The organism is Flavobacterium sp. FG139 (assembly GCF_057809695.1).
This window is the reverse complement of the sequence record NZ_JBMDKL010000003.1, coordinates 230,687-288,357: the sequence shown is the minus strand read 5'-3', so window position 1 is coordinate 288,357 and position 57,671 is coordinate 230,687. Positions and strand designations below refer to the sequence as shown.

General features: G+C 34.2%; 56 protein-coding genes (1 of these 56 cut by a window edge). 22 read left to right on the top strand and 34 right to left on the bottom strand.

The genetic code is table 11. From position 1 onward, the window contains the following. Positions 1-53: 53 nt before the first annotated feature. Complete coding sequence (locus tag ACODSI_RS04225; protein ID WP_488915596.1) at positions 54-467, bottom strand: DUF1573 domain-containing protein; 414 nt, start codon at positions 465-467, stop codon at positions 54-56. Between the two features lie 216 nt (positions 468-683). Here ACODSI_RS04225 and ACODSI_RS04220 point away from each other — a divergent pair, with 216 nt between their 5' ends. Continuing rightward, complete coding sequence (locus tag ACODSI_RS04220; RefSeq protein WP_488915595.1) at positions 684-1,937, top strand: sensor histidine kinase; 1,254 nt, start codon at positions 684-686, stop codon at positions 1,935-1,937. Between the two features lie 7 nt (positions 1,938-1,944). After that, the gene (locus ACODSI_RS04215) at positions 1,945-2,628 is read left to right on the top strand and encodes a response regulator transcription factor (RefSeq protein WP_488915594.1); all 684 of its coding nucleotides are present in this window, start codon (positions 1,945-1,947) and stop codon (positions 2,626-2,628) included. On the opposite strand, the gene ACODSI_RS04210 is transcribed toward ACODSI_RS04215, so the two are convergent. The 4 genes from ACODSI_RS04210 to ACODSI_RS04195 form a co-directional block, all read right to left on the bottom strand. Continuing rightward, positions 2,629-3,807, bottom strand: a complete 1,179-nt coding sequence (locus tag ACODSI_RS04210; protein ID WP_488915593.1) for a LysM peptidoglycan-binding domain-containing protein — start codon at positions 3,805-3,807, stop codon at positions 2,629-2,631. Between the two features lie 165 nt (positions 3,808-3,972). Next, a complete protein-coding gene (locus tag ACODSI_RS04205; RefSeq protein WP_488915592.1) occupies positions 3,973-5,514 on the bottom strand; it encodes an acyl-CoA carboxylase subunit beta in 1,542 nt (513 codons plus the stop codon). A gap of 96 nt (positions 5,515-5,610) precedes the next feature. Next, positions 5,611-7,053, bottom strand: a complete 1,443-nt coding sequence (locus ACODSI_RS04200; protein ID WP_488915624.1) for an acetyl-CoA carboxylase biotin carboxylase subunit — start codon at positions 7,051-7,053, stop codon at positions 5,611-5,613. An 11-nt stretch (positions 7,054-7,064) separates the two neighbouring features. Next, complete coding sequence (locus tag ACODSI_RS04195; RefSeq protein WP_488915591.1) at positions 7,065-7,550, bottom strand: acyl-CoA carboxylase biotin carboxyl carrier protein subunit; 486 nt, start codon at positions 7,548-7,550, stop codon at positions 7,065-7,067. A 174-nt stretch (positions 7,551-7,724) separates the two neighbouring features. Here ACODSI_RS04195 and ACODSI_RS04190 point away from each other — a divergent pair, with 174 nt between their 5' ends. From ACODSI_RS04190 to ACODSI_RS04180, 3 genes are read left to right on the top strand one after another with little or no spacing between them, the layout of a single operon-like run. Beyond that, positions 7,725-8,939, top strand: coding sequence for a tetratricopeptide repeat protein (locus ACODSI_RS04190; protein ID WP_488915590.1), 1,215 nt, complete (start codon positions 7,725-7,727; stop codon positions 8,937-8,939). Positions 8,940-8,945: 6 nt separating this feature from the next. Further along, positions 8,946-9,464, top strand: a complete 519-nt coding sequence (locus tag ACODSI_RS04185; protein ID WP_488915589.1) for an FAD:protein FMN transferase — start codon at positions 8,946-8,948, stop codon at positions 9,462-9,464. Beyond that, positions 9,461-9,949 carry an FAD:protein FMN transferase gene (locus tag ACODSI_RS04180; protein ID WP_488915588.1) on the top strand — a complete coding sequence of 163 codons (489 nt, stop codon included), beginning with the start codon at positions 9,461-9,463 and terminating at the stop codon, positions 9,947-9,949. Before ACODSI_RS04185 ends, ACODSI_RS04180 begins: the two co-directional genes overlap by 4 nt. Positions 9,950-9,998: 49 nt before the next feature. Here the strand turns inward: ACODSI_RS04180 and ACODSI_RS04175 are convergent, their stop codons facing one another. From ACODSI_RS04175 to ACODSI_RS04145, 7 genes are all read right to left on the bottom strand, one after another. After that, a complete protein-coding gene (locus tag ACODSI_RS04175) occupies positions 9,999-10,817 on the bottom strand; it encodes a T9SS type A sorting domain-containing protein (RefSeq protein ID WP_488915587.1) in 819 nt (272 codons plus the stop codon). 35 nt (positions 10,818-10,852) lie between these two features. Continuing rightward, entirely contained in the window at positions 10,853-11,386 is a 534-nt protein-coding gene (locus tag ACODSI_RS04170; RefSeq protein WP_488915586.1) for a YceI family protein, read from the bottom strand. A gap of 13 nt (positions 11,387-11,399) precedes the next feature. After that, positions 11,400-11,750, bottom strand: coding sequence for a hypothetical protein (locus tag ACODSI_RS04165; protein ID WP_488915585.1), 351 nt, complete (start codon positions 11,748-11,750; stop codon positions 11,400-11,402). 11 nt (positions 11,751-11,761) lie between these two features. Next, positions 11,762-12,634 carry a DUF5777 family beta-barrel protein gene (locus tag ACODSI_RS04160; RefSeq protein ID WP_488915584.1) on the bottom strand — a complete coding sequence of 291 codons (873 nt, stop codon included), beginning with the start codon at positions 12,632-12,634 and terminating at the stop codon, positions 11,762-11,764. Between the two features lie 8 nt (positions 12,635-12,642). Continuing rightward, positions 12,643-13,047 carry an OB-fold protein gene (locus ACODSI_RS04155; protein WP_488915583.1) on the bottom strand — a complete coding sequence of 135 codons (405 nt, stop codon included), beginning with the start codon at positions 13,045-13,047 and terminating at the stop codon, positions 12,643-12,645. A gap of 252 nt (positions 13,048-13,299) precedes the next feature. Beyond that, positions 13,300-14,046, bottom strand: a complete 747-nt coding sequence (locus tag ACODSI_RS04150; RefSeq protein ID WP_488915582.1) for a T9SS type A sorting domain-containing protein — start codon at positions 14,044-14,046, stop codon at positions 13,300-13,302. Between the two features lie 5 nt (positions 14,047-14,051). After that, on the bottom strand, positions 14,052-14,564 hold the full coding sequence (locus tag ACODSI_RS04145; protein WP_488915581.1) for an ankyrin repeat domain-containing protein: 513 nt from the start codon (positions 14,562-14,564) through the stop codon (positions 14,052-14,054). Positions 14,565-14,739: 175 nt separating this feature from the next. Between ACODSI_RS04145 and ACODSI_RS04140 the strand changes: the two genes are divergently transcribed. The 3 genes from ACODSI_RS04140 (at position 14,740) to ACODSI_RS04130 (ending at position 21,491) form a co-directional block, all read left to right on the top strand. Then, positions 14,740-16,680: a tetratricopeptide repeat-containing sensor histidine kinase gene (locus ACODSI_RS04140; protein WP_488915580.1), complete on the top strand. Its 1,941-nt coding sequence runs from the start codon at positions 14,740-14,742 to the stop codon at positions 16,678-16,680. A 93-nt stretch (positions 16,681-16,773) separates the two neighbouring features. Continuing rightward, positions 16,774-17,535, top strand: a complete 762-nt coding sequence (locus ACODSI_RS04135) for a LytR/AlgR family response regulator transcription factor (RefSeq protein WP_488915579.1) — start codon at positions 16,774-16,776, stop codon at positions 17,533-17,535. Between the two features lie 32 nt (positions 17,536-17,567). Beyond that, positions 17,568-21,491 (top strand): DUF7619 domain-containing protein, encoded by a 3,924-nt coding sequence (locus ACODSI_RS04130; protein ID WP_488915578.1) that lies wholly within the window; start codon positions 17,568-17,570, stop codon positions 21,489-21,491. 52 nt (positions 21,492-21,543) lie between these two features. Here ACODSI_RS04130 and ACODSI_RS04125 read toward each other — a convergent pair whose 3' ends face one another. Then, positions 21,544-23,727: a B12-binding domain-containing radical SAM protein gene (locus ACODSI_RS04125; protein ID WP_488915577.1), complete on the bottom strand. Its 2,184-nt coding sequence runs from the start codon at positions 23,725-23,727 to the stop codon at positions 21,544-21,546. Between the two features lie 141 nt (positions 23,728-23,868). On the opposite strand from ACODSI_RS04125, the gene bshC reads away from it, so the two are divergent. From bshC to ACODSI_RS04110, 3 genes are all read left to right on the top strand, one after another. Continuing rightward, positions 23,869-25,458, top strand: coding sequence for a bacillithiol biosynthesis cysteine-adding enzyme BshC (bshC, locus tag ACODSI_RS04120; protein ID WP_488915576.1), 1,590 nt, complete (start codon positions 23,869-23,871; stop codon positions 25,456-25,458). Between the two features lie 89 nt (positions 25,459-25,547). After that, positions 25,548-26,738, top strand: a complete 1,191-nt coding sequence (locus tag ACODSI_RS04115; protein WP_488915575.1) for a T9SS type A sorting domain-containing protein — start codon at positions 25,548-25,550, stop codon at positions 26,736-26,738. 111 nt (positions 26,739-26,849) lie between these two features. After that, a complete protein-coding gene (locus tag ACODSI_RS04110; protein WP_488915574.1) occupies positions 26,850-27,269 on the top strand; it encodes a nucleoside-diphosphate kinase in 420 nt (139 codons plus the stop codon). Between the two features lie 60 nt (positions 27,270-27,329). On the opposite strand, the gene ACODSI_RS04105 is transcribed toward ACODSI_RS04110, so the two are convergent. Both ACODSI_RS04105 and ACODSI_RS04100 read right to left on the bottom strand, forming a co-directional pair. Next, positions 27,330-27,614, bottom strand: coding sequence for a DciA family protein (locus tag ACODSI_RS04105; protein ID WP_488915623.1), 285 nt, complete (start codon positions 27,612-27,614; stop codon positions 27,330-27,332). Between the two features lie 17 nt (positions 27,615-27,631). Continuing rightward, on the bottom strand, positions 27,632-28,051 hold the full coding sequence (locus ACODSI_RS04100; protein WP_488915573.1) for a lipocalin family protein: 420 nt from the start codon (positions 28,049-28,051) through the stop codon (positions 27,632-27,634). A 103-nt stretch (positions 28,052-28,154) separates the two neighbouring features. Between ACODSI_RS04100 and ACODSI_RS04095 the strand changes: the two genes are divergently transcribed. Then, positions 28,155-29,234 carry a serine hydrolase domain-containing protein gene (locus ACODSI_RS04095; RefSeq protein WP_488915572.1) on the top strand — a complete coding sequence of 360 codons (1,080 nt, stop codon included), beginning with the start codon at positions 28,155-28,157 and terminating at the stop codon, positions 29,232-29,234. A gap of 230 nt (positions 29,235-29,464) precedes the next feature. Here the strand turns inward: ACODSI_RS04095 and ftsY are convergent, their stop codons facing one another. The 10 genes from ftsY to ACODSI_RS04045 form a co-directional block, all read right to left on the bottom strand. Beyond that, a complete protein-coding gene (gene ftsY / locus ACODSI_RS04090) occupies positions 29,465-30,418 on the bottom strand; it encodes a signal recognition particle-docking protein FtsY (RefSeq protein ID WP_488915571.1) in 954 nt (317 codons plus the stop codon). 126 nt (positions 30,419-30,544) lie between these two features. Continuing rightward, positions 30,545-30,697, bottom strand: coding sequence for a DUF4295 domain-containing protein (locus ACODSI_RS04085; protein WP_488915570.1), 153 nt, complete (start codon positions 30,695-30,697; stop codon positions 30,545-30,547). A 66-nt stretch (positions 30,698-30,763) separates the two neighbouring features. Further along, positions 30,764-30,946 carry a 50S ribosomal protein L33 gene (gene rpmG / locus ACODSI_RS04080; protein WP_288112222.1) on the bottom strand — a complete coding sequence of 61 codons (183 nt, stop codon included), beginning with the start codon at positions 30,944-30,946 and terminating at the stop codon, positions 30,764-30,766. A gap of 27 nt (positions 30,947-30,973) precedes the next feature. Then, on the bottom strand, positions 30,974-31,210 hold the full coding sequence (gene rpmB, locus ACODSI_RS04075) for a 50S ribosomal protein L28 (RefSeq protein WP_171222403.1): 237 nt from the start codon (positions 31,208-31,210) through the stop codon (positions 30,974-30,976). A gap of 74 nt (positions 31,211-31,284) precedes the next feature. Further along, entirely contained in the window at positions 31,285-32,535 is a 1,251-nt protein-coding gene (locus ACODSI_RS04070) for a CinA family nicotinamide mononucleotide deamidase-related protein (protein WP_488915569.1), read from the bottom strand. Between the two features lie 239 nt (positions 32,536-32,774). Further along, on the bottom strand, positions 32,775-33,119 hold the full coding sequence (locus ACODSI_RS04065; protein WP_488915568.1) for an Hpt domain-containing protein: 345 nt from the start codon (positions 33,117-33,119) through the stop codon (positions 32,775-32,777). Further along, positions 33,119-33,730 carry a fumarylacetoacetate hydrolase family protein gene (locus ACODSI_RS04060; protein ID WP_488915567.1) on the bottom strand — a complete coding sequence of 204 codons (612 nt, stop codon included), beginning with the start codon at positions 33,728-33,730 and terminating at the stop codon, positions 33,119-33,121. The genes ACODSI_RS04065 and ACODSI_RS04060 overlap by 1 nt, the downstream gene beginning before the upstream one ends. A 39-nt stretch (positions 33,731-33,769) precedes the next feature. Next, positions 33,770-34,546: an exonuclease domain-containing protein gene (locus ACODSI_RS04055; protein WP_488915566.1), complete on the bottom strand. Its 777-nt coding sequence runs from the start codon at positions 34,544-34,546 to the stop codon at positions 33,770-33,772. A 131-nt stretch (positions 34,547-34,677) separates the two neighbouring features. After that, complete coding sequence (locus ACODSI_RS04050; protein WP_488915565.1) at positions 34,678-36,024, bottom strand: dihydrolipoamide acetyltransferase family protein; 1,347 nt, start codon at positions 36,022-36,024, stop codon at positions 34,678-34,680. A 76-nt stretch (positions 36,025-36,100) separates the two neighbouring features. Continuing rightward, on the bottom strand, positions 36,101-37,225 hold the full coding sequence (locus ACODSI_RS04045) for a glycosyltransferase family 2 protein (protein WP_488915564.1): 1,125 nt from the start codon (positions 37,223-37,225) through the stop codon (positions 36,101-36,103). A 252-nt stretch (positions 37,226-37,477) separates the two neighbouring features. On the opposite strand from ACODSI_RS04045, the gene ACODSI_RS04040 reads away from it, so the two are divergent. Together ACODSI_RS04040 and ACODSI_RS04035 are read left to right on the top strand one after the other, a co-directional pair. Further along, positions 37,478-39,337, top strand: coding sequence for an ABC-F family ATP-binding cassette domain-containing protein (locus ACODSI_RS04040; protein ID WP_488915563.1), 1,860 nt, complete (start codon positions 37,478-37,480; stop codon positions 39,335-39,337). Positions 39,338-39,499: 162 nt separating this feature from the next. Next, positions 39,500-40,294, top strand: coding sequence for an O-methyltransferase (locus ACODSI_RS04035; RefSeq protein WP_488915562.1), 795 nt, complete (start codon positions 39,500-39,502; stop codon positions 40,292-40,294). A gap of 52 nt (positions 40,295-40,346) precedes the next feature. On the opposite strand, the gene ACODSI_RS04030 is transcribed toward ACODSI_RS04035, so the two are convergent. After that, a complete protein-coding gene (locus tag ACODSI_RS04030) occupies positions 40,347-41,021 on the bottom strand; it encodes a hypothetical protein (protein WP_488915561.1) in 675 nt (224 codons plus the stop codon). A 156-nt stretch (positions 41,022-41,177) separates the two neighbouring features. Here ACODSI_RS04030 and ACODSI_RS04025 point away from each other — a divergent pair, with 156 nt between their 5' ends. From ACODSI_RS04025 to ACODSI_RS04005, 5 genes are all read left to right on the top strand, one after another. After that, positions 41,178-41,876 (top strand): ABC transporter ATP-binding protein, encoded by a 699-nt coding sequence (locus tag ACODSI_RS04025; protein WP_488915560.1) that lies wholly within the window; start codon positions 41,178-41,180, stop codon positions 41,874-41,876. Positions 41,877-42,084: 208 nt separating this feature from the next. Beyond that, a complete protein-coding gene (locus ACODSI_RS04020) occupies positions 42,085-42,654 on the top strand; it encodes a cob(I)yrinic acid a,c-diamide adenosyltransferase (protein ID WP_488915559.1) in 570 nt (189 codons plus the stop codon). A 156-nt stretch (positions 42,655-42,810) separates the two neighbouring features. After that, entirely contained in the window at positions 42,811-43,032 is a 222-nt protein-coding gene (locus ACODSI_RS04015) for a DUF2795 domain-containing protein (RefSeq protein ID WP_022828503.1), read from the top strand. Between the two features lie 107 nt (positions 43,033-43,139). After that, positions 43,140-46,493 (top strand): preprotein translocase subunit SecA, encoded by a 3,354-nt coding sequence (gene secA / locus ACODSI_RS04010; RefSeq protein WP_488915558.1) that lies wholly within the window; start codon positions 43,140-43,142, stop codon positions 46,491-46,493. Between the two features lie 81 nt (positions 46,494-46,574). Continuing rightward, complete coding sequence (locus ACODSI_RS04005) at positions 46,575-48,203, top strand: XAC2610-related protein (protein WP_488915557.1); 1,629 nt, start codon at positions 46,575-46,577, stop codon at positions 48,201-48,203. Between the two features lie 212 nt (positions 48,204-48,415). On the opposite strand, the gene ACODSI_RS04000 is transcribed toward ACODSI_RS04005, so the two are convergent. From ACODSI_RS04000 to ACODSI_RS03990, 3 genes are all read right to left on the bottom strand, one after another. Further along, positions 48,416-49,828 carry an FAD-binding oxidoreductase gene (locus ACODSI_RS04000; protein ID WP_488915556.1) on the bottom strand — a complete coding sequence of 471 codons (1,413 nt, stop codon included), beginning with the start codon at positions 49,826-49,828 and terminating at the stop codon, positions 48,416-48,418. Between the two features lie 45 nt (positions 49,829-49,873). After that, positions 49,874-50,512 (bottom strand): peroxiredoxin, encoded by a 639-nt coding sequence (locus ACODSI_RS03995; RefSeq protein WP_488915555.1) that lies wholly within the window; start codon positions 50,510-50,512, stop codon positions 49,874-49,876. A 180-nt stretch (positions 50,513-50,692) separates the two neighbouring features. Continuing rightward, the gene (locus ACODSI_RS03990) at positions 50,693-51,604 is read right to left on the bottom strand and encodes an AEC family transporter (RefSeq protein ID WP_488915554.1); all 912 of its coding nucleotides are present in this window, start codon (positions 51,602-51,604) and stop codon (positions 50,693-50,695) included. A 114-nt stretch (positions 51,605-51,718) separates the two neighbouring features. Here ACODSI_RS03990 and ACODSI_RS03985 point away from each other — a divergent pair, with 114 nt between their 5' ends. The 3 genes from ACODSI_RS03985 to meaB all read left to right on the top strand — a co-directional run bounded on the left by ACODSI_RS03985 (position 51,719) and on the right by meaB (position 54,011). Beyond that, a complete protein-coding gene (locus ACODSI_RS03985) occupies positions 51,719-52,126 on the top strand; it encodes an Rrf2 family transcriptional regulator (RefSeq protein ID WP_488915553.1) in 408 nt (135 codons plus the stop codon). 54 nt (positions 52,127-52,180) lie between these two features. Continuing rightward, a complete protein-coding gene (locus ACODSI_RS03980) occupies positions 52,181-52,828 on the top strand; it encodes an NAD(P)-dependent oxidoreductase (protein WP_488915552.1) in 648 nt (215 codons plus the stop codon). A gap of 97 nt (positions 52,829-52,925) precedes the next feature. Further along, positions 52,926-54,011, top strand: coding sequence for a methylmalonyl Co-A mutase-associated GTPase MeaB (gene meaB / locus ACODSI_RS03975; RefSeq protein ID WP_488915551.1), 1,086 nt, complete (start codon positions 52,926-52,928; stop codon positions 54,009-54,011). Position 54,012: 1 nt separating this feature from the next. Here the strand turns inward: meaB and ACODSI_RS03970 are convergent, their stop codons facing one another. The 5 genes from ACODSI_RS03970 to ACODSI_RS03950 all read right to left on the bottom strand — a co-directional run. After that, positions 54,013-55,167, bottom strand: coding sequence for an FtsX-like permease family protein (locus tag ACODSI_RS03970; protein WP_488915550.1), 1,155 nt, complete (start codon positions 55,165-55,167; stop codon positions 54,013-54,015). Beyond that, positions 55,167-55,817: an ATP-binding cassette domain-containing protein gene (locus ACODSI_RS03965; protein ID WP_488915549.1), complete on the bottom strand. Its 651-nt coding sequence runs from the start codon at positions 55,815-55,817 to the stop codon at positions 55,167-55,169. The genes ACODSI_RS03970 and ACODSI_RS03965 overlap by 1 nt, the downstream gene beginning before the upstream one ends. Beyond that, positions 55,810-57,270 carry a hypothetical protein gene (locus ACODSI_RS03960; RefSeq protein ID WP_488915548.1) on the bottom strand — a complete coding sequence of 487 codons (1,461 nt, stop codon included), beginning with the start codon at positions 57,268-57,270 and terminating at the stop codon, positions 55,810-55,812. The genes ACODSI_RS03965 and ACODSI_RS03960 overlap by 8 nt, the downstream gene beginning before the upstream one ends. An 89-nt stretch (positions 57,271-57,359) precedes the next feature. Next, positions 57,360-57,587, bottom strand: coding sequence for a hypothetical protein (locus ACODSI_RS03955; protein WP_488915547.1), 228 nt, complete (start codon positions 57,585-57,587; stop codon positions 57,360-57,362). Positions 57,588-57,606: 19 nt separating this feature from the next. Beyond that, a protein-coding gene (locus tag ACODSI_RS03950) for an NUMOD4 domain-containing protein (RefSeq protein ID WP_488915546.1) crosses the window boundary here: on the bottom strand, positions 57,607-57,671 show its final stretch. Its footprint extends 514 nt past the window's final position; the window shows 65 of its 579 coding nt (coding positions 515-579); its start codon lies off the right edge, out of view; it ends in the stop codon at positions 57,607-57,609.

The following is a 57,671-nucleotide window of genomic DNA, read 5'->3' as shown; positions in this document are numbered from 1 at the left end:
ACTCCAAAACAACTAAGTTTTGGAGTTTTTTCGTTATTAACCTCTTTATTTAATTATGATTTTGCGACTACAGTTCCTTTAAAAGTTAACACTTTAGGCGTTTCTTCTGCACTTGTAGTAACTGTAACTGTTTTAGTGAATTGTCCTGGATTAGCGGCATTGAAGGTAGCTTTTACATACCCTGTTTTTCCTGGAGCAATTGAATCTTTGGTATAATCGGCATTGGTACAACCACATCCTGGTTTTACATTTGTAATTAATACCGGTTTAGCACTCGTGTTTTTAAATTCGTATTCAATAACTTTTGGCGTTCCTTGCGGAATTTCTCCCAAGTCAATCGATTCACTTTTCCAAGTCAATGGAGCCGTTGTAACCACTTTTACAGTGTTGCTTTTTTGAACTGGATGAATTGAAAAAGACATAAGTCCCAAAGTCAATCCCAATAAAGTAATTTTTAATGTTTTCATAAGTTGTAAATTTTACGGTTATTATTCGTTTTTGATAATGTTCGTTGGTTTGAACATTTCAAAAGTATTTCAATATCAATCATACTCGTGTTAAGCGGTTTCAAATGTTTGTTAACGACTTGTTAACCGTAAAAACTAAAGCCTTTTTTTAGTAATATTACATTGTGAAATAGCAACCTAAAACAAGTAATTTGTTTGCTACTTACCTAAAGTAAAATGAAAACCAAAAACCTCAACATCATAATCGTACTCGGATTAATTGCTACTGTCGGCATACTGATAGCGCAATTACTGTGGACGAAGCAAGCTTTTAATTTAGAAGAAAAAAAGTTTTCTCAAAAAACACATATCGCTTTATTAGAAGTCGTAAAGAAATTATATCAAGGTACTAACAGCGAATTGCCTTCTGAAAATCCGATAAAGAAAATTGCCAACGACTATTATATTGTAAACGTCGACAATGATTTTGAACCCAAAATTCTAGAATACTATCTCAAAGCCGAATTCACCAAATTTAACATCACTACCGATTTTGAATATGCCATGTACAATTGTCAAAGCGACGAAATGGTGTATGGTAATTATATTTCGTTTTCGGATAAATCTCCGGAAAAGCACACGGTTTATTTCCCAAAACACAAGAATTTTGTGTATTACTTCGCCATTCGTTTTCCAAATGAAACGTCGTATTTATTCAGTTCATTACGCTTTTGGTTTGTACTTTCCTTTGCATTAGTCATTATTTTATTAGTTTATGTTTATTCGATTTACACGATTATTCAACAGAAAAAATATTCCGAATTGCAGCGTGACTTTATTAATAATATGACACACGAATTCAAAACCCCATTGTCTTCTATCCTACTTGCTTCCAATTATTTAAACCAACAAGACGTTATTCAGAAAGATAAAAAATTAGAAAAATACACCGAAATCATCATCAATCAAAGCAAGAAACTCAACAGCCATATCGAACAAATTCTGAACATTGCCAAGTCGGATAATGCACCAATGAAAATGGAATTGAAAGAAGTTTCGGTTATTCCAATCATCAAAGATGTGGTTGAAAACATGCAATTAAAACATCAAAATTTGACTGTCAAAATCAATGCTGATAAGGATTTCACCATTCAAGCTGATGTATTCCATTTCACCAATATTGTGTATAATTTGCTAGACAATTCTATAAAATATTGCGATGGAACGCCAGAAATAACCCTACAAATCAAAGAAGACAAGCATCAAATCAAACTCGATTTTAGCGATAATGGCATTGGTGTTTCTAATAAAAATTTAAACTTTATCTTTGATAAATTTTACCGAATTCCGAGTACCAAAAGCAATGAGGTTAATGGCTTCGGACTAGGTTTGTATTACGTAAAAAAGATTTGTACGCAACACCATTGGAAGATATTTGCCAGTAATAATAACGAGAAAGGAATCACCATTTCAATCGTAATCCCAAAATAATACGACTATGACAAAATATAAAATCTTATACGCAGAAGACGATGAAACCTTGGCATTTCTTACCAAAGACAATTTAGAGCAACACTATGATGTTACACATTGTGCCGATGGAGATGCCGCTTTAAGCGCTTTTAAATCAGACCAATTTGATGTATGTATTTTGGATAGTATGATGCCTAAAATGGATGGATTTGATTTGGCCGAGAAAATTCGAAAAATCAATTCTGATGTGCCTATCATTTTCCTTTCGGCAAAAACCTTAAAAGAAGATCGCATAAAAGGATTGCGTCTTGGTGCCGATGATTATTTGGTAAAACCCTTCAGCATCGAAGAATTATTACTAAAAATAGAAGTGTTCTTAAAACGTTCTCATAAAAATACCATCACGGATAAAAGCATTTATACCGTTGGTACCTATCAATTTGACAGTAAAAATTATTTGGTTTTTAATGATGTTGAAAAAATATCGCTAACCCAACGGGAATCGGATTTGCTCAAATTATTTCTCGATAACAAAAATGTAGTTCTTAAACGTGAAGCTATTTTGAAATCACTTTGGGGCGACGACGACTATTTTATGGGAAGAAGTTTGGATGTTTTTATTTCTCGTTTACGCAAAATTTTGGCCAATGAAAAAGGCATTGCGATAGAAAACTTACACGGAATTGGATTCAAATTTAGCGTTTCCTAATTACTCAGAAATTACTCTGTTTATTTGCACAAATGTACGTACATAATACGGTTCTTTGGTAGACGAAACAATCACACCCGAGTTGGTTGCCGAGTGAATAAATTTGATTTCATCGTCCAATACTTCGGTAATCATTCCAACATGACTTACACGTCGGCCTCCAAAAGTGGCAAAGAAAATTAAATCGCCTTTTTGAGCGTGTGCTTTATCAATTCTAACACCATAATTAGCCATTTCATGCGACGATCTTGGCAAGGTCATGTTGATGTTTTTAAACGTATAAAACATCAAGCCCGAACAATCAAATCCGGCACTACTGGTTCCGCCACTTCTATAGCGCGTTCCTAAATGTTCGGAAGCTTTTTCTATTAACAATTGTGCCTTTGATAAATTTCCAGCAGGAATATTCTTTACATCAACCGTTTCTTCTGGCAATGCTAAAACTTCTGTTTTGGTAGGACTATCAGTGCCTTTTTTTATTACTAGAACATAATCAACAGGCAATCCATTTTCAATTCCTGGGTTTAATTTTTGCAATTCTTGAACCGATACATTGTATTGTTTGGAAATGCGATACAAGGTTTCTTTTGGAAGGACTTTATGCACCACGTCAACATTAGAAACCACATCGTCAACCTTTGTAACTACTATATTATCACTGTTTTCAGCTTGGGCATTATCATCTGTAATTTGACTGTTCGGAATTTTAAGTGTAGATCCCTTCTTTAAATTACTGGTTTTCAATTCTGGATTCAACTCACAAAGTGTTTCCATAGTAATACCATACTTTTTGGAAATACTATAAATGGTCTCTTTGGAGGCAACCAAATGTTTGATAAAAGGTTCTTTTTTAGCAGCAACTTCTTTAACTAATTTCGATTCACTAGTGGCTTCTTTAGTTTCTTTCTTATCTACTACCAGTTCTTTTTTATCTTTTTTAGAAGGTTTTGGCTTCTCTTTGTATTTCTTATTGGGGATGTTTACTACTTGTCCTAATTGCAAAATTGCACCTTTCGTTTTAGGATTTAATGCATACATTTCCTTTTCTGTCAAATCGTATTTTAAGGCAAGTCCGTAAATCGACTCACCACTTTTAATCTTGTGCTTGATTACTTTTTGAGAAAAAGCATTCACACTAGAAAAAAAGGCAAGTAAGATAAACAGTTTAAAGAATTTCATAGATAATCATTTAGATAAAAGCCATTTGAACCGCTTTTTAAGGAGGCGCAATTTACGAATAAAATGCCGCTTTATTGGATTATTTTAACTTAAAATTAAATTAAACCCATTTGTTTTAAACAAAAAAACCGCCAAAAGAGGCGGTTCAAATGATTTATAAATCGATTACAACGGAATATTTCCATGCTTTCTTTTAGGAGTATCTACTACTTTGTTTTCCAACATACTAAAGGCTTTTAGCAATTTTCTTCGAGTATCTTTTGGCAAGATAACCTCATCAATAAATCCACGTTGGGCTGCGGTATAAGGGTTAGCAAACAACTCGGCATATTCAGCTTCTTTTTCCAACAATTTAGCGGCAGGATCGGTTGCTTCGCTAATTTCTTTTTTGAAAATAATTTCAGAAGCGCCTTTTGCTCCCATTACCGCGATTTCGGCACAAGGCCAAGCAAAATTCATATCAGCTCCAATGTGTTTCGAATTCATCACATCATAAGCGCCTCCATAGGCTTTACGTGTAATTACGGTTACTCTTGGCACCGTTGCTTCACTAAAAGCATACAACAATTTGGCACCGTGAACAATAATTCCATTCCACTCTTGATCGGTTCCTGGTAAGAAACCTGGCACGTCTTCTAACACCAATAACGGAATATTAAAACAATCACAAAAACGTACAAATCGAGCGCCTTTTATGGATGATTTTACGTCCAAACAACCGGCTAAAAATTTAGGATTATTGGCCACAATTCCGATACTTCTTCCGCCTAATCGAGCAAAACCAACAATGATATTTTCGGCAAAATCTTTATGAATTTCAAAAAACGAATCTTCATCGATAATGTTCTCAATAACATCGTGCATGTCGTAAGGTTTATTGGCATTATCTGGAACAATCGAATCTAACTTTTCACGTACTTCTTCACCCAAAACATAAGGAATTTTAGGAGTCGTTTCTCTATTGTTTTGAGGCATATAGCTCAACAATCGTTTGATATCCTCCAAACATTCCACCCCATTTGGAGAGGTAATATGCGCTACACCCGATTTGGTAGAATGCGTACTCGCACCGCCCAATTCTTCCGAGCTTACTTCTTCATTCGTTACTGTTTTTACAACGTTGGGGCCGGTCACAAACATATAGCTGTTGCCTTCTACCATCATCGTAAAATCGGTCATCGCTGGCGAATATACTGCTCCTCCAGCGCAAGGTCCCATGATAGCCGATATTTGCGGAATCACTCCACTCGATTGTACATTTCTGTAAAAGATATCGGCATAACCGCCCAGCGAACGTACACCTTCTTGAATTCGAGCGCCTCCAGAATCGTTCAATCCAATCATGGGTGCACCACTTTTCAGCGCCATGTCCATGACTTTACAGATTTTTTCGGCATGTGTTTCCGATAAAGAACCTCCAAACACCGTGAAATCTTGTGCAAAAACATAAACTACACGACCATTTATAGTGCCGTAACCTGTGATCACACCATCGCCATAAATGATTTCTTTTTCCATGCCGAAGTCGGTTGTACGATGCGTTACCAACATTCCGATTTCTTCAAAAGAACCTTCGTCTAATAAATATGATACGCGTTCACGTGCCGTCAATTTCTTTTTGGCATGATGTGCGGCTATTCTCTTTTCGCCTCCACCCAATTTGGCTAAAGCTATTTTATCGTTTAATATTTTAATTTTATCTTCCATACTTTTGAGATTAAAGAAAATAGAGAATAGAAAAAAGACTTTATCAGCTGCCCATTCTATTTTCTATCATCTATGTTCTATGTTCTTTATTCTTTTTTATTCAATTGGTAATCGCAAGATTTTTTTATCTTCAATATATTGTTTTAAAGCAATCATGGCCGCAATTTCGGCTTCGATATCTAGATTAGCTTTCATTTTTTCAGGATTGTAATACGCTTTTACAAAACCTGTATCAAAATCGCCTGAACGAAATGCTTCGTGTTCCATCACAAATTTCCCAAAAGGAAGTGTTGTTGCTACACCTTCTACATGATAATTATCGATGGCTTTAATCATTAACTCAATGGATTCTTCCCGTGTTTTTCCGTAAGTTACCAATTTCGATAACATTGGATCATAATAAATAGGCACATCCATACCTTCTTCAATTCCGTTATCCACGCGAATTCCTTCACCTTCTGGAAGCTTGTAGGTGCTTAAAAAACCAACATTAGGTAAGAAATCATTCATAGAATCTTCAGCATATACTCGGAGTTCCATAGCATGACCCTGAATTACTAAATCTTCTTGCTTAAGGGTCAATTCTTCGCCACGAGCCACACGAATTTGCAACTCTACTAAATCCAATCCCGAAATCATTTCGGTTACAGGATGTTCCACTTGCAAACGCGTATTCATTTCAAGAAAATAAAAATTGTGTTTATCGTCCATCAAGAATTCAACCGTTCCAGCACCCAGATAATCACAAGCGCGCGCTACTTTTACAGCAGCTTCACCCATTTCTTTTCTTTTTTCTGGAGTTAAAATAGAAGATGGCGCCTCTTCCACTACTTTTTGATGACGGCGTTGAATACTACATTCACGTTCAAAAACATACAACACATTGCCATGACTGTCTGCCATTATTTGAATTTCAATGTGTCTCGGTTTGGTCACATATTTTTCAATAAAAACCGAACCGTCTCCAAAAGCAGAAGTTGCTTCACTAATGGCGCGATTCATTTGCGATTCAAAATCTTCTTCTCTTTCAACCACACGCATACCTTTTCCACCACCACCAGCAGAAGCTTTTATCAATATTGGAAAACCAACTTCTTTGGCCGTTTTCTTAGCTTCATTTAAATCGGTAATCGCGTGATCTACACCAGGAACCATTGGAATATCGTATTTCATCACCGCTTCCTTAGCGGCCAATTTACTTCCCATCATCTCGATAGCTTTCGATTTTGGGCCAATAAAAACAATGTTGTTTTTTTCACAAGCTTCTGCAAAAGTTGAATTTTCACTTAAGAATCCATACCCTGGATGAACCGCATCAACACCTAATTCTTTACAAACTTCAATGATTTTATCACCACGCAAATACGATTGACTAGAAGCGGCTTCTCCAATGCATACTGCTTCGTCTGCATATCTTACATGAAGCGCATTTCTGTCGGCAGTCGAAAATACAGCTACCGTTTTGATCCCCATTTTCTTGGCGGTTTTCATTACCCTAATGGCAATTTCGCCTCTATTGGCTACTAATATCTTGGTTATTTTTTTCATGTCTATTCAAATTCAATTAACAGTTGTCCTTTATCTACAGCATTGCCAATAGCTACTGCAATAGCTTTAATTTTTCCATCACGAGGCGAAAGGAAACTATTCTCCATTTTCATGGCTTCTAAAATCAATAAAGGGTCGTTTTCTTTAACCTCTTGTCCAACCTCAACATTTATTTCTAAAATTAAGCCTGGCATTGGTGCTTTTATAGCATTAACCACTTTTGTTCTGCCACGTTCAATTCCTAAACCTTGAATTAAAAGGTCTAAATCGTTCGAAATAGCTACTTCATAGCTGTTGTTGTTGACCTTAATAGTATATTTTTTTGAGAGAAAATCGGCAGCTGTAATTTCTGCTTTATAAGGTTTACTGTCTTTTAACACATGGAATGTATCATTTCCAATGCTAACAGCATCTAATTGGTTAAGATCGCTTTCTGTAAAATCAAACGAAGTAGAATGATTTACCGAAAGCTTATAAGAATTACTCATAAGACTTAGTTTTAATTTGGAGTAAAATTAGTAAAAGAAAACGTTTTCGTAACTGATAATTATCACAAATTTGGAAAATTGGTATAGTTTTATTTTCAAGACATCTTAAGCATAATTTAAAATAACAACTTAAAAAATTAGTCTATTTTTGTGCATAGCAACAACGAAAAATTCATGAAAAAACTATTGCTTATTTTTCTTATTACCAACTGTATAACAACTAGTTACTGCCAAACCAAAAAAGAAGAATACAAAGACTGTGCTTTTCAAAAATATTATAAAGAAGATTTTACAGGAGCTATAACTTGCTTAGACCAATTAATCGCTTTGTATCCAAACGATTCTGTAGCCTATAACGACAGAGGTTTGATTAAAGAAATTATTCACGATTACTCTGGTGCCATAGCCGATTTTACCAAAGAAATTGAAATTGACCCAACATTTGCGGATAGTTATTTTTTTAGAGCCATGACAAAGGACAAACTCAAAAATAGAAAAGGCGCCGTTGCAGATTATAAAATGACCGTTACATACGAGCCAAAAAATTCGGATGCTTTTTACTTTATGGGGTTGAATCAATTTGCCCTAGGTGATACCAAAAGTGCCTTACTAAATTATAAAACTGCCCTTTTAAAAAGAACCGATAATTATCCTGTGTATGCTGAACTTGGATTATTAAAAGCGCAATCAAAACAATATACCGAAGCTCTGAGTTACTGTGACAAAGCTATCAATTTAGATAAAACTATTGAAAAAGCCTACTATTACAAAGGTTGGATTAAAGCACAACAACTTCAGTATAAAGAAGCTATAATCGAATTTGAAAAAGCTATAGACTTGAATCCCAATTATGAAGAAGTACTCTATTATGGGAATTTAAAACGGAATTTTAGTGGTTTTAAAACGGCGTTAATACAATACAACAACACTGAAAATACAATTAAAACCGACAGTTCCTATTATAAAAAAGGACTTGTAAATTTATACTTAAAGGAGTTTAAAAATGCTGTTTTAAATTTTGATAAAAGTATAGGATTAAACCCAAATTGGTCGATACTATACTACCAAAGAGCTATGGGTAAAAGTCAATTAAAGGATGCTGATGGTGCCATTGCGGATTACACTAAGTATTTACAATTCGAGCCCAAACACGACAAAACATACTATTATTTAGCATTGGAACAACTGAAAAAAAATGATGTGGAATCAGCTTTATCAAATTTAACTAAAGCTATTGAAATTGATGGATACATTCCAGAATACTATTTAAAAAGAAGCGAAATCTATTCCCTGAAAAATGAAACTGAAAAAAAGTGTAACGACATCAAAAAATTCATTGCTTTGGGTGGAACCTATCGTTTTAAAATCCCAAAAACGACTTGCAAATAATATCATATGAATAAAAAATACTATTTAATTGTCTCATTTTCATTTTTTTCGATTTTAGGTTTTTGTCAAAAAGAACCTTTGTTGGTAGAAGGTTTTGCTCAAGGAACAACCTATCACATTACGTATTTGGATGAACAAGAGCGTTTTTTTAAGAAAGAAATTGACAGCATTTTACATGATTTTGATTTATCGGTTTCGACTTACAATCCGAATTCAATAATTACAAAAATCAACACCAATCAAAAAAATGTGGAACTAGATTCGTATTTTATTACTTGTTTTAAAAAAGCTAAAGAAGTTTGGAAAAATAGTGACGGAGCCTTTGACCCAACCGTCTATCCGCTTGTGAATGCATGGGGATTTGGCCCGGGTAAGAAACAAAAAATAGAACCGCAACGCATTGACAGTATTTTAAAATTTGTAGGCTTTAACCTGATTCAACTTAAAGGGAATACAATAGTTAAAAAAGATACCCGAGTAGCCCAGACTTTAATGCTTTTGCTCAAGGTTATTCGGTCGACGTGATTTCAGAATACTTAAATTCAAAAGGAATTACTTCGTATGTGGTTGAAATTGGCGGTGAAGTTTTTGCTAAAGGAAAAATGAATAATGGCACTAATTGGGTGATTGGAATTGAAAAACCAATTGATAATAAATCCTCAGGAAATCCTTTTGTGATGAACATTAAACTCGATGGATTAGCCATTGCAACCTCTGGTAATTATAGAAAATTTACCATTGAAAATGGAATAAAATATGCACATCATATTGATCCAAAAACAGGTTACCCAACCAAAAACAACTTATTGAGTGTCTCTATAATTTCAAAGCAATGCATAACCTCCGATGCTTATGCAACAGGAGTTTTAGTTATGGGATTGGAAAAAGCAAAATTATTTCTTGAAAAACACAAAGAGCTTGAGGCCTTACTAATTTATTCTGATGAAAATGGCGAGTATCAATTTTATGAAACCCCCAATTTAAAAGAGTTGCTGTGTAAAGTAGAATAAAAAAGCATCCTTTTTAGGATGCTTTTTTATTTATACGGTAACTAATTTATTATTTATCCAATACCACTTTGTAGCTAGATGAACCATTATCATCAGACACATTAATGAAATAAACGCCATTTGTGTAGTTAGACAAATCAACTGTTTTAGTTGTAATTGTAGAAGAAGTCTCAATATTTTCTTCATATATAATTGCACCTAAAGTATTCACTACTGTAATGTTTTTAATTTGAGATTTCAAATCAAGATTAAAAACTCCTTTAGAAGGATTTGGATATACGACCACTTCTGGTCCTTTGGAAAAATTTTCATTGGCTAATGTTGGAGTCCAACTTAATGAAATTCCTGTGAAATTAGTATCTGCAGCAACATCAGCTGTGTTGGTATAAGCTGTCGCTCCTTTCACGAATGGGAAATATCTTGTAGCTGTTGATGCACCGTGCCCCCAAGTTTCTTGAATACAAACTCTGTAATTTCCATCAGCAAGTAATGTTGTTCCAGCAGCATTTTTACCATCCCAAGTAACAGTTCTTGCAGTGAAAGTAGTTTGAGTAGCTCCAGTTGTGGCACCAACAACACTGGCTGCAGATTTAGTATTCCATGTTGGCAAATGGTCGTTTGTCCCTCCAGCCCAATAGCGTAAATTAGTTTTTACGAAGGTTGATGTTCCTACAGTAGTTCCAGCACCACAAGTAGCACAACTTTCAATCCATACAGCTAAAACATATCTACCATCAGTAACATAATTTCCAGTAGTATGTTTTGGGGTTGTAAATGTAAACGACATTGTTCCTGCCGTTTGGGCTTTTAATGATGTTGAAAAGCATATTGTAACTGCTAATACAACTAAAAATAAAATTTTCTTCATGATCATTGAATTGCTTTGCGTTGTATTTTAATGTATTATTTATTCTCTAAATCTAATTTAATTGAAATTTTGGCCGTTTCTGCTAATGTTTTTTTGGCCATGGCAGGAACCTCTAATTTGTAATCATTTAACTTCACTACAAAGTTTCCAACGATGGTTAATTTACCACCTGCAGCAGAAATGGTAACTTTAGTTTTAACTTTATTAGTTACACCGTGAATGGTCAAATCGCCTTCAACATCATACGTTCCTGTTTTGCCATCATAGTTTAACACTTTTCCTTTGAAACTGGTTTTTGGAAGTTTATCACTTTCCATGTAATTTTCATTAAAGTGTTCCTCCATTAGAGGCGATTTAAACTTGAATGATTTTACCAAACCTTGCACAACAAGTTCACCAGTTGTTTTATCAAATATTGAAGAAACGGTAGTACTTGTGCCAATAACTGAATCTAATGCTCCGGGAACAGTGGCGTCAAACTTTATTTCTCCTGAGCGGGTAATCATTTTTTGTGAAAACATAACCGTCGAGAAAACCAAACATACCATAGAAATTAAAATCTTTTTCATGTTTATTTATTTTTTAGTTAGGATAATTATTTGTTGCCCAAGTTTTAATCATGTTAACTGTTGATGAAGGTAGCGAACCACTTGGAGGCATTATAGAACCACAAGTTCCATCTAATCTGCAAAGCAGTGCATTACTATTGGTTCCATCTGCGGCACTTTTAACAGCATCATAAGTGTCTAAATCGGGAAACTGATTTCCTCCAGAATGACAACTCACACAATTAGCATCCATTATTGGAGCAATGTTAGCAGTATAGGTTGGATTAGTAACTACTGGAGAAAGGTCTTGAGTAGTAGTCGAATCACAAGAGATTAATAAAAGACCACTAACCATTATCATTACTATTATTTTTGCTTTTTTCATAACTTTTATTTTTAAAAAACTCTATACATATTAAATCCGAAGTAAATACCTCTACCACCTGTAATACCATTTGCATTGGTATAATAAGAAACATCATTCATTGGCTGACTGTTTGATAAGACCAATTGAAATACGTGACCACCAGTTTCAATATCCAAATCAAGTGTTGCTGGATTGTGATAAGGTGATTTGAATCCTTCTGGAGTGCTCAAGCGAGCAGCATAATCAAAATTCAAGCTCAAACGTTTAGAAATTTTGCAACGTGCTCCAGTTCCTAATAAAAAGGTATTCTTTTTGGCTTCCGTTTCGGCATCATACAAATTTTTGTGAATGAAAATCGGAGTGATTTCTGCAGAAAAAACACTTGAAAATTTTCTAGAAATAATCAATTGATTGGAATAGGCCAAGCGGTTATCAAATTTAACGTCTGGATAGAGTACTTTTAATTTTTCACTATTAATATCCATAGTATTATAACCTACTATAGTAAAAGGAAAACCATTATCCAATTGATTCGCAAACTTATATTTTAAGGCTAATTCATACGTTTTATTATAAGTATGTCTTGACAAACCAAAAGATAACCAATTAGTCACACCATAAATACCACCCAATTTGGTTAAAGCATTATCCAAACCAAAGAAGTTGTTGATACCATTTGTTAAATCTCCAAAACGGTGCGAAACCAAGAAATAGAATTCTCCTTGCACTGGTAATTTTGTAGATTGCATGTTGGCGACCTGCAAACCTTTGAACGCCGCAGAAGTAATTTCTTTTTTATCGGATTTAGTAGCATCCAATTCATTCATCAAATCATCCTGTGCATTGGCTAAACCAAAACAAAAAAGGAAGAAAGCAGAAAGTGTGATTTTAAGTAATTTCATTTTTTTTATTATTTATTTATAGAACATTGATCTAAATTTACGTTGCCCATTAAGTCGTCATATCCAACTACTCTTCCTTTAACACTAATGGTCTGACCTACTTTTAAAGTAGTATCGGCAGTTAAAAAATTACAAACTACAATTTCATCGAGTAGTACTTCTTTATCTTTTATAGAAGTTATGATTCCAGAAACCGATACTGGTTTTTCAAGATATTTTTTGTTTGCCTCTGCTTCATTGGTTGTAAATGCAGCTAAAATATCTTTTGTCTTCATTGTAAAAGCAGCTTGTTCAGATTGAACATCTCTTTTTCCTCCGTGATAGGCATAGTATCTAGCCGAGAAAAATGCGATTACGATTACCGCTGAAATCACGACTAAAACTATCAGTACTTTTTTGAGTTTTTTATTCATTTTGTTGAAATATTATTACTTTTAATCGATGAAATATATTATTTACTCGTCAAAATTAAGAATTTTATATTGTTAGTATAAATTAACACCTGAATATTTACTTAATTTCATTTTAAGTAAAAACTACATCGATTTAGTAGTTAAAAAAATATTTTTGTAAACTAATACATATGTTTTTTATTTAAATCCGTTATCTTTTATGCAAAAAAAGCACCCTAAAAGGATGCTTTTAAATTGAATAGTTGTAATTGATTAATTTACAATTACTTTTTTCCAAGATTTTTCAGTATCATTTTGCAATTCTAGTAAATAAACTCCTGCTTGAAGTCCTTTTACATTAATTTCAACACTTTCTGAATCGTCAAGAACTTCAATAGTTTTCACTAAAACACCTGTTTGAGTATATACGTTAATAGTAGAGAGTTGGGTTTTAGTTTTTACTACAAAATTACCCTCAGAAGGATTAGGAACAATAGATGAAGCATTCAAAGAGAAATCTTCAACTCCTAATGCCGTTCTTGTCAGAACAGTATTCGAATGCGTGGAATTGTGTTGCCCTAAAACCGTCGTATTACTTAAAGCAAAAATGATTGGAATATCAGTAGCTGAGTTAGCAAAAGTATAATCTCCTGTAGAAACCAAAGCTCTTGAGGCAACTACTGTTCTAACCCCAGAAGCAACATTATCAGAAACAATGGTCCAACTTTGTGAGGCATCTGGTGAAGGCGTAGATTGACCTCCTGAAGGCGTGTAATCTCTATTGCTGGTTGAATTCCAAATAAACATATCGCTTACTTCAAACATTGAAAACCCACCAAAACCAATTCCTAACCAAGTGTTACTTGGTCCAGTTAAGGTTAAAGTTACTGTAGTAGTGTTGGTATCAATTTTAATAGTGTAACCTGTGGTAAGGGTTACGGTTCCTGTGGTAAATTGGGCAACGGAAATCGTTGAAAACCCAAAGACTAAAAGTAAGGTTAAAAGTAATTTTCTTTTCATAGTTTTTATTTTAAGAGATTAATAATTTGTTCATTTTTGGTTTTGGTTGCATATTCAAATGCGGTTATACCTTCTTTATTTAGGAGTGTTTTATCAGCTTTATACTTCAGTAAAATAGAAATTAATTCAGGCTTTTGAAATTGAACCGCATACATTAAAGCCGTAATTCCATTAGCATCTGTTACATTTGGATTGGCTTTTTTTTCTAACAATAATGTCACCAATTCTAAATTGCCTTTAACAACAGCAGCCATTAAAGCTGTACCATCGAGACTACTATAATCCAAGTTGGCATTTTTGGAAATCAAAAATTTAGCGACTTCAGCATTGCCTCTATAACAAGCCAAAATCAGCATACTTGATGAATGACTGTCTACAGAATCAATAACTTTAGGATTGTCATGGTACATTTCTTCCATTTGTACAACCGTTCCTTTTCTGGCTAAATCAAAGCAACTTAACTTTTGTGAAAAAATTTGTCCTGAAAGTAATACCGCTAAAATGATAAGATAATGCATAGTATATTTTTGCCAAATTTATTGTAAATCTGACAATTATCATATTATTTCTTTCCTTTTTTTTATATAAAAAATCCAAAAAAAGATTGTACTAATCCAATCACTAAGAATACTAACTCGAAACTAACGAATACTCGTTCATTCTTTTAAAAATAGAAACTTAAGTTATATTTGTATGGATAAGTTAAAACAATCTATTTTGAAAAATACGTTTAACATTACAGGCCTCTTTATTTTGATATTAATGAATAGTTTTTGCTATTCCCAAACCACATCAATTGACAGTTTAAAAAGAGTACTACGAGTAGCCAAAGTAGATACCGTTAAAGCAAACATCTACAATAATTTAGCTAATAATTTTAAGGAGGTAAATCCCGATTCTACGACTTATTATGCTAATAAGGCATTGGTTTTATCACAAAAAGTGAAATTCGATTTCGGAATAGCAACAGCCTACATTAACAACGGAAACGCCAATATCATTATAGGTAATTACAAAAAAGCAACGAACTATTTTAACAAGGCAAAGTCGGAATTTGAAAAATTAATAGAAACCAATGAAAACAACACGTTATTTAAAAAAGGTCTAGCACGTGCTTTAGCCAGTTTAGGGGTCATATACTCGCAAGAAGGTAATTATTATGTTGCACTAGAGAATTATCAAAAAGCGTTAAAAATTTATCTCGAAATTGATGATAAAAACAGTATTTCTAAGGCTTACAACAATATTGGAGTCGTTTACAAATCGCAAGAAAACAAACCTAAAGCACTCGAATTTTTCAAAAAAGCATTGGCCATTCAAGAAGAAATTGGTGAACAAACCGTTCCAGTAACATTAACCAATATTGGAGTGATTTATTTTGAACAAAACAATTTGACTCAAGCGATCAATTACTACAATAAGGCTCAAAAGGCTTTTGAAAAAATAGATAACAAACGTGGTTTTGCCTTATTAAACAATTATTTAGGTGATTATTATCAAAAACAAAAAGAGGTAACCCAAGCCCTATCCTACTACAATCTTTCATTAAAGCTGTATGAAGAAATTCAAAATAAATTTGGTGCTTCCTTAGCCTTATACAATCTTGGTCAACTGTATTTTAATCAAAAAAAATATGATCAAGCAATGCCTTTTGCAACTAAATCGCTTTCTTATGCTAAAGAAATTGGCGTATTAGATCAAACCTACCATTCTGAAAAATTATTGAGTGAGTTGTATGAATTTCAAAACAACCACCAGCAATCGTTAGTGCATTACAAAAACTATATTTTGGCACGTGATAGCTTAAATAACTTGGAAAACGACAAAAAATTTGTTCGTGCCGAAATGAATTTTGAATACCAAAAGAAAGAAGCATTACTCAATGAACGAGCCAAATCGCAACGCTGGTTACTGTTGTTTTCGGTGATTGGAATTTTACTTTTAATTGGATTGATCTTGCTAATTTTTAACCGAAGACAAGTCAAACGCCGATTAACACTGCAAAAAGAAGTGGCCGAATACGAACAAAAAGCACTGCATTTACAAATGAATCCGCATTTTGTATTCAATTGTTTGGGATCGATTTCGAGTTTTATTGTGCAAAACGGTACCGACTCGGCTTTGAAATATTTATCGAAATTTTCAAAATTAATGCGATTGACCCTCGAATATTCGAAAGGTTCGCTAATACCTATTGACAAAGAAATTGAAAGTTTGCAGAATTACTTAGAATTAGAACAATTGCGGTTTCATAACAAATTTGAATTCAAAATCAATTCGTCTGATAAAGTCGAATTCAATATGGGTTTACCGCCTTTATTGATACAGCCGTTTGTAGAAAATGCCATCTTGCACGGCTTGGTTCCGAAGGAAGAAAACGGCAGGCTCGAAGTCAATTTTGATGTAAAAAACAACCAATTGGTGTGCACCATAACCGACAATGGGATTGGCATTTCCAAATCGAAACAAATCAAAGAAAATTCGGTGCAGGCCCACAAATCGATGGCGTTGGAAATCACTAAAAAACGATTGGAAATTATGGAAGCTACCATTTCTAAATCGGCACAAATAGAAATTATAGAAAACAATGGCACCATCGTTACGTTGCGATTGCCCATACAATATATTCAATAAAGCTATAAGCCTTAAGCTTTAGGCTTTAGGCTTTAGGCAAAAAATAGTTGAACCAGTTTAAAGCATATTGCTTAAAGCTTAAAGCAAAAAAGAATGATTACAGCAGTATTAATAGACGACGACAAACATTTACGCGAAGGATTGAAAGCGCTTTTGCAACGGTATACGAATGAAATTAACATTATCGGTGAAGCCGAAAGTGTCAAAACAGGTGTGGCAACTTTAGAACAATTGCAGCCTCAAGTGATTTTTTTAGACATTCATTTGGCCGACGGCACTGGATTTGACATTTTAGAACAACTGGCTAAAACCAAAGGAAAAACATCGGCTCATATTGTGTTTATTACGGCTCACGAACAATATGCGTTAAAGGCATTTAAGTTTAGTGCATTAGATTTTATATTAAAACCGGTAGATCCTGAAGAATTGCAAAACACGATTGTAAAAATAAAAGAAGCAGTGGGCAAAAGTAACTCGTTTGAGCATATTGATTTGTTGTTGGAAAACATTCGTAAGAAAGTTGATAATTTTAAACGCATCGCTTTATCAACCAGTGATGGGATTCATTTGTTTGATGTTTCCGATATCATTCGTTGTGAAGCCAAAGGAAATTATACCGAGTTTTTTATTAAAAACCATAAACCCGTTTTGATTTCTAAAACCTTAAAAGAATATGAAGAATTGTTGACCGAACACGGATTTGAACGCATTCATCAATCCCATTTAATAAATGTCTCCTACCTCAAATCGTATATCAAAAGTGATGGTGGTTATGTGATAATGGCCGATAACACTAACATTCCGATTGCGCAAAGCAAAAAAGAACGATTACAAGAATTGATAAAAGCATTATAAAAAGAAAATAGATTTTTCAAAAGAATACTACTATGAAAACAAAAACTATAAAATCACAAACTATGAGAACGTTACTTTTACTGTTACTTTTTGTATCGGGTTTTGCTTACGCGCAACCACCTATTAACAATCCCACACCTTATGAAGTTTGTGATGATAATAATGATGGAATCGCTCCTTTTTTCATACACGATAAAGATGCTGAAATAATAAATGGACAGCCTAATTTGGTGGTATCCTATTTTTTATCTCTAGCAGATGCTCAAGCAAATACTAATGAGATTACCCCAAATCCATTTTTTAATATCATTCAATCCAGTCAAATACTATATGCAAGAGTTATAGACCCTGCCGACCCCAATAATCCCTCTTTTACTACAATGAATTTGGTGGTTAATCCTCTTCCTAATTTCTTTATTCCAAATACAACTGTTTGCTCTGGTACAATAGCTGCTGTTACCGCGTTTAATAATGCTGGGATAGGTAATTATAACTACGCTTGGACTACACCTCCTGGGGTTCCAAATCCTGGAAATGTAGATAGCTTTACTACAGATGTTGCTGGTTTATATATGCTTTTGGTTACCAATTTAACCACATCGTGTAGCGCTACTTTTTCAACAACGGTAAATTTTTTTCCATTAGTTACACCCGTATTTAATATTCCGACCACTGCATGTGAAAATTCTTTAACCACTTTACCAACAACATCAGAGAATGGCATATATGGAACCTGGTCACCAGCGGCAATGGCAGTTGGAACTACTACTTATGAATTCACGCCAAACCCCGATCAATGCGCCAGTAATTATTCTATAACAATCACTATTCTCCCTTCTCCAACGGCCAACCAAGCGCCCAATTTAGTAGTTGTGGATAACCCTTATGATGGGTTTGCAACATTTGATTTAACATCTAATAATGCTATAATTAACAGTGGTTCAGGCATTCAATTTCAATATTTCTTAACTCTTGCCAATGCTCAAAATAATACTAATCCAATTACTAATCCAACAGCCTACTTAAACACAATCAATACGCAACCCATTTATGTTAGCGTTTTTGATCCAGCTGGTCCAAACTGTACTACTATAACCAGTTTTAATTTGGTGGTTACCAATCCTAATATCGTTTACATACCCGATGCCCATTTCAAAGCCAAATTGATTACGCTTGGTGTTGACACCAATACTGATGGTGAAATTCAATATACCGAAGCTAGTGCTGTTGCCAATCCAATAGACGTAAGTAGTTCTTCGATTACTGATATTACTGGATTTGAAGCGTTTACCAATGTTCCTTCTTTTAGATGTGTTGCTAATAATATTACTAGTATCAACTTAAGTAACTTACCTAACTTAAAGAGTTTTGATTGTGGATTTAACAACAATCTGACCTCTTTAAACTTGACCAATCTCGTGGCTTTAGATAGCTTAAAAACATACAATACTAATCTGAGTTTGCTTAATGTCAATAATCTAACATCGTTAAAACATTTAGATTGTTCTTACAATCACATTACCAGTTTGAATGTGAACAATCTTACCAATTTAAAAATCTTTAATTGTGCTTCCAACTGGCTAACCACGATTGATGTAACACCATTAACAGCGTTAGAATATTTAAATTGTTCGATGAATCAATTGGCAACCATAAATGTGACTCCGTTAATAAATTTAAAAACATTAATCTGCTCTAATAACAATATCAATAGTTTAAGTTTAGTAAATCTACCCAGTTTAGAACATCTCGAATACGGGAATAATCAAAGTACCTCTTTAACCTTTTCCAACTTACCTAACATGAAGTATTTGGATTGTGGAGGAAATAGCTTGGTAACCTTAAATGCTAGTATTTTACCTTTATTAGAATATTTAGATTGTAGTGGCAATCATTTAACATCTATAAATGTGACTGGATTAACTCATTTAAGTTATTTTACACTGGCATTAAATCAAGTGGCTTCAATTAACGTTTCTGGTTTATCGAGTTTGAATTATTTCAATTGCTCTTCCAATCAATTGACAACATTAAACGTTTCTGGATTAAATAATTTAACTAGTTTGTATGCTTCAAACAACACTATTTCTTCAACTGATTTAACCAATTTACCAAGTTTATCATTAGCTTACTTTGATTACAATCAATTGACTAGTTTAGATTTAACAGGCTCTAACAATACATCCAATGTATATTGCAATAATAATTTATTAACCAATTTAAGTATCGCTGGTTTAGCCAATTTAAGCTGGTTGGATTGTCATGAAAATCATTTAACAACTATAAATTTTACAGGATTAAGTTTATTACAAACTGTTTTGTGTGACCACAATAATTTAACAAGTTTAGATTTTTCTACTTGTCCAATGTTTCAAAATCTAAGCTGCTCATACAATGCATTAACCAATATTAATATCAAAAATGGCTTTTCATACATCAACACCAACAATTTTTGGCATGAAAATCCAAATTTAACTTTCGTATGTGGCGACGATGGAGAACTGACAGCTATTGGTCAAATTTTAAATCAAAGCATCAACGTAAATAATGGAAACGTAGTTTTTAACAGCTATTGTTCCTTCAATCCTAATGGTACTTACAACACCATAACTGGAACGGTGCGTTATGATTTCAATAACAATGGTTGTGATGCTACCGATTCTCCGGCGCAAAACATAAAAATCGGTATTACCAATTGGTCAACGGTTGGAGCAACCTTTACCAATGCTACTGGTAATTATACTTTTTATACCACATTAGCCGATCAATCTATTACACCTGAGTTGGAAAATCCAAACTATTTTAATGTTACGCCACTCACTACCGTAGTCAGTTTTCCAAACAACAATAATCTAACACAAGTACACGATTTTTGTATTACTCCAAACGGAAATCATCCCGATTTAGAAGTTATTTTACAACCTTTAACCAATGCGCGACCAGGATTTAATTCACGTTATAAGTTGGTGTTGAAAAACAAAGGAAATGTAGCATTATCGAGCTGGACAGGGTTAACTTTGACTTACAACAGCAACAAAATGTCTTTCCTAACAGCAACTGCCACTTCTGCCACAAACAATCCTGGAGTATTAGAATTTGGCTATTCTTTAAATCCCTTTGAAAGCACAAGTATTGAATTAGAATTTAATGTACACTCACCAGTAGCAACCAATCCAACCCATATTGGTGATGTATTGGCTTTTACGGCTAACATCGCAATTGTTGGAACTGACGAAACTCCTGTTGATAATACTTTTACTGTAAATCAAACCGTTGTAGGCTCTTACGATCCAAATGCGATTACTTGTTTGGAAGGCGATACCTTACCAACTTCGGCAATTGGCGAATACCTTCACTACGGCATAACCTTTGAAAATACTGGAAATTATCAAGCCGAAAATGTGGTGGTTAAAGATGTTATTGATACCACAAAATATGATGTAAATTCAATTCAATTGCTTACTACTTCTCATCCGGTGTACACCCGAATTACGAGTAATGTGGTAGAATTTATTTTTGAAAACATCAATTTGGTTGCGGCATCAGGTAATCCACCAGTGGGTGGTCATGGCGATGTACTGTTCAAAATAAAATCGTTGCCTAACTTGGTAAGTGGCGATGTAGCTATTAAATCGGCTAATATCTATTTTGATTACAATGCTCCAATCGACACGAATTTGGCAGAAACTACCTTTAGTAACTTGAATAGTGCTATTTTTCAATTGGATACTAATGTGAGTGTAGCTCCAAATCCAACTCATGGAATGATAAACATCACCAGTAAATTCAATATTAAATCTGTGGAGTTATTTGATGTTCAAGGTAGAATTTTGGAAACGAGTTTTGAAAACAATATGACTTCTAAAATCGATTTATCAGATAAACAAAACGGAATATACTTCCTTAAAATAAATACCGAAAACGGTAGTAAAGTAGAAAAAATAGTAAAAAAATAAAGTTGGTAGTTAATTAGGTGAAAAAGCGTAAATCGAAAGGTTTGCGCTTTTTTTACAAGACTAAAAGACCCGATTCACGCAACGTATTTATTGGTTTTGAATACCAAAACAACTCAAAATCATCAAAGTGATTTTCAAAACTCGACTTGAGTTGTGCCAAAGTTAGTTTACCATCATTATATACCGAAATTGACTCTAAAGTTGCAACTAACCAATTGGCTTTATCCTCTTCTAAGGCAATTTCGAAGGTCTGAATTTTGTCATGAAACGTCAATTTTGTCATTTGCCAAGAATTTCCTTTTTTGGATTTAGTAAAGGTCTCTTGTAATGGCTTTCCTCCTATCCAAACTACTTTTGATGATGGTTTTATAGTAAAATCAGTTGCTTTTTCCAAACAAGAAACAATATAATCGGAAGGGATTTTGGTATTGGGAATTTTAAAATCAAACCAATCTTGTAGCGGATAATCAAAACAAATTCCGTGCATGAAATTGAAAAGCGATTTCTTCAAACCAAAACTAAACCTGTCGTGGTTGATTCCGGTTTTGTCTTTAAAATTGATGTCATTATTGGCAAACGTTATTTCATTTTGTTCTGGAATCACGCCAAATTCTTCAGGAAACATCCCTACCGGTGAATGAGCAGTCATCGCAAATTGGTGCCAAAAACCACTTTGCAAAACACCTAATTCAAATAATTGACGTACCATTTCCAAACTATCAACGGTTTCTTGAACGGTTTGGGTCGGGTAACCATACATCAAATAGGCATGCACCATAATACCGCTTTCGGTAAAGTTTCGAGTTACTTGTGCCACTTGTTCTACGGTTACGCCTTTTTTGATTAATTCGAGTAATCTATCGGAAGCGACTTCCAAACCACCCGAAACTGCAATACAACCGGAGGCTTTTAGTAACACACACAAATCGGCCGTAAAACTTTTCTCAAATCGAATGTTGGTCCACCAAGTCACCACAATCTTTCGTTTGATGATTTCCAAAGCCACTTCTCGCATCAATGCAGGTGGAGCCGCTTCATCAACAAAATGGAATCCATTTTCACCAGTTTGAGCCATCAATTCCTCCATTCGATCGACCAACATTTTGGCCGCGATGGGTTCGTATAATTTAATGTAATCCAACGAAATATCACAAAACGTACATTTTCCCCAGTAACAACCGTGCGCCATAGTAAGTTTATTCCACCGACCATCGCTCCACAAACTGTGCATCGGATTAGCAATTTCTATCACCGAAATGTATCGATCTAAAAGCAAATCGGAATAATCGGGTGTACCTACTTGGCTTTGTTTGTAATCGGGTACAGTAGCATTATTTTTATAGACTACTTTGCCATCTTCAAGCAGAAAAGTACGCTTATACTCTTTATCAATTACCAATTGTTCACTATCAATGATCAATTGAAGTGGTAATTCACCATCATCTAACGTGATAAAATCAAAAAACTCAAATACGCGTTCGTCTTTCAATTCACGCAATTCGGTGTTGGGAAATCCGCCACCCATAGCAATTTTTATGGCCGGATATTGTTTTTTAATAAATTGCGCTGATCGAAAGGCGCTGTACAAATTCCCTGGAAAAGGCACTGAAAAGCATACCAATTTGGGCTGTACTTTTTCAATTTTTTCTTTTAAAATGCGAAGTGTAATGGTATCGATATAGGTACTTTCATTTTGCAAATGTTGGTACAATTCATCAAACGAGTTTGCACTTCTACCCAATCGTTCAGCATAGCGACTGAAACCAAAATTTTCATCGATACAAGCCACAATAAAATCGGATAAATCTTCCAAGTATAATGTAGCCAAATGTTTGGCTTTATCCTGCATTCCCATGGTTCCAAAAGCCCATTCCATATCGTCTAATTGTGCAAATCGAGAAGCCTCTGGAAGGAAATTTCCACTACAAATTTGACGTGCCAACGATGGATTTTTTCCTTGAAGAAAAGCAATTACCGAATCGATAGTTTGAATGTAATCGCCTTGTAAAGAATGTATTCTTTGTAAATTGTCCGTGATCAGCTTGGTAGCATTAATGGAGGAAAAAATATCTAATAACCCTTTTTTAGAAAACAATTCTAAAATTACTTCAATACCTAAATCCATTTGAAATGCGGAAATATTTTTGGTATTTAAAAAACCTTTAATATAAGCCGTTGCTGGATAAGGCGTATTGAGCTGTGTAAAAGGCGGCGTTATTAATAGAATGTCTTTCAATGGATTTTTTTCTTGGTATGCGACTTTAGAGTCTTGAGTACAAAAGTAAAATTAATAATTTAGGATTTAACTATTATTTGGGAAATTGCGTTTGTAAATTGAAATCGAATTTTGAGTATTTTTACAAAAAAAAATCAAACAATGCCAAGCGACTGTATTAGTTATCAAAAATCGGGATATTTCACTAATTTAATTTCAGATTATTTAGATGAAAATGCAGCCCTAAAACCATTGTACAATCGATTTCCTACTATTGAAAATTTCAAAAATCAAATTGCCGAAAAAGCAAGCAATTTTCCAATAGAAAATAGAGCTATATTAGTTTCCGAATTAGAAAAACAATATGCAAAAATAAAGGCTTCACAAGAAACATTAAATCATATTAGTCTTTTAAGTGAATCTAATACATTCACTGTAACTACAGGCCATCAACTCAATTTATTTACTGGTCCGTTGTATTTTTTGTACAAAATTGTGTCTACAATCAACTTGTGTAAAGAGTTAAAATCAAAATATCCGGAACATAATTTTGTGCCCATTTATTGGATGGCGACCGAAGATCATGATTTTGAAGAAATTAATTATTTCCACTTAAAAGGGAAAACCATCCGTTGGAATATTGAAAGTTCTGGTCCGGTTGGCCGATTATCCACTGAGGGATTGGACAAAGTATTTGAGGTATTTTCTCAAGAAATTGGTTCTTTTATCAACGCAAATCAATTGAAGTCTCTTTTTGAAAATGCTTATGTAAAACATTCTAATTTAGCTGATGCTACACGTTATTTAGCTAACGAATTGTTTAAAAATGAAGGGCTTGTCATAATTGATGGAGATTCAAGAGAATTAAAAAAATTGTTCATTCCTTATGTTCAAAAAGAACTTGTAGAACAATCTTCGTTTCAAAATGTTACCTCAACAAATGAATTATTAAAAGCGTATTCCGTTCAAGTTAATCCACGTGAAATTAATTTATTTTACATTGAAGACACCTTGCGTGAACGCATAGTTTTAGAAAAAGGAGTATATAAAATCAACAATACATCAATTGAATTTTCAGAAAGTGAAATCCTTGCCGAATTAGTACATAATCCTCAAAAATTCAGTCCGAATGTAATATTACGTCCGTTGTACCAAGAAATCATTCTACCCAACTTGTGCTATATTGGCGGTGGAGGTGAATTAGCATATTGGTTGGAATTGAAATCTAATTTTGAAGCCAACAACATTACTTTTCCAATCCTGTTACTGCGAAATTCGGTTCTTTTAGCAACTAAAAAACAAACGGAAAAAGCCGATAACTTAAATTTAAAATGGAGTGATTTATTTTCCAATCAGGACAAATTAATTAGCTCAAAAACTAGAGCACTTTCACAATTTACTATTGATTTTTCAGAACAAAAAGAGCACTTAAGAAAACAATTCGAAGCTTTACATGCTATTGCCAATCAAACCGATAAATCGTTTATTGGTGCTGTAAAAGCTCAAGAAATAAAGCAAATCAAAGGCTTAGAAAACCTCGAAAAACGATTGCTGAAAGCCGAAAAAAGAGTGCTTTCCGATCAATTAGAACGAATCGTTTCACTACAGAATGAATTGTTTCCAAATCAAAGTTTACAAGAACGAAAAGTAAATTTTTCTGAGTTTTATTTAGAATTTGGCGACAGTCTTATTATTCGTTTATTAACTGAATTGAAACCACTTGAAAGTCAGTTTTCTATAATTTCATTCTAAAGTTTTTAACACTATAACGTTTTCGTTAATTATTTTTTTTTCTGATTAAAATAATGATATAAATTGGTGTTGATTTAAAAGACCTTTATATGAAAAAACAACTACTATTATGTTTTGCAATGCTTTTTATGGCATTCAATGTTACTGCTCAAGTCAATTCAGTAGCTTTAGTTGGAGAAGCAGCTGGCGGATGGCCTGGTGATCCTGGAAATCCTGGTCCAACAGACGTGCACCAAATGACTACAACCGACGGCGTGAATTGGACACTTTCTGCTGTTACTTTAACAAGCGCTTCCACTGGTGGCGGTGTAAAGTTCAGAGCGAATAATGATTGGGCTATCAATTGGGGAGCAACAAACTTTCCATCTGGAACTGGAACACTAGGTGGCTCTAATATTGTATGTTTGGCAGGTACGTATGATGTTACTTTTAACAGCAACACTGGAGCTTACAATTTTTCGGGTACACCCATCACCTTTCCTACAATTAGTATCATTGGAGATGCTGCTGCTGGTTGGAGTACCGATGTTGCTATGAATACTACTGATGGTATTACCTATACTTTAAACAACTACATGTTTGTTAACGGTTACGTCAAATTCAGAAAAGATAATAGCTGGACAATCAATTGGGGTGCTTCTTCATTTCCAGCTGGAACAGGAGTTCAGGATGGTGCTGATATTCCAGTTCCTGCAGGTACATATAATGTTAGTTTCAATAAAAATACTGGAAATTATGTTTTTTCATTCCCAGTAATAAGCATTATTGGTTCGGCGGCAATTGATTGGAATACAGATATAGACATGCAAACTACCGATGGTCTAAACTATACTTTAAGCTATCCTTCCGGCTTTAACCTTGGTGAACTTAAATTTAGACAAGATCATAACTGGAACACGAATTGGGGTAGTACTGCTTTTCCTTCTGGAACTGGTACACAAGGTGGCAGTAACATAGCTGTTTCTGCGACTGGATTTAATTTTGTTTCGTTTAATCGATCAACAGGAAGTTATAATTTTGTTGGATTATTGAGCACTAATACTCCAAGTAATACCATTTTTAGTTATTATCCAAATCCGACAAATACCTTTTGGAATTTCAATTCACAAGACACAATCGACTCGATTGAAATTATAGATGTTTTAGGAAAAACCATTTTCAAAACATCAGACAAATCGGAAACTCAAGTTGTTGATGCCTCTCAATTTAATAATGGTGTTTATTTTGCAAAAATCAGTATTTCTAATTCGGTTCAAACCGTAAAACTGATTAAAAACTAAATCAAATAGCTCAATTAAAATAAATCCTCAAGGTTCTTCTTGGGGATTTTTTTTTTCAAGTAAGAAACACTACTTTTGCACCCGAATTTAAAAACAAATAAATAAAATAAAATGGCTACAAATAGAACATTTACAATGATTAAGCCAGATGCTGTTGAAAACGGACACATCGGTGGAATTTTAAACATGATTGCAGAAGGTGGTTTCAAAATTGTTTCTTTAAAATTAACACAATTGACTGTTGCAGATGCACAAGCATTTTATGCAGTTCACGCTGCAAGACCATTCTTTGGTGAATTAGTTGAATTCATGACAAGAGGACCAATCGTTGCTGCTATCTTAGAAAAAGATAATGCTGTTGAAGATTTTAGAACATTAATTGGAGCAACTAATCCTGCTGATGCTGCTGAAGGCACAATCCGTAAAAAATATGCTACTTCTATTGGAGAAAATGCAGTTCACGGTTCAGACTCGGACGAGAATGCTGCTATTGAAGGTGCTTTCCATTTTTCTGGAAGAGAGCAATTCTAATATTGGATATTAGATTTTAAATATAAAAAATCCCATTTCGTAATTGAAGTGGGATTTTTTTTATCGTAAAACAATTTCTTTTACTACTTCCTTTCGAAGCTCTTCATTGATCATAGCGATTATTTTTTGCTTCCCATAGCTTAATTCTTCACGTAAAACAGCGGAAGTTAATTTGACATAAAGCGTACTTCCTTTTAATATAACCTCTTGTGTGTAACTGTTGACTCCATTCCCCATAAGTGATTTCCAAGCTTGCTCCACATCGATTTTATCCATGCCTGATTCGAGTTTATTTTGTTGAATAAACTGCTGTAAAACATCTGAAATTGAACTTTCGTTACTCAATCGTTTAGCCATTGGTATTATTTTAAAGAAAAAGGGACTTGTCTTTTATACTGATATTCTAAATTGTCTTTGCTTTTTAAAACCAATGAACTATCTTTAAGTTCAACGATTTGTTCTTTCCACTTACCATAATTAGTGGAATAATTAATATAGAAATCTCCATCTTCATTTGAAATGGCTATTTTCTCTTTGATATTGTTGGTCAAATAGGTACCATCCAATTGTGGCATCACCTTTTGTCGAAAACCTTGATTATTTTTTAATTCAAAAAAGTCTATTGTTTCATTCACTTTATAGTCTTTCTTACCGCCATCTGGCAATAATACTTTTTGAATTTCCCAATAGCCATTTAATTTCGTAAGATCTTTTTCTTTAATTGCCTGTTTGCATGAAACTAAGAAGATGCTCAACAGCAAAATTGTGATTGTTTTTTTCATGATATAAATAAAATCTAAAATTACAATTAATTTTAAAGAATAAAAAAGTATTTTTGATTAAACCTTTACCAATTCTATAGGTCTTATTTAGAAATTGTTTACTATGAAAAAATATTTCTCTTTACTTATTCTAGCTGTTCTTTCTTTTGGTTGTAGCTCTGATTCTGGTTCCGACAATCCTACTCCAGTAGAAGAAGCTATGTATTTTCCTCCTAGTGACGGAAGTTCAACCTGGGACACTAAATCAATTGCTGATTTGGGTTGGAATCAAAGTGCGGTTCAACCTTTATTGGATTATTTACAATTGAAAAACTCTAAATCGTTTATGATTTTAGTAAATGGTCGAATTGTAATGGAAAATTATTTTAACGGACATACTGCTACTACACCATGGTACTGGGCAAGTGCTGGAAAAACGCTAACTTCAACCGTAACTGGAATTGCAGAACAAGAGGGCTTTTTAAATATCAACAATAAAGTTTCCGATTATATTGGTACGGGTTGGACAAGCATTCCATTGGCAAAAGAAAATTTAATTACCTGCAGGCATTTATTAACTATGTCTTCTGGATTGGATGATGCGCTTGGCGATGATGTTTCTCCTGCCAATCTGCAATATGTTGCCGATGCTGGAACGCGTTGGGCATACCACAATGTGTATGTAAAACTACAAGATGTGGTTTCGCAGGCAACTGGACAAACTTGGACCAATTATTTCAATACCAAACTACGTGACAAACTCGGAATGACTGGTGGGAGTTGGATAAATACCAGTGATGGATTACGCACCTACTGGAGTACTACTAGAAATATGGCTCGTTTTGGTTTAATGGCTTTGAACAAAGGAAAATGGAATGGCAATCAAGTAATTAATGAGACCTATTTTAATTCGGCAACCAATACTTCTCAGACAATCAATCTAGCTTATGGTTATTTATGGTGGTTGAATGGAAAAGCCAGTTATCATTTACCGCAAAGTCAATTGCAATTAAACGGAAGTATTATTCCGCACGGACCAAGCGATATGTTTATGGCATTAGGAAAAAACGATCAAAAAATTTATGTCATTCCAAGTAAAAAAATGGTAGTCATTCGAATGGGAGATGCTGCGGATACTGTAAACATGGCACTTTCTGATTTTGATGATGTTCTTTGGCAAAAAATAAGCGCGTTATACCAATAACGCGCTTATTTTTTACACTATAAATTCTGAATACTTATTTAAAACCTTGAATTGAAAAACTTTATCAATGCGTATATAAATAAAATAAAACTTATCAATTGCAAACCCATAGCAATATCACTAAATTTAGTTTCAATTAACTTGGCAAAAATACCCAAACCAATACAAACTAATAGTAAAATTAGCGGTGATGCAGTTTTAAAAAAAGTCAAGAATTTATTCATAAGCTACTATTTAAAGAAACTATCTACAAACTCAAATTTGTTGAATACTTGTAAATCTTCAATTCCTTCTCCTACTCCAATATACTTCACTGGAATTTGAAATTGGTCCGAAATTCCGATCACAACTCCACCTTTTGCAGTACCATCTAACTTAGTCACTGCAAGACAAGAAACTTCTGTTGCTGCTGTAAATTGTTTGGCTTGTTCAAAAGCATTTTGGCCAGTAGAACCATCTAAAACCAAAAGCACGTCGTGAGGTGCTTCTTCAGAAACTTTTTGCATCACACGTTTTACTTTTGAAAGTTCACTCATCAAACCAACTTTATTATGTAAACGACCTGCAGTATCTATAATCACGACATCTGCATTTTGAGAAACCGCACTTTGCAACGTATCAAAAGCTACAGATGCTGGATCGGAACCCATTTGTTGCTTCACTATTGGCACACCTACTCGATCTGCCCATATTTGTAATTGGTCAATTGCTGCGGCACGAAAGGTATCGGCTGCACCTAAAACAACGCTATAGTCTGCTTTTTTAAATTGATAGGCCAACTTTCCAATGGTAGTTGTTTTACCTACACCATTAACACCAACCACCATAATTACGTATGGCTTTTTGTTGGCAGGAATTTTAAACTCTGATTCTTCACCCGATTTTGTTTCCGATAATAAACCTGAAATTTCCTCACGTAAAATCTGATTCAATTCTTCAGTTCCTAAATATTTATCATTAGCAACGCGAGCTTCAATTCTTTTAATGATTTTCAATGTGGTTTCAACACCTACATCGGAAGAAACTAAAATTTCTTCTAAATTATCTAAAACCTCATCATCAACTTTAGATTTACCAGCAATAGCTTTGGTTAATTTGGAAAAAAAAGTAGTTTTAGTTTTTTCTAAACCTTTATCTAATGTTTCCTTTTTTTCTGAAGAAAATATTCTTTTAAAAAAACTCATTTCTTTACTTTATATTTTGAGTGAAAGTTAATAAAAATAACCCTTCTCATAAAATTAGAGACAAATATAAAAATAAAAAAGCTACTTCCATACGAAAGTAGCTTTGATATATATCGATTTTATGAATTATTTCTTTTTAAGAAATTCATCCACTTCTTCTGGAGTCATAATGCTTTCTACGAAAGTATATGCACCTGTTTTTGGAGATTTCACCATTTTGATGGCTTTTGTTAATCTCTTAGAAGCTGTCTGTAACGTTGCAACGGTCTTTTTTGCCATGATTCAATGAGTATTTGAATTTTTAATTAATCGCTAGTAATTACTAGTTATAAATAAAATTTCTAATTATTTAATTTCTTTATGAACAGTCATTCTCTTTAAGATTGGATTAAATTTTTTAATCTCTAATCTGTCTGGAGTATTTTTTTTATTTTTCTTGGTGATGTAACGAGAAGTTCCTGGAAGACCAGTTCCTTTGTGCTCAGTACATTCTAAAATTACTTGGATTCTATTACCTTTCTTTGCCATCTTGCTTTATTTTTAGTGGATTAGAGATTATTTAATAAATCCGTTAGCTTTAGCGTTTTTCAACACAGCAGCCAATCCATTTTTATTGATTGTTTTAATTGTAGATGCAGCTACTCTAAGAGTAATCCATCTGTCTTCTTCAGCAAGATAGAAACGTTTTTTAACTAAGTTTACAGAAAACTTTCTCTTAGTTTTGTTCATAGCGTGAGAAACGTTATTTCCTACCATCGCTCTTTTACCTGTAAGGTCACAAACTCTTGACATTATGCTTTTCTTTTATCGTTATTCAAAATCAGGGTGCAAAGAAACAAAAAAGAAACCTTATACACAAAAAAATATTACACATTTTTTAAAATTTCTTTTTGCAACATTTCAAATGCTTTATTCACAGTTCTATCTATCACTTTTTCACGTGGTTGACCAAAGTTAAATTCCTCTACAATAACTTCATTTGGTGTAGCCAAAGCAATAAAAACGGTTCCTACTGTTGCATCAGCGTCACCCTTTGATGGTCCGGCATTACCTGTAGTAGCAACTGCGTAGTCGGTTTTCATTAGTTTCTGAATTCCCAAAGCCATTTCTTTAGCCACTGGAGCACTCACCACAGAATTCGCATCAATAGTTTGTTGTGAAACTCCTAAAACTGAAACCTTAGTATCTGTAGCATAACTCACTACACTTCCTCTGAAGTAATTTGAAGCACCGGCAACTGAAGTCAACGTTTGTGCAATTTTACCGCCTGTGCAACTTTCGGCAGTCGCAATAGTTTTACCCAATTGCTTTAATTGTCTTCCCAAAACCACTTCTATCGTTTCATCTTCGTCAAACCCTACAATAATATCGCCGATGATTTTAGTTAACGAAACCACATTTTCTGCAATAGCTTTTTCAAGAAGTTCTTTATCTGTTCCTCGAGCTGTCAATCGCAAACGCACTCTTCCGGGTGCTGGTAAATAGGCAAGTTTAATAAAATCTGGTAAATTATCTTCCCAATCTTCAATGCGTTCTGCTACCAAACTTTCTCCTTGCCCATAGGTCATAATAGTTTTATGAAGAATATATGGACGTTGGTACTCTTTAACGACTTTGGGGATGATTTCGTTTTCGACTATATATTTCATTTCATAGGGCACGCCTGGCAATGAAATATATACCGTATTTTCTTTTTTCATCCACATACCTGGCGCGGTACCTACCTTGTTAAAAAGTATTTGGCATTTAGACGGAACCAACGCCTGATCTCGGTTCATTTGCGAGGCTGGGCGTTTCATAACGCTTTCAATCAATTCGATTACATGTGCCTCAACTTCTTTATTTACTATTAAAGTATCGTCAAAGTAATCGCAGAATGTTTTTTTGGTGATATCGTCTTTTGTAGGCCCTAATCCTCCTGTTATAACCACCAAATCGACTTTGTTTTGTAGCGCCGCAAAGGTATCTAAAATATGCTGCTTATCATCTGAAATGGAGAGCATCTCATCAATTTGAATACCAATTCGATCGAGAGATTTGGCAATAAAGCCTGAATTCGTATCTACAATTTGTCCAATTAAAATTTCGTCGCCGATAGTGACTATGGTTGCTTTCATTTGTTTAAATTCTTGGTAGCTGAACCGCTAAGTTACGGCATTTCTTTTGGGTTTAAAACAAAAAAAGAAAGCAATTATTAACCTAGAATATTCACTAAATTTTTTATAAATACTTCTAATGGATGCTTTGTATTTGAAGTGTAAACCATCATGTTAAAGTCATTAAATCTTTAACAGCAATTAGTAAAACGAAATTCGGGACTTACCTTTTACCGATAAGTCCCGACCCATTTGTTTTATTAAATTTCGAAATCTTTTTTGATTTCTTTTATAGCTTTATCTACTTGATCTTGAATACTTTCAAAAGTAGCTTCAATTTCTTTTTTCTTTCCTTCAACTTTAGTCCATGCTTCTACTTGTAGAATTTCTTCATAAGCCATAGTCATTCCTAATAAATCCAAAGTTGGTTTTATTTTATGAGCATAAGCATACGCTAGTTTATGATCTTTTTCTTTAATTCCGTTTTCGATTTGTTTTAAATCTTGAGGCACTTCAGTTACAAAAAGAGTGATAATTTGCATCACAAATTCCGGATCATTATCCGAAAGCGCGTAAACTTTTGAGAGGTTATAATTTATTGCCATTATTTAACTTGTATTCTAAATGATTTTCTATTTTCTATGTATCCTTCTAATATATCGTTAGGTTTTACAGCGCTAACGCCTTCTGGTGTGCCTGTAAAAATAATATCTCCTTTTTTGAGAGTAAAAAACTGCGAAACGTGTGCAATTAGCTCGTCAATTTTCCACATCATGTGATTGGTGTTTCCTTTTTGAACGACAGCTCCGTTGTTAATCAACTCAAAGTTAATACTTTCCAACGAACTAAATTCATTTTTCGGATAAAAGTCACCAATTACCGCTGAACCGTCAAATGCCTTCGCTTTTTCCCATGGAAGACCTTTTTCTTTTAATTTACTTTGCAAATCACGAGCAGTGAAATCAATCCCTAAACCGATTTCATCGTAATAATTATGGGCAAATCTAGGCTCAATATATTTTCCTACTTTATTTATTTTAACTAAAACTTCCACTTCATGATGCACCTCATTACTAAATTCTGGAATCACGAAAGGATGTTGTTTTAACAAAATTGCTGAGTCAGGTTTTAAAAAAACAACAGGTTCATCAGGTCGTTCATTTTGAAGTTCCGTGATGTGATTTACATAATTCCTTCCAATACAGATTATCTTCATTCTTAGTTAATTACAAAATAACAATGTTTTTCTTTAAGTCTAACTTAATTTATTATTAAGTTTTCTTAGTTTTATACCTGTTAATACTTTTTTGGTATACAATGGAAAATCAGCGCCTTGAATCCAACCATAATAGCCTGGTTCCTTTTCTAAAACTTCTTCAACCAATTGCCCTTTATTCTTTCCGAACGTAAAAATTTCTTTACCTTCATTGTTTAAGGCAATGAAACCTGCAAAATCAACTGATTTTTTTCGGGTGGTAAAATCGGCTAATGCTTTCATATCGTTTTCCAAATCGTCATAACGATCGAGTTGTGCTTTTAGAATTTCATAGGTTGCCATGGTATCGGCTTCTGCTGTATGGGCATTTTCTAAACTTTTTCCACAATAAAATTTCAAGGCAGCACTTAACGTACGTTCTTCCTTTTTATGGAATATCGTCTGAACATCCACAGAAACTCTATTTTTCATATCAAAATCGACTTCAGCACGAAGCAATTCTTCGGCTAAAAGCGGAATATCAAATCGGTCCGAATTGTATCCAGCCAAATCAGAATCCTTAATCATGTTATGAACTTGAGAGGCTAATTCTTTAAAGGTTGGTTCGTTAGCTACTTTTTCATTGGTAATACCATGAATTGCTGAAGATTGTGGCGGAATTGGAATTGTAGGATTAACCAACCATGTTTTGCTTTCCTTATTTCCGTTTGGAAACACTTTGAAAATCGATATTTCTACAATTCTATCTTTGGCAACATCAATTCCAGTTGTTTCAAGATCGAAAAAGCAAATGGGTCTATTTAATTTTAATTCCATTTTTTAAAAATGTTAGCCGACAAATATAAAATAATGTTGTTACCGTTAATCGATTATTTGTTTTTTTTGCCTATTTTAAAATAAAAAATCCCGATAATAATGTATCGGGATTGATTTTCAATTATATAGATTTAATATTCTCTATTTACATCGAATGCTTCTAAGTATTCGGCTACACGTTTTACAAAGCTTCCACCAAGCGCTCCGTCTACTACTCTATGGTCGTAACTGTGCGATAAAAACATTTTTTGACGGATTCCAATAAAATCACCTTCTGGAGTCTCGATAACCGCTGGTACTTTACGAATAGCACCTAATGCTAAAATTCCCACTTGAGGCTGGTTGATGATTGGCGTTCCAAACACCGAACCAAAAGTCCCAACGTTAGTAACCGTGTAAGTTCCACCTTGTGTATCGTCTGGTTTTAATTTTCCTGCTTTAGCTCGGTTTCCTAAATCGTTAACTGCTTTCGCCATACCTACCAAATTCAATTGGTCGGCATTTTTAATAACAGGAACAATTAAATTTCCGTTTGGCAAAGCGGCTGCCATTCCAAGATTGATGTTTTTTCTTTTGATGATGAAATCACCATCTACCGAAATATTCATTCCTGGAAAATCTTTCAACGCTTTGGCTACAGCTTCCATAAATATAGGTGTAAACGTTAGTTTTTCACCTTCACGTTTTTCGAAAGCATTTTTAACGCGGTCTCTCCATTTAACAATATTGGTCACATCGACTTCAATAAACGATTGCACGTGAGCCGAAGTTTGCACCGAAGCGACCATGTAGCCTGAAATCAACTTACGCATACGGTCCATTTCTACAATTTCGTCTCCGCCATTTACCGATACAGGTGTTGCGATTGGAGCGGTTGTCGTTGCTGGTTTAGAAACCACCGGTTGTGCAGGAGCTACTGAAGCAGAAGCTACAGGTTGAGTTCCTCTATTTTTTACAAAATTTAAAATATCTTCTTTGGTAACGCGTCCGTCTTTTCCAGAACCTGAAATACTTTCTAATTCGGCTACAGAAACACCTTCTGCTGCTGCAATGTTTTTTACCAATGGCGAAAAGAATTTATCCGAACCAGAAAAATCGGCTGGAGCAACGGCTTCTTTAGCAACCTCAACGGTTTTTACAATTTGCTTCGCCTGTTCGCTATCGCTCGAGTCAGCAACTACTGGAGAAGCAACTTCAGTAACTTTTGGTCCAGAAACTTCGGGATTTACAGCACCACCTTCCGTTTCAATAATGGCAATCGTTTGTCCCACTTTAACCACATCATTCACTTGGAATAATATTTCCGTTAAGGTTCCAGAAACTTCGCTAGGCACTTCGCTATCCACTTTATCGGTAGCAATTTCCAAAACAGCTTCATCGGCAGCAATTGTTTCGCCAACGTTTTTTAACCAATTGGTAATGGTTGCTTCTGCAACGCTTTCGCCCATTTTAGGTAATTTCAATTCAAACTTTGCCATATCTTTAAACTAAAGTTGTGTTTTTTTATAATGATTGCAAAATTAGTAATTTTATCTTCATTTTGTAAAGAATACACTAATTTTTTAGTTGGATTATTTCTCCTCTGTCTATTGCATTATTGCTTCCGATACAATAATTGGAGTCTGGAATGTAATTCTTAAATGTCAAATTCTTTGATTTATTACAATTCATAAACGCTATTATCTCTTTGAAACTGAAATATTTTGTGTCAAAAATAATTTCGATATTAGAATTAACATCATTTTTAAACTCCGTAAACTCATTCAGTATAACCGATTTATTTCCTAGATTAAACTGTACTTTTTCTTTAGAAAAAATGACGTACTGATCTACTTTTCTTTGTAGAAATTTGGATTGATTTTTCTTGAATAACGAAAAAGAGAAAGCTCCAATTTGCATGAAAAGATTAAAAAAAGGTGATTTCTTAAAATGCTTTTGGTAGAAAAACTGCATCGCTTCTTGAAAACGTTTCATGTACTTTTCATCACGAATAGTACTTTCTCCTTTATAATGAATTACAATCGTTTCGTGATAATAATAGTTGTACTTTCCTTTCTGCAACACCATATAACTCAAATCAATATCATCAGAATACATGAAGCAATTTTCATCAAATCCGCCAATTTCAGTATACAATTCTCGTTTCATAACCATGAAAGCTCCAACCAAAATATCCACTTTTCCTGATTGATTTTCGCTTAAATGTTGGGCATAATACTTCCCAAAAACATTTGAAATTTTATACAACCCAAATATTTTTGTAAAAGCAACCCACGGTGTTGGAACACCACGTTTACTCTCGGGTAAAAAATTGCCTGTTCCGTCTATTAATTTACAACCGATAATTCCAGTGCTCAGTTGCCAATTATCAGTTTTCAAAATTTTAGAAAACGTATCTTCTGCTACAACGGTATCGGGATTTAAAATACAAATGTATTCGCCTTGGGCTTGGGTTACACCGATATTATTTCCCTTTGGAAAACCAAGATTTTCTTTGTTTTCAATAAGTTTGATATTGGGGAAAAGCGCTTTTATCATGGCACAACTGTCATCAGACGAGTGATTATCAATGACAATAATCTCGCCATCAATCCCTTCAAGTGCTTTTTGGACACTCAACACGCATTGCTCTAAAAAATAGCGCACATTGTAATTTAGAATAATAACCGATAGTTGCATTTGACAAATATAAACTTTTTAAAATTTCAAATGTCAACTTCAAAAATCAACTTCAAAAAAAATAAAATTTATTCAATACAAATACTGTTTAGCCCTGATGTTAGGGAAAATCCTTTTTTGTAAAAAAAGATTTGGAAAGACAGCAGGAAAATGGACTGCTGGTAAATCCAGAACCATTCGCTTCAGAAACAATTCATAATTCACAATTTATAATTCATAATTTATAGCTTACTTTTGCAAAAAAATATACTTGTGAATTACCTTTCTGTAGAAAATATATCGAAATCGTTTGGCGAGCGCACCTTATTTAAGGACATTTCGTTTGGAATTAATAAAGACCAAAAAATTGCTTTTATTGCCAAAAACGGTTCGGGCAAAACGTGCATTATGAAAATCATTAATGGCGAAGACGAACCCGATACGGGTCAAGTGGTGATGCGCAAGGAAATCAAGATGGCATTTTTATCGCAAGTCCCACAATTGCAAGATGAATTGACTGTGGAAGAAAGTATTTTTGCTTCTGACAATGAAATTTTGCACGTGATTGAGCGTTATGAAAAAGCTCTCGAAAACCCCGAAGATACTGAAGCGTATGAAAAGGCTTTTGACGATATGGACCGCTTTAATGCTTGGGATTTTGAAACGCAATTCAAGCAAATTTTGTTCAAATTGAAGTTGGAAGATTTCAAATTGAAGGTCAAAAACATGTCGGGTGGTCAGAAAAAACGCTTGTCGTTAGCCATCATTTTGATCAATCGTCCCGATTTATTGATTTTGGACGAACCTACGAATCACTTGGATTTGGAGATGATTGAGTGGTTGGAAAGTTATTTTGCTAAAGAAAATATTACGTTGTTTATGGTCACGCACGACCGTTTCTTTTTGGAGCGCGTTTGCAACGAAATTGTAGAACTAGACAATGGAAAATTGTATACTTACAAAGGTAATTATTCGTATTATTTAGAGAAAAAAGAAGAACGTTTGGCTTCTGAAAACGCGAGTATCGACAAAGCACAAAACCTTTTTGTGAAAGAATTGGCGTGGATGCGCAGACAACCTAAAGCGCGTACTACCAAATCGAAATCGCGTCAAGATGATTTTTATGTTATTAAAGAAAAAGCTGAAAGCCGTAGAAAAGAAAACGTAGTCGAACTGGAAATCAATATGGAGCGTTTGGGCAGCAAGATTATTGAGCTGCATAAGATTTCGAAGAAGTTTGGTGATAAAAAGATTTTGGAAAACTTTAGTTTCGATTTTCAACGCGGTGCTCGAATTGGAATAATCGGTAAAAACGGAACCGGTAAATCGACTTTTTTAAACTTGTTGACGCAAACGATTCCGACCGATTCTGGAAAAGTAATTACAGGTGACACCATTAAAATTGGATATTATACGCAAAGTGGTATCAACCCGAAACCAGGTCAACGTGTGATTGATATAATAAAAGAATACGGAGAATACATTCCGTTAATGAAAGGTAAATTGATTTCAGCTTCGCAATTGTTGGAACGCTTTTTATTTGACAGCAAAAAACAATACGATTTTGTAGAAAAATTGAGTGGTGGCGAATTGAAACGCTTGTATCTATGTACGGTTTTGATTCAGAATCCGAATTTCTTGATATTGGATGAGCCAACGAACGATCTGGATATTGTAACATTGAATGTGTTGGAAAGTTTCTTATTGGATTATCCTGGATGTTTGCTGGTAGTATCACACGATCGCTATTTTATGGATAAAATTGTAGACGATTTATTTGTATTTAGAGGTGACGGAATTGTAGAAAACTTTCCTGGGAATTACTCCGATTTTAGAGCCTATGAAGATTCGGCAGAACCTATCAGTAAAGACGATAACAAGGAAAAAAACAATTGGAAACAAGCTAAAACTATTTCGGCTGGATTGAGTTTTAACGAACAAAAAGAGTTCAATAAAATTGAAAAAGAAATTAAAGATTTGGAATACCAAAAGAAACAAATCGAACAATTATTTTCGGACGGAAAAGTGGCGGATAACGAAATTGAAGCAAAAGCTAACGAATTGCAGAAAATAATTCAAACCATGGAAGAAAAAGAAGAACGTTGGTTTGAATTGAGTTCGAAAATGGAATAAGTTAAACACAGATTTCACAGATTTGCACCAATTAAATCTGCGGAATGTATGGTATCAATCATCGAATTACAAAATATAATTCAAAAAATGGAATAAATGAAACACAGATTTCACAGATTTACACTAATTAAATCTGCTAAATTTGTGTAATCTGTGTTAAATATGCTACACATCATAAAATCATACCTAAACTTTCTACGGCACTCCAAAAACGAACACGGAGTCCATTCGCCGTTTGTATTTGATTTGGTGACGAAATGTTTCTATGATAAAAAAAAACATCCCGAATATTCTGTTTTAAAAGACTACCGTAATTCGCTTCTGCAAAACAAAAACACCATTGAAGTCACCGATTTTGGTGCGGGTTCACGTGTTTTTAAAAGCAACACTCGTGCCATCAACCAGATTGCTAAAAATGCTGGAATTTCAAAAAAAAGAGCTGAATTATTGTTTAGAATAGTGCGGTATTTTCAACCGAATTCTATTTTAGAAATTGGCACTTCACTCGGATTAGCGACTGCTGCCTTATCTTTAGGACTCGAAGCGAAGCTAAATAAAAATGCTAAGATTATTACTTTGGAAGGTTGCCCTGAAACAATGGCAATTGCAAAAACTCAATGTCACTTGCAAAATCTAACTAACATCGAATTTGTAAACACCAAATTTGAAGATTACTTAAATAAGTATCAATTGTCAATTGTCAATTATCAATTAATTTACTTCGACGGTAACCATTCCAAAAAAGCCACTTTAGACTATTTTGAATTATTACTTCCAACAATTACTAACGATGCTGTTTGGATTTTTGACGATATCCATTGGAGTACCGACATGGAAGACGCTTGGGAAATTATAAAAAATCATCCGAAAGTGACGGTAACTATTGATACCTTTCAATGGGGCATTGTTTTCTTTAGAAGCGAACAAGAGAAAGAACATTTTGTGATTCGTACCTAAAAAAATGACAACCATTGCTGATTGTCATTTTCTGAATTAAAAACCAATTGTATTATTCTTTTGCTTTCTCTGCTTCTCTGCTTTTGGCTCCCATTCGGTTTAGTTTAAACATCGGTCCGAATTTGAATTTGATAGAAGCAATTTTAGTATTGTCTTCCGAAGTCAACCCTTCTTTTTCAACGGTGTTTTTTCTACTGTCTAATGCTTCATACATTAATTTTATTTCATCATAATCTTCTCTTGAAAAATCGCTTTTGTTGGCTTTATACGCTTCAAAAAAAGTATCGTAGGTTTTTAAGATATTATCTTTGTTCACCCATGAAAAGTTCATGTCCTCACCTATTTTACCCGCACCAAAAAGTCGATCACGCAACAATTGATTTGGTTTTGGAGCCGTTACAACCTTTGGAGTAGTAGCTTGAGTCATAACTTTAAATTCCTCGTATTTGGCAGTTGCTTCCGTTACCTTTTTTTGAGAGGCAGCTCTATCCTCTTCTTTTAAATTCACTAAAGCATCGTTGGCACTGGTAGCTTTTACTTCAAAGTCAGAGGCAATTTTATCCCAATTGGCTACTCGTTCTTCTTCATTCACCATCTTAATAGAATCTACATACTGCTCTAATTCACTAATTCGTTTATCAGCAGCTTCTTTTTCTTTGTTCTGACACGAAATCATTCCAATTAATACCATCGAAATAACTCCCATTTTTAATACACTTGTTTTCATAATTAACTTGTTTATTGTTCGTTGTAAAATTAGCGCAAACAAACTCGTAGGCTATTACATAATAAAATCTTAAACTTGTATAATTATCATCTTTGTCGTTTAAATTTGTAACTTTATCTTCTTTTCAACTACTAATGCTTTAATTAGTCAAAAATTATGTCAAGTCCACTTATAGATATCACCAACATCAAGAGAAACTTCGAACTTGGAAGTGAAACCATTTTTGTTTTAAAAGGTATTGATTTACAAATCAACAAAGGAGAATATGTGGCCTTAATGGGTCCATCTGGATCTGGAAAATCAACCTTAATGAATATTTTAGGATGTTTAGACACCCCAACATCAGGCAGTTATGTCCTTAATGGGAAAGATGTGTCACAAATGCACGACGACGATTTGGCCGAAATTCGCAACAAAGAAATCGGATTTGTGTTTCAAACGTTCAACTTACTTCCAAGAACCACAGCTTTAGACAACGTGGCTTTACCCATGATTTATGCAGGGTATTCCAAAACAGAACGCCATAAAAGAGCGACAGAAGTGCTAACGCAAGTCAATCTTGCCGACAGAATGGACCACCAACCCAACCAACTTTCGGGCGGTCAACGCCAGCGTGTGGCGGTAGCTCGAGCATTAGTAAACCATCCCTCTATTATTCTAGCCGATGAACCTACTGGAAATCTTGACAGTAAAACTTCAGTAGAAATTATGAAGCTTTTTGGTGACATTCACGCTTCAGGAAACACGGTTATTTTAGTCACACACGAAGAAGATATTGCTCAATATGCACACCGAATCATCCGTTTGCGAGATGGTTTAATTGAAAGCGATAATCTCAATACCGATCACTTATAGTTGATTTATAATTTGAAGCGAATGGCTTGGGCTTTATCTGTAACCCTTTTTCCTGCCATTCGCAGTATCTCTGCGAGGATACTTGCTGCTGTCAGGGCTAATTAGCAATCTTTTTTATTTTTGCTATCTTTGAAAAACAAAAAATATTAGAACTCCGATTCAAAATATCTAAAATCTAAAATCTAATATCTAAAATCTAATATTCTTCATGAAAGTATATACTAAAACTGGCGACACCGGAACTACTGCCTTATTTGGTGGTACTCGAGTTTCCAAGCACCACATCCGTATTGAAAGTTACGGAACCGTAGACGAATTGAATTCTCACATCGGGTTAATTCGCGATCAAGAAATGAATTTGCATTACAAAGAAGTACTTATTGAAATTCAAGACAGACTCTTTACTGTGGGTGCTATTCTGGCAACGCCACCTGAAAAAGAAACCCTAAAAAACGGTGAAAAACGACTAAAAAATTTAGGCATTATAGAATCTGATATCTATTATCTTGAAAATGAAATTGATGCTATGGAAGAAGCACTACCTCCTATGACGCACTTTGTGCTACCAGGTGGTCACACCACTGTGTCATATTGTCATATTGCACGCTGTGTATGCCGTCGTGCCGAACGTTTAGCCGTACATTTAAATGACATCGAACCTACCGACGAACTGGTAATTAAGTATCTAAACCGACTTTCTGACTACCTTTTTGTCTTGGCACGGAAGTTGTCTTACGATTTGAACGCTGACGAAGTTCAGTGGATTCCTAGAAAGTAATCCATCTCAATATTCGTTATTAGCTAAATCACTGGTAGTCTGCAAACTGGACACCAAAAAAAAACGTTCTTAACTTTAATCATAAAATAAATCAATTTTTACTTGACTTTTTCAGTAATAAATTTATTTTTGCATAAATTATAAAATCGAAAGCAGATGTATTGGACATTAGAATTAGCATCTTATTTAAGTGATGCACCGTGGCCAGCAACCAAAGATGAGCTTATTGACTACGCTATTAGAGCTGGCGCTCCTTTAGAAGTGGTAGAAAACCTTCAATCTATTGAAGACGAAGGCGAAATATACGAATCAATGGAAGAGATTTGGCCTGATTATCCGACTGATGAAGATTATCTTTGGAATGAGGATGAATATTAATACAAAATAAACTAACACAACAGAAAAAAGTCTCCTTCGGGGCTTTTTTTTTGTTTAAATTTGCACTCCCAAAATATGGGATTTAATAAAATAAATACAAACCCGTTATGAGTTTCATCAATAGCATACTTAAAATGTTCGTAGGCGATAAATCTGAAAAAGATGTCAAAGCTACTCAACCTTACATTGCCAAAATCAAAGCATTAGAACCAGCACTAATGGCTTTATCTCACGATGAGTTACGAGCTAAAACTGCTGAATTCAAAGAAAAAATTAAACAAGCTCGCGCTAAACTAGATGCTGAAATTGCAGCTAAAAAAGTAGAAGCCGAAAATACGTCCGACATCGATTTAAGAGAAGATATTTACAATGCCATTGATGCTTTGGAAAAAGAGGCTTACGAAATTTCTGAAAAAGTATTGATGGAAATACTTCCTGATGCTTTTGCTGTAGTTAAAGAAACCGCAAGACGCTTCAAAGATAATGCTACAATTACAGTTACAGCAACTGAAAAAGACAGAGAATTTTCTGCCACCAAACCATACGTGACTTTAGTGGGTGATCAAGCCAATTGGGCCAACCAATGGAATGCCGCTGGTAAAGATATCACTTGGGACATGATTCACTACGACGTTCAGTTGATTGGTGGTATTGTGCTCCATGAAGGTAAAATTGCCGAAATGCAAACTGGAGAAGGAAAAACATTAGTGGCAACGTTACCACTTTATTTAAATGCTTTAACTGGAAACGGTGTGCATTTGGTAACCGTGAACGACTACTTAGCCCGACGTGATAGCACTTGGAAAGCGCCTTTGTTCGAGTTCCACGGATTGACTGTTGACTGTATTGACAACCACTCACCTAACACACCTGAACGTAGAAAAGCATACGAAGCTGATATTACTTATGGTACCAACAATGAATTTGGTTTTGATTACCTGAGAGATAATATGGCGCATTCACCAGAAGATTTGGTGCAACGTAAACACAACTATGCTATTGTCGACGAGGTCGATTCGGTATTGATTGATGATGCCAGAACGCCATTGATTATTTCTGGTCCAGTTCCCGATGGCGATCGTCATGAATTTAACGAGTTGAAACCAAAAGTGGAACACTTATACAACTTACAACGTCAATTGGCAAACGGTTTTTTATCAGAAGCTAGAAAATTAATCAAAGAAGGAAACACTAAAGATGGTGGTTTCCAATTGTTAAGAGCCTATCGCGCCTTACCAAAAAACAAAGCTTTGATTAAATTTTTAAGTGAAGAAGGGGTTAAACAAATACTTCAAAAAACGGAAAACGAATACATGAGCGATAACAACCGTAAGATGCCTATGGTTGATGAAGCTTTGTATTTTGTTATTGAAGAGAAAAACAATCAAGTGGAGTTGACGGATAACGGAATCAAATACCTATCGCAAGATACGGATGAAACGTTCTTTATACTTCCAGATATTGGAACTGAAATTGCCAACATTGAAAAACAAAATCTTGAAAAAGATAAAGAAGCTGAAGCTAAAGAACATTTGTTTCAAGACTTCGGAATCAAATCAGAACGCATTCATACCCTCACACAGTTATTAAAGGCTTACACACTTTTTGAAAAAGATGTGGAATATGTGATTATGGATAACAAAATCTTAATTGTAGACGAACAAACAGGTCGTATTATGGATGGTCGTCGTTATTCTGACGGATTGCACCAAGCTATTGAAGCCAAAGAACAAGTAACCATTGAAGCGGCTACACAAACTTTTGCGACCATCACATTACAGAACTATTTCCGTATGTACAGCAAATTAGGTGGTATGACTGGAACAGCGGTTACAGAAGCTGGTGAACTTTGGGAAATTTATAAATTAGACGTAGTAGAAATTCCTACTAATCGTGGTATTTCGCGTCAAGATAAAGAAGATTTAATCTACCGTTCGGTTCGTGAGAAATTCAACGCTGTTATTGAAGATGTTACCCAATTATCTCAATCGGGTAGACCAGTTTTAATTGGAACTACTTCGGTTGAAATATCTGAATTATTGAGTAGAATGCTAAAAATGCGAGGTGTGGCTCACAACGTATTGAATGCAAAAATGCACAAGAAAGAAGCTGAGATTGTTGCTGAAGCGGGTAAACCAGGAGTAGTTACTATCGCTACTAACATGGCAGGTCGTGGAACCGATATCAAGCTTACTCCAGAAGTTAAAGCAGCAGGCGGATTAGCTATTATTGGTACAGAACGTCACGATTCGCGTCGTGTAGACCGTCAGTTGCGTGGTCGTGCTGGTCGTCAAGGAGATCCAGGAAGCTCGCAATTTTATGTTTCTCTAGAAGACAACTTGATGCGTCTTTTTGGTTCTGAAAGAGTAGCCAAAGTCATGGATAGAATGGGATTGAAAGAAGGTGAAGTGATTCAACATTCGATGATGACCAAATCTATTGAAAGAGCACAGAAAAAAGTGGAAGAAAACAACTTTGGTACGCGTAAACGTTTATTAGAATATGATGACGTAATGAACGCACAAAGAGAAGTTGTTTATAAACGTCGTCGTCATGCCTTACATGGAGAGCGTTTGAAACTGGATATTGCCAACATGATGTACGACACTTGCGAAGTTATTGTAGGTGACAACAAAGCTAAAAACGATTTCAAAAATTTTGAATTTGAATTGATTCGTTATTTCTCAATTACTTCTCCAGTAACTCAAAGTGATTTTGAAAGTATGAACGAAACTGGCTTAACGGGTAAAGTATACAAAGCAGCGATGCAGTATTATACCGAAAAGACCGAAAGAAGTGCTCGCGAGGCTATGCCTATCATTGCTGATGTTTATGAAAATCCTAACAATCATTACGAACGTATTATTGTTCCTTTTACAGACGGAATCAAATCACTGAATGTGGTTACCGATTTGAAAAAAGCGTATAACACACATGGAGCACAATTAGTTGCCGATTTTGAAAAAAACATCACGTTAGCCATTGTAGACGAAGCTTGGAAAAAGCACTTGCGTAAAATGGACGAATTGAAAACTTCAGTTCAATTGGCTGTTCACGAACAAAAAGACCCATTGCTTATCTATAAATTAGAAGCGTTCAACTTGTTTAGAAACATGTTGGATGGTGTGAATAAAGAAGTAATTTCGTTCTTGTTTAAAGGTGATTTACCGCAGCAAAACAATACCATTCAAGAAGCAAAACAAGAAGTTCGTAGAAAAGAAAATTACACTGAATCGAGAGAAGAAATTCAAAACAGTGAATCGGCCGCAGAACAAAACCGTGAAGCTGGTCAAACCCAACAACGTCAAGTAACCGAGACGATTGTTCGCGACCAACCTAAAATCAATAGAAACGATAATGTTACTATTAAACACGTAATGAGTGGCAAAACCGAAACTATGAAATACAAAAAAGCTGAAAGCATGATTGCGAACGGCGAATGGGTTTTGGTTCAAGAATAAAAAGCTAAACATATAAAATATAAATCCTCAATTGTAAAAGCAATTGGGGATTTTTTTATATTTGATTGTAATCAAAATCTTATGAAGCGTTTCCATCAATTCTTACTGATTATTTTTAGCTTCTTATTTGTGGTAGGATGCAAATCGGTTTTTTCTAAACAAGAAAAACAAAGCGAAGCAATTACTGCAAAACCAACGCAAATATCCCAATTTGAATATCTCAAAACAGATTCTGATTCTATTTTAAGCAAAAGGTTTTTAGAGTATAATATCAAACAAAGTAGCTTAGATTCTTCAGGAAATGATTACAACTCGGCAGAAATTTTTTATTCTAAAGATTCGGTTCTAAAGGTAATTAATTTGTACGGAGAATATGTTGGTGCCAATGTTAACCCAACTTCTGAAAGTTATATCATATACAACTGTAAATTATTTGACACTGTAATTTATGGAGAAACCTATCGAATTGATAAAATAGCAGACAATAATTATCTATTTTATACCGATAATTACGATCGTATGGTTAGCAATTTAAAATTGTATGCCGTATCCTTCTTAAACGATTCGATTCAAATTGAAGAAACAACTAAACCCGGCAATCGTCTATTTGATTTCATTACTAATCGAAAAGAAACACCCGAAAATTTCCCGAAAGATATTGCTAATTTATTTCCAACAAACCCAAATCTGAAACCCAACGATACGGCTTCTACTTTTTTTGACGAAAATTATTATCCCGAAGAAGAGTTCACTTCCAAAAACACTAGTGACGTGTTTACACAACTTTTTTACAGAAAAAAGTTTGGCGATCAAATTGAAAAAGTGGCCCAAATACATCATAATGATTCTGTTTCTGAAATTATATTAGCGATGCGAGGTGGCGATTCTGATTCGTATACCATGAGTTCTGAGTTTATAAACGATTCTATTTTTGTACAAACATTGGTCAATCAAGAAACCATTAAAGATGAAACCAATTTAATGGCCTATGCTTTTGATTCTATCATTACCAAATACAGATACACTAATTCTTTTGAATTGGATACCCTAAATAAAGACACTTTTAAATACGAAAAAGAGTATTTTAAACGATACAATAAGCCGGTCGAAAATCATATTTTTTACAGCAAACCATTCCAAATAAATGGGCTGGATTGTTATTGGAAAACCAGCATTGAAACAATTTTTGAAGAGGATGGAAAGCCACTTCAAGCTCAAAACATCTCTAGATTTTTGATCAATTCTACCACTAAAAAGCCCATATTAGGTCCAATAACCGATATGATTGTTCATAATGAAACTGTTTTTTTTGATCCATTATTAGATAATTTTAAAGATTATAATTTTGATGGAAATTTAGATTTTTCAATATATAATTCCCTAAGTTCTGGAGGTAGCCATGCCTTCTATGACAACTATATTTTCAATGCAAAAACCAAAAAATTTGATTACGACAAAAAATCGTCGGGTGCCGAAATAACTGTGGATGAAAAGCATAAAACCGTTTCTTTATATTTTAACATGGGAAGAACGTTTCATGAAGAAAAAATTATCTATTATTCTAAAAATGGAAAAGAATTGTTCACAGAAAGTTTTATTGAAGAAGAAGTTAAAGAGCCGAAATCGGACAACTATTACATTAAAAAAACGTACCTAAAAACTATAGCAAGCAGAGTAATCCTGAAACGTATTACTAAAGAAGAAAATTAGCATCAATTAAATGAGATAATTTCATTACATTTACCTAATGCAACCATAAAAACCACTATCATGGCAAAAAGTCAAGACGCTAAAAAAACCGTTAAAAAAGAGCCTTTAAAAACGGCAAAAGAAAAGAAAGAAGAAAAAAGAATTAAGAAAAACACACCAAAAAGAGATTAATAAAAAATCCTTAACTCAATCAATCGTTAAGGATTTTTTATTTATAATGCGTCCGGGAAAATCTTGCCTGGATTTAGTATGTTATTCGGATCAAAAACATATTTAATCCGTTCCATCAACTCTAAATGTACTTTAGAAAAAGCGATATCCATATAGTTCTTTTGAACAAAACCAATACCGTGTTCGCCCGAAAGTGTTCCTTTTAACGCTACCGTTAATTCAAAAATTTCGCGAATTCCTTTAGGCACTTCGGTTATCCAATTCTCATCGGTCATGTCACCTTTAATGATATTTACATGCAAATTACCATCGCCTGCGTGACCATAACAAACCGATTTGAATCCATATTTAGCCCCTGTTTTCTTGATTCCATGTAATAATTCTGGAAGCATGTATCGTGGCACAACAGTATCTTCTTCTTTGTAAATCGAATTCGATTTTACGGCTTCTGCCACCGATCGGCGCATTTTCCATAAGGCATTTTTTTGATCTTCAGTATCCGCAAAAAGCACTTCATCAATTTCAAATTGTTCAATAACGGTCATAATTTTTTCAGCTTCTTGCATTAAAATCTCAGGATAATTTCCATCTACTTCAATCAACAAATGCGCTTCAATGGCATCGTGAACTTGAACATTCAAACCGTCTACAAACTTCAAAGTCCAATCAATGGCATCACGTTCCATAAACTCTAAAGCGCTCGGCACAATTCCAGCTCTAAAAATTGCTGAAACCGCTTCACAAGCCTGACTTGCTTTGTAAAAAGGCACTAACATCAATACGTTATGTGCATTTTTTGGAAGCAATTTTAAAACTATTTTAGTAATGACACCTAATGTTCCTTCACTTCCCACCATCAATTGTGTCAAATTATAGCCTGTCGAATTTTTAAGTGTATTAGCTCCAGTCCAAATGATTTCACCATCAGGAAGAACGACTTCTAAATTCAACACATAATCTTTGGAAACACCATATTTAACCGCACGTGCTCCACCTGAATTTTCGGCAACGTTGCCTCCTATCCAACAACTACCCTGACTACTTGGATCCACCGGATAAAACAATCCTTTTTCAGAAACTGCTTCACGCAAAACTTGTGTAATCACAGCTGGTTCAACAATTACTTGTAGATTTTGCTCGTCAATTTCGATTATTTTATTGAGGCGTTCCATAGAAAGTCCGATGCCTTCATAAATACTCAAAGCACCACCACTCAAACCCGTTCTAGCCCCAATGGGTGTCGTTGGAATTTTATAGGTATTGGCTACTTTTAAAATCTCAGAAATTTCTTGAGTATTGGCCGGTTTTACCACAACACTCGGTGGAAAAACATAATCTTCGGTTTCATCATGCCCATAATGATTACGGGTTTCTTGATCTAGAAATAAAAACGATTGTCCTACTATTTTCTCTAGTTGGGCAATCGCTTCTTGTGGTATTTGAAATTGTGACATGGTTATTGAAAATAGAATTACTACTATAACTATGTTTCAAAAATACTATTTATTTGGTTGCGGTGTCATTCTTAAATAATATTTTATTCTGTTGAATCCTTTCGGAAATTTCGATTCGATTTCTTCGTCTTTTATAGCTGGTGCTATGACAACATCATCTCCGTCTTTCCAATTGGCTGGAGTGGCAACACTATAATTGGCCGTTAATTGCAAACTGTCAATGACACGCAATAATTCATCAAAATTTCTTCCTGTCGAAGCTGGATAAGTCAGTATCAACTTTACTTTTTTATCAGGCCCGACAATGAAAACCGAGCGTACTGTGAACGTTTCATTCGCATTGGGATGAATCATGTCATACAAATTAGCAACCACTTTGTTTTCATCCGCAATTATGGGATACTCCAAAGTTACCTTTTGAGTTTCTTCAATATCTTTAATCCAATTTAAATGGGAAGCCAAACTATCAACACTTAAGGCTAAAACTTTGACATTTCTCTTGGTGAATTCGGGTAAATAATTGGCTACAGTGCCTAACTCGGTAGTACAAACAGGAGTAAAATCGGCTGGATGCGAAAACAAAACACCCCAAGAATCTCCTAAATAATCATAAAAATTAAGTGCGCCTTTAGTAGTTTCTGCGTCAAAATTTGGAGCTAAATCTCCTAATCGTAATGTGGCCATAATGAATAATTTTAAATAATAATGAACTTAAAATTATCAAATCAACCTTATGTACACTCCCTAAACAACGTTAAAATTGATACAAAAATATCCGATTTTGGAATTTGACAAAAAACAACCTCTAAAAATACTAGAAGTTTATTTTTTTATAAAATAAATGGTCAATTAATCAATTAGGTCTTAAAGCGATTGTAAAATAAAATACCAAATAGCAGTAGTTAGTAAGGAAAGTGGAATGCCTACTCCAACCATCATGCTACTCAATTTAGGTTTTAATCCATAAGTACTGGCAACAATGGCGCCTGTAATCATTGGTGCCATAGCAGCTTCCATAATGGAAACTTTACTGTCAAGTCCGTTTTGTTTCAATATAAAATGATAAAACAATAAGAAAAAAGCTGGCATCAACAACAATTTAAAAAACAGCCCTAACGTTAAAAACCTCCAATGTTTACTTCGTGTATCAATTTTTAGTTGCAACCCCACAGCTACTAAGGCAACTGGACTAACCGTATTTCCTATTTTAAGAAAAGTATTTTGTAAAGCTGATGGAAATTCAAATGAAAAAGCGGTGCACAATAGAGCAATAAAAAAAGCAATAAAAGGTGGAAACTTGATTATTTTCAATATAATTTCTGAGGGACTTAAATTGCCTCTTGAAAAACTGGCCGCAACCAATATTCCTAATGTAGTTACCACCACAAACGAACCCGGTTGATCTACAATAATAGCGGTTTTTAATCCTTCAGGTCCATACAAAGCTTCTATAATAGGAAAACCTACAAAAGAGGTATTTCCCAATCCACCAGTCAAAATTAAACAACCTATTAATTTTTTAGACCACTTGAAATAGGTTCCTAAGGTATAAAAAAAGATAAAAGACAAGCCAAATCCTAGCCAAGCAACGCCCAACGGATAAAGCAATGAAAGTGATAATGTGATTTTTGGAATGTAATACAATGCCAAAGCGGGTAACGAAACATAAATCACAAACTGATTTAAACTTTGGTGTGCATTCGATGGAAACTGCTTTACTCTTTGTAGTAAAACACCTAATAGTAGACACAGAAATAAAAGAATAATATTTTCCATACAGTAACTTATGGTCACAAAAGTACCGTTATATTTTTTTAGTTGAAATTATTTATACTTTTTCAATCAAATTATAAAAAAACTATTTATATTTGTAACATATTTTATTACAGTATGATTTCTGGCAAATTTGCAATTACAACACACATTCTAACCTTACTTACAAAATTTCCAGGCGAGTATTTGTCTTCTGAATTTATTGCCAGTAGCTTGAACTTGCATCCGGTTTTGGTAAGAAAAGAAATTGCAAATTTGAAGAAATACACTATTGTAGAAAGTAAAGAAGGGAAAAATGGAGGAACACGATTGCTTAAATCGGCTTCGGAAATTTCGTTAAATGATATATTCAAATTAACTTTTGAAGAAGTTAATTTAGGGTATTCTAAAAACGAACCCAATCCAAAATGCCCTGTAGGAAAACAAATTAATGCCAATTTAAACACCGTGTATCAAAACATTAACGCCACTATTAGCAATCAATTGAAGCAAATAACTTTGGAACAATTCGCTGATAAATTTTAACCTTTTTTTTAAATTAAACTGTAACATTTTTTATTACTTATAAATAACTATACTATGAAAATTGCCATTATCGGTGCCACTGGATTTGTAGGCACAAACATTTTAAACGAACTATCAAGTCGCAATCACAACATTACTGCGATTGCCAGAAACCCAAAAGACGAAGGAAAAACAAACGTAAATTGGGTCAAAGCAGACATTAACAACACCAATGAGTTATCCAAAATATTGGCGAATCACGATGTTGTAGTTAGTGCGTTCAATCCAGGTTGGACTAATCCTAACATTTATGAAGATTTTTTATCAGGTGCTAAAAAAATTCAAGAAGCTGTTAAATTATCGGGAGTAACAAGATACATAACTATTGGTGGTGCGGGAAGTTTATTTGTAGCACCAAATCTACAAGCCGTTGATACACCTGATTTTCCAAAAGAAATTTACCCTGGAGCAGCTGCAGCAAGAGATTATCTCAACATCATTAAAGAAGAAAAAGAATTGGATTGGGCCTTTTTTAGTCCGGCTTTTGAAATGCATCAAGGCATTACAACTGGTAGAACAGGCAACTATCGTTTAGGTTTGGAAAATCCTGTTTTTGATGAAAATCAGAGAAGTATTTTATCGGGTGAAGATTTGGCAGTTGTGATTGCCGATGAAGTTGAACATCCAAAACACCATCAAGTGCGATTTACAGCCGCATACTAATTAAAGAACTATATTTTAGTAATGTTCAGTATTCCAACAAAAAGAGTTGTGGAATACTGAACATTTTTATTTAATTTTACTACATCAAATTTTAAAAGTGAAACCAATTAAGCTAACTAAATCTGCTCTTAAAGAAAAAGACGGTATCGAACAACCCGAAACGTTTAGCAAAACTTCTGTGGAAACTATCATTCACAAAAGAAAAGTGCAACCTTCTGCAAACGAACTAATTAATGGAATTATACACCATGATAAAGTCGCTTTAAGCCGATCGATAACCTTAGTTGAAAGTACTAATCCCGAACATCTTGAAAAAGCCAATACCATTATTCAAGCGTGTTTACCTTATGCCAATAAATCCGTTCGAATCGGAATAACCGGCGTTCCTGGTGTTGGAAAAAGTACCTTTATTGAAGCTTTTGGAAAACACCTCACTTCATTAGGAAAAAAAGTAGCGGTTTTAGCGGTCGATCCGAGTAGTACCATTTCTCACGGCAGTATTTTGGGGGATAAAACCCGAATGGAAGAATTGGTTAAAGACGAAAATGCCTTTATTCGTCCGAGTGCTTCTGGAGAAACCCTTGGCGGTGTGGCTCGAAAAACGCGAGAAACCATTATTTTATGTGAAGCCGCAGGATTTGATACTATTATTATTGAAACCGTTGGTGTGGGCCAAAGCGAAACTGCCGTTCACAGCATGGTGGATTTCTTTTTATTATTGAAAATTTCGGGAGCTGGCGATGAATTGCAAGGCATCAAACGCGGAATTATGGAAATGGCCGATGCGATTGTAATAAACAAAGCAGATGGTGATAATATCAATAAAGCGAAATTAGCCAAAACCGAATTTAACAGAGCCTTACACCTGTTTCCTGCAAAAAAAAGTGGTTGGATTCCTACCGCGGCCACTTGTAGCTCGTATACCAAAGAAGGCATTAATGAGGTTTGGACTACCATTTCGGATTATTTTGAATTGGTAAAAAGCAACCATTATTTTGAACAAAAACGCCAAGATCAAAACCAATTTTGGATGATGGAAACCATTAACGAACAATTGAAAAACAACTTTTACAACCATCCTGAAATTATAAAGCTATTGGAAACCAACAAAAAAGCCGTGCAAAATGATGAAATATCACCTTTTGCAGCGGCTATGAATTTGTTGAATACTTATTTTAAATAACTTAAAACTTCCAAGATTTTATCAGCCAATGATAAATTAATCGATTGACTACAACGTAAATTACAACTGGTATAATTACAATTAAAGTCCAAAGATAATAGCTTATAAACTGTGGTAACATGCCGTTAGAAACCTGTGAAAGACTTAAGTAGTATTGACATACCGACAATAATATCAAACAAAACAAAATTACAATTCCGATTCTAATACTGAAAAAACGACTGATTTTCCGAACCATTTGTTTGGGTGAATACCCTAATAAATATTTGATAGAAACTTCTTCTTGTTGCTCTAGGAACTGCATTTTAATTGAATTTATAATCATAAAAATGCACAATAAGAAAATGAATATTCCAATTAAAGCAATCGTTCTTAAAACCAGAAACAATTTGCCTTTAATTTTGGCCGATCGCAACGATTCTTGATTGGATTCGTAGCCTTTTTTATTCATTTTAGCAATCAAATCTTGATCGTTGGCATCATTAACTTTGACCAACACACGTGTAAAAATAGTTTGGTTTGTTAGCGCAGTTGCCTGAGTAGCATTGATAGAATCTAAAAACTTTTTAGGCACTAAAACCGAGTGAATTCTATCCGATAATCCCATTAATTTTCCTCTAAACTTAAGGTTTTTATCTTTTAATGTCAGATTGATATTTACTTCTATTTTTTTGGCAAACTCTTCAGTAATTTGAGGTAAACCTTGATTTAGAGCGAATCCGTAGTTATATAAATTCAAATATTCTCTCGAAATAATGATAGGAATGGTATTGTCTTTAACCTGAAAATCTTCCAAGTTATTGATATCAATAGCAGCGTCATCCACCGCTTCAAGATACATATCGGTATAAAACGGAATGAAGTTTCCGCCGTCTGCCGAAACTCTAAAATCGTTTGAAACAATAGGATAAACGTCTTTTACTTCGTTCCATTTTTTTAAATCTTCTACATCTTTTGGATTGAATCCTAGCAATTCTTTTCGACCTATATTATCGGGTGTAATGGTTTTAGATAGTGTTATCCAATAATTAGAGTCGCTACTTTTTTTCCCGAAAAGAAAGTTGGCATTGGTATACAACTGGATGCAACCCAACACCAACACAAAAGCCAAAAACAATCCTAAATAAAGGAACAGTGATTTTGTTATATTCTTCATTATAGGTTTAGGATATTACATTGGTGAGCGAATGGAAAATCGTTTAATTCGAAAAAAAGTACTGCACTACCCTTTTCAGAAGCTACTGTTTTGATGAGATTGAATGCTGTTTTTTTATTTTCCAAATCCAAATGACTGAAACATTCATCGTAGATCAAAAAATCGGCCGGATTGATTAGGCTTCGTAAGATTGCCGAACGTTGTCGTTCTCCATACGAACAGTTTTTTGCCTTTTTATCCAACAATGAAGTAATGCCTAAAATTTGGGCATACGATTGAATTTTACCATCAATATCGGCATTCTTTTTACCAAAAGTGCGCAACATGATATTTTCACGAATGGTCAAATCGGTAATCAATCGCACGTCTTGAAAAAGCAATTGAATTTCTGTTTTTCGAAACCCCACAATATTCTCTATCGGTTGCGTTTTCAGATCGATTTCATTGTATGATATAGTGCCGTCATATTGAAAATGATTTCCCAACATAGCCGTAGCCAATGTAGATTTTCCACTTCCAGAAGGCGCAATAATTAAGTAATGATTGCCCTTCTCGAAAGTAGTTTTTTGGTTCCAAATGGTCGATGTAGTCCCGACAGTATTTGGGGTAAAATATTTTGGTAAAACCTTATTTAAATGAATACTATTCATATCCCATTAAGTAATGAATACTATTTTTCTTTTTCTTATCGATGCTTATTGTGGTTTGAGTAGCGAAATTTCCGTTTTTAACAGTAGACGTTGACACAACATCTTCAAATTTGAATTTGGCTTGTTTCACTCTAGAATACATTAGGTTAAAATCGTCACCACTAGTCCAAGAATACCCGTTTACATCCGACTTTTTAGTAAGTTTTGTGTTGGCTGCTTTTTTATTTGCTTGCAATAATTTCAATTTATTTCCGTCACTTGCAAATGCTATAATATTATTATTGTTAAAAATGTTGCCCATGCTTGACAACATATTGTCTTGGTGAAGTAAATCTACAATTTTTTTGGCTTTTCCTCCGTTGATTCCAAGTGCAAAAAGGGTATTTGGACGCTCGTATGGGCCAAACATTTCATCTTCTACAACTATACTGTCTTTGTAACTTACAAAAGCATAATCACCATTTAAAGCGTCTACTACTTCTGCAAAAGTCAAATCTCTGTCCTCTAAAAAATGATTTATAGATGCTTCAAAACCAGCTTCTTTGACAAAATATTTAACAAACTCAAAACTCATATAACCAACCCCATACGATTTTGCATTATCAACATCGATACTGTTTAAAATATCAAAATTGGCATCTTTGCCTTCGTAATGTTTTTCAACTAATTTTTTTAAATCGTCGTTAAAATAAGAGTTTGTATTGGCTACAAATTTACCTTCTTCAAAATTAAAATTTACCGAAAACCCAGCGTTAATAAGCAATTTATTCACTGCTAAAGTTTCGATGTATCCTTTAGAAGCAGCCGAAATAACTCCGTGAAGATTGACCCAAGCACTCAAATCCGATTTTTTATCAAGAGCCGTATTAATTTGATCCGTTATGTTGTCATCAATGTTAGATTTACGATTCCAAAACGATTTGTAGAATGTTTCTTCTACTTTACCATCAGACGAACCAGAATACGAATAATTGCCATAAGTTGACATTCTTGAAATAACAATCATATCATCATGTATACTTCCAATGATGTTTCCATCAGCATATACAAGGCTTTTGTCTTTATCTAATGTTATTTTTTTGTCGGATATTTTTGAGAAATTTTCTTCAAATTTTTTATCATCATCCAAGGTGATTAGAAAAGAAAAAACGTAATTTCCTTTGTCTTCATCTACAATAACATACAATGGTTTGCTAATATCAATACCATTGTTTTCGGCATTCATGAATAACTTAAACTTTTCTTTTTCACTTTTCGACATACGACTAATCGTTGTGTCTTTTGAAATTTGATCTTTAGGCAACTTAGCATTAAATTGAGCTAAGTTGATTCTTGAAATTGCTAATGTTTTGTCAGTAGTAAACTTCAGAATAGTATCATTATCATTTCCACTACAAGAAGTCAATAATGTTACTGATAATAAAAAAAGGCATAGATGGCAAATTTTTCTCATATTATAATAGTTTTGATTTTCCTACAAACATAATTTTTTTTGTAGAAAAAACAACATACTACCCTATATAATTCTGAGTAAATTTAAAATTATTCTTCGTAGGCTTCCATCTCCTTATCGTAGAATTCTCCGGCAAGTATAATTAAATGTTCCATTTCAGATTCCAATTCGGTTTCGTCTTCACCTTCCAAATCTTCTAAAAATTCGACTTCATCATCTTTTAAGTTGATGATGAAACGAGGAAAATCTAGGTGAATAACAAAAATATCTTCAGGAAAATCGGAGTTGTCTGCCAATACAAATTTTGGTAATTGCATAATAGGATTTTGAAATTATTTATATTTTAATGTGTCCCCAATTCTCACCTGTTCGAATACGGTATAATTGTTGGGTTGTAATAT

Bases quoted from the DNA above. Each gene is read 5' to 3' on its own strand.
- ACODSI_RS04025 (WP_488915560.1), top strand. From the start codon at position 41,178: ATGTCAAGTCCACTTATAGATATCACCAACATCAAGAGAAACTTCGAA.
- ACODSI_RS04015 (WP_022828503.1), top strand. From the start codon at position 42,811: ATGTATTGGACATTAGAATTAGCATCTTATTTAAGTGATGCACCGTGG.
- ACODSI_RS04165 (WP_488915585.1), bottom strand. From the start codon at position 11,750: ATGAAAAAAGCAAAAATAATAGTAATGATAATGGTTAGTGGTCTTTTA.
- ACODSI_RS04155 (WP_488915583.1), bottom strand. From the start codon at position 13,047: ATGAATAAAAAACTCAAAAAAGTACTGATAGTTTTAGTCGTGATTTCA.
- ftsY (WP_488915571.1), bottom strand. From the start codon at position 30,418: ATGAGTTTTTTTAAAAGAATATTTTCTTCAGAAAAAAAGGAAACATTA.
- ACODSI_RS04130 (WP_488915578.1), top strand. From the start codon at position 17,568: ATGAAAACAAAAACTATAAAATCACAAACTATGAGAACGTTACTTTTA.
- ACODSI_RS03955 (WP_488915547.1), bottom strand. From the start codon at position 57,587: ATGCAATTACCAAAATTTGTATTGGCAGACAACTCCGATTTTCCTGAA.
- ACODSI_RS04100 (WP_488915573.1), bottom strand. From the start codon at position 28,051: ATGAAAAAAACAATCACAATTTTGCTGTTGAGCATCTTCTTAGTTTCA.
- ACODSI_RS04005 (WP_488915557.1), top strand. From the start codon at position 46,575: ATGAAGCGTTTCCATCAATTCTTACTGATTATTTTTAGCTTCTTATTT.
- ACODSI_RS04020 (WP_488915559.1), top strand. From the start codon at position 42,085: ATGAAAGTATATACTAAAACTGGCGACACCGGAACTACTGCCTTATTT.
- ACODSI_RS04160 (WP_488915584.1), bottom strand. From the start codon at position 12,634: ATGAAATTACTTAAAATCACACTTTCTGCTTTCTTCCTTTTTTGTTTT.
- ACODSI_RS04195 (WP_488915591.1), bottom strand. From the start codon at position 7,550: ATGAGTAATTCTTATAAGCTTTCGGTAAATCATTCTACTTCGTTTGAT.
- ACODSI_RS04205 (WP_488915592.1), bottom strand. From the start codon at position 5,514: ATGGAAGATAAAATTAAAATATTAAACGATAAAATAGCTTTAGCCAAA.
- ACODSI_RS04215 (WP_488915594.1), top strand. From the start codon at position 1,945: ATGACAAAATATAAAATCTTATACGCAGAAGACGATGAAACCTTGGCA.
- ACODSI_RS03980 (WP_488915552.1), top strand. From the start codon at position 52,181: ATGAAAATTGCCATTATCGGTGCCACTGGATTTGTAGGCACAAACATT.
- ACODSI_RS04035 (WP_488915562.1), top strand. From the start codon at position 39,500: ATGCTACACATCATAAAATCATACCTAAACTTTCTACGGCACTCCAAA.
- ACODSI_RS03960 (WP_488915548.1), bottom strand. From the start codon at position 57,270: ATGAGAAAAATTTGCCATCTATGCCTTTTTTTATTATCAGTAACATTA.
- ACODSI_RS04135 (WP_488915579.1), top strand. From the start codon at position 16,774: ATGATTACAGCAGTATTAATAGACGACGACAAACATTTACGCGAAGGA.
- ACODSI_RS04000 (WP_488915556.1), bottom strand. From the start codon at position 49,828: ATGTCACAATTTCAAATACCACAAGAAGCGATTGCCCAACTAGAGAAA.
- ACODSI_RS04030 (WP_488915561.1), bottom strand. From the start codon at position 41,021: ATGAAAACAAGTGTATTAAAAATGGGAGTTATTTCGATGGTATTAATT.
- ACODSI_RS04115 (WP_488915575.1), top strand. From the start codon at position 25,548: ATGAAAAAACAACTACTATTATGTTTTGCAATGCTTTTTATGGCATTC.
- ACODSI_RS04225 (WP_488915596.1), bottom strand. From the start codon at position 467: ATGAAAACATTAAAAATTACTTTATTGGGATTGACTTTGGGACTTATG.
- ACODSI_RS04210 (WP_488915593.1), bottom strand. From the start codon at position 3,807: ATGAAATTCTTTAAACTGTTTATCTTACTTGCCTTTTTTTCTAGTGTG.
- ACODSI_RS04045 (WP_488915564.1), bottom strand. From the start codon at position 37,225: ATGCAACTATCGGTTATTATTCTAAATTACAATGTGCGCTATTTTTTA.
- rpmG (WP_288112222.1), bottom strand. From the start codon at position 30,946: ATGGCAAAGAAAGGTAATAGAATCCAAGTAATTTTAGAATGTACTGAG.
- ACODSI_RS04055 (WP_488915566.1), bottom strand. From the start codon at position 34,546: ATGGAATTAAAATTAAATAGACCCATTTGCTTTTTCGATCTTGAAACA.
- ACODSI_RS04085 (WP_488915570.1), bottom strand. From the start codon at position 30,697: ATGGCAAAAAAGACCGTTGCAACGTTACAGACAGCTTCTAAGAGATTA.
- ACODSI_RS04185 (WP_488915589.1), top strand. From the start codon at position 8,946: ATGAATAAAAAATACTATTTAATTGTCTCATTTTCATTTTTTTCGATT.
- ACODSI_RS04190 (WP_488915590.1), top strand. From the start codon at position 7,725: ATGAAAAAACTATTGCTTATTTTTCTTATTACCAACTGTATAACAACT.
- ACODSI_RS04175 (WP_488915587.1), bottom strand. From the start codon at position 10,817: ATGAAGAAAATTTTATTTTTAGTTGTATTAGCAGTTACAATATGCTTT.
- rpmB (WP_171222403.1), bottom strand. From the start codon at position 31,210: ATGTCAAGAGTTTGTGACCTTACAGGTAAAAGAGCGATGGTAGGAAAT.
- ACODSI_RS04070 (WP_488915569.1), bottom strand. From the start codon at position 32,535: ATGAAAGCAACCATAGTCACTATCGGCGACGAAATTTTAATTGGACAA.
- ACODSI_RS04050 (WP_488915565.1), bottom strand. From the start codon at position 36,024: ATGGCAAAGTTTGAATTGAAATTACCTAAAATGGGCGAAAGCGTTGCA.
- ACODSI_RS03970 (WP_488915550.1), bottom strand. From the start codon at position 55,167: ATGAAGAATATAACAAAATCACTGTTCCTTTATTTAGGATTGTTTTTG.
- secA (WP_488915558.1), top strand. From the start codon at position 43,140: ATGAGTTTCATCAATAGCATACTTAAAATGTTCGTAGGCGATAAATCT.
- ACODSI_RS04095 (WP_488915572.1), top strand. From the start codon at position 28,155: ATGAAAAAATATTTCTCTTTACTTATTCTAGCTGTTCTTTCTTTTGGT.
- ACODSI_RS04150 (WP_488915582.1), bottom strand. From the start codon at position 14,046: ATGAAAAGAAAATTACTTTTAACCTTACTTTTAGTCTTTGGGTTTTCA.
- ACODSI_RS03990 (WP_488915554.1), bottom strand. From the start codon at position 51,604: ATGGAAAATATTATTCTTTTATTTCTGTGTCTACTATTAGGTGTTTTA.
- ACODSI_RS03985 (WP_488915553.1), top strand. From the start codon at position 51,719: ATGATTTCTGGCAAATTTGCAATTACAACACACATTCTAACCTTACTT.
- ACODSI_RS04060 (WP_488915567.1), bottom strand. From the start codon at position 33,730: ATGAAGATAATCTGTATTGGAAGGAATTATGTAAATCACATCACGGAA.
- ACODSI_RS04220 (WP_488915595.1), top strand. From the start codon at position 684: ATGAAAACCAAAAACCTCAACATCATAATCGTACTCGGATTAATTGCT.
- ACODSI_RS03995 (WP_488915555.1), bottom strand. From the start codon at position 50,512: ATGGCCACATTACGATTAGGAGATTTAGCTCCAAATTTTGACGCAGAA.
- ACODSI_RS04140 (WP_488915580.1), top strand. From the start codon at position 14,740: ATGGATAAGTTAAAACAATCTATTTTGAAAAATACGTTTAACATTACA.
- ACODSI_RS04145 (WP_488915581.1), bottom strand. From the start codon at position 14,564: ATGCATTATCTTATCATTTTAGCGGTATTACTTTCAGGACAAATTTTT.
- bshC (WP_488915576.1), top strand. From the start codon at position 23,869: ATGCCAAGCGACTGTATTAGTTATCAAAAATCGGGATATTTCACTAAT.
- ACODSI_RS04065 (WP_488915568.1), bottom strand. From the start codon at position 33,119: ATGGCAATAAATTATAACCTCTCAAAAGTTTACGCGCTTTCGGATAAT.
- ACODSI_RS04110 (WP_488915574.1), top strand. From the start codon at position 26,850: ATGGCTACAAATAGAACATTTACAATGATTAAGCCAGATGCTGTTGAA.
- ACODSI_RS03965 (WP_488915549.1), bottom strand. From the start codon at position 55,817: ATGAATAGTATTCATTTAAATAAGGTTTTACCAAAATATTTTACCCCA.
- ACODSI_RS04170 (WP_488915586.1), bottom strand. From the start codon at position 11,386: ATGAAAAAGATTTTAATTTCTATGGTATGTTTGGTTTTCTCGACGGTT.